General features: G+C 64.6%; 40 protein-coding genes and 1 pseudogene (1 of these 41 cut by a window edge). 13 read left to right on the top strand and 28 right to left on the bottom strand.

The annotated features are described in order from the left end of the window. The 6 genes and pseudogenes from pntA to ACOJB8_RS31490 all read right to left on the bottom strand — a co-directional run. Nucleotides 1-260: pseudogene (pntA, locus tag ACOJB8_RS31515) on the bottom strand (Re/Si-specific NAD(P)(+) transhydrogenase subunit alpha); the annotation flags it as partial. Nucleotides 261-482: 222 nt separating this feature from the next. After that, complete coding sequence (locus tag ACOJB8_RS31510) at nucleotides 483-740, bottom strand: hypothetical protein (protein WP_069267849.1); 258 nt, start codon at nucleotides 738-740, stop codon at nucleotides 483-485. Nucleotides 741-758: 18 nt separating this feature from the next. Further along, the gene (locus ACOJB8_RS31505; protein ID WP_475016089.1) at nucleotides 759-1,193 is read right to left on the bottom strand and encodes a PAS domain-containing protein; all 435 of its coding nucleotides are present in this window, start codon (nucleotides 1,191-1,193) and stop codon (nucleotides 759-761) included. A gap of 160 nt (nucleotides 1,194-1,353) precedes the next feature. Further along, on the bottom strand, nucleotides 1,354-2,604 hold the full coding sequence (frc, locus tag ACOJB8_RS31500; protein ID WP_069267850.1) for a formyl-CoA transferase: 1,251 nt from the start codon (nucleotides 2,602-2,604) through the stop codon (nucleotides 1,354-1,356). Nucleotides 2,605-2,658: 54 nt separating this feature from the next. Continuing rightward, entirely contained in the window at nucleotides 2,659-4,407 is a 1,749-nt protein-coding gene (gene oxc / locus ACOJB8_RS31495) for an oxalyl-CoA decarboxylase (RefSeq protein WP_342945620.1), read from the bottom strand. A 343-nt stretch (nucleotides 4,408-4,750) separates the two neighbouring features. Next, the gene (locus ACOJB8_RS31490; RefSeq protein ID WP_069267852.1) at nucleotides 4,751-5,470 is read right to left on the bottom strand and encodes a GntR family transcriptional regulator; all 720 of its coding nucleotides are present in this window, start codon (nucleotides 5,468-5,470) and stop codon (nucleotides 4,751-4,753) included. 247 nt (nucleotides 5,471-5,717) lie between these two features. On the opposite strand from ACOJB8_RS31490, the gene ACOJB8_RS31485 reads away from it, so the two are divergent. Then, a complete protein-coding gene (locus ACOJB8_RS31485) occupies nucleotides 5,718-6,080 on the top strand; it encodes a hypothetical protein (RefSeq protein WP_069267853.1) in 363 nt (120 codons plus the stop codon). A gap of 114 nt (nucleotides 6,081-6,194) precedes the next feature. Here ACOJB8_RS31485 and ACOJB8_RS31480 read toward each other — a convergent pair whose 3' ends face one another. After that, nucleotides 6,195-7,910: a long-chain fatty acid--CoA ligase gene (locus ACOJB8_RS31480; protein ID WP_342945618.1), complete on the bottom strand. Its 1,716-nt coding sequence runs from the start codon at nucleotides 7,908-7,910 to the stop codon at nucleotides 6,195-6,197. A gap of 81 nt (nucleotides 7,911-7,991) precedes the next feature. Then, on the bottom strand, nucleotides 7,992-8,765 hold the full coding sequence (locus ACOJB8_RS31475; protein WP_342945617.1) for an SDR family oxidoreductase: 774 nt from the start codon (nucleotides 8,763-8,765) through the stop codon (nucleotides 7,992-7,994). Nucleotides 8,766-9,135: 370 nt separating this feature from the next. On the opposite strand from ACOJB8_RS31475, the gene ACOJB8_RS31470 reads away from it, so the two are divergent. The 3 genes from ACOJB8_RS31470 to ACOJB8_RS31460 all read left to right on the top strand — a co-directional run bounded on the left by ACOJB8_RS31470 (nucleotide 9,136) and on the right by ACOJB8_RS31460 (nucleotide 13,916). Continuing rightward, nucleotides 9,136-10,242 carry a porin gene (locus ACOJB8_RS31470; RefSeq protein WP_342945616.1) on the top strand — a complete coding sequence of 369 codons (1,107 nt, stop codon included), beginning with the start codon at nucleotides 9,136-9,138 and terminating at the stop codon, nucleotides 10,240-10,242. Between the two features lie 452 nt (nucleotides 10,243-10,694). Continuing rightward, nucleotides 10,695-11,912, top strand: a complete 1,218-nt coding sequence (locus tag ACOJB8_RS31465; protein WP_069267857.1) for an MFS transporter — start codon at nucleotides 10,695-10,697, stop codon at nucleotides 11,910-11,912. A 198-nt stretch (nucleotides 11,913-12,110) separates the two neighbouring features. After that, nucleotides 12,111-13,916, top strand: coding sequence for an AMP-binding protein (locus ACOJB8_RS31460; protein WP_475016086.1), 1,806 nt, complete (start codon nucleotides 12,111-12,113; stop codon nucleotides 13,914-13,916). 28 nt (nucleotides 13,917-13,944) lie between these two features. On the opposite strand, the gene ACOJB8_RS31455 is transcribed toward ACOJB8_RS31460, so the two are convergent. From ACOJB8_RS31455 to ACOJB8_RS31435, 5 genes are all read right to left on the bottom strand, one after another. Next, on the bottom strand, nucleotides 13,945-14,331 hold the full coding sequence (locus tag ACOJB8_RS31455) for a hypothetical protein (protein ID WP_475016084.1): 387 nt from the start codon (nucleotides 14,329-14,331) through the stop codon (nucleotides 13,945-13,947). Between the two features lie 66 nt (nucleotides 14,332-14,397). Continuing rightward, the gene (locus ACOJB8_RS31450) at nucleotides 14,398-15,999 is read right to left on the bottom strand and encodes an FAD-binding oxidoreductase (protein WP_475016082.1); all 1,602 of its coding nucleotides are present in this window, start codon (nucleotides 15,997-15,999) and stop codon (nucleotides 14,398-14,400) included. A 25-nt stretch (nucleotides 16,000-16,024) separates the two neighbouring features. Beyond that, complete coding sequence (locus ACOJB8_RS31445; protein ID WP_406952755.1) at nucleotides 16,025-16,849, bottom strand: anti-sigma factor family protein; 825 nt, start codon at nucleotides 16,847-16,849, stop codon at nucleotides 16,025-16,027. A gap of 71 nt (nucleotides 16,850-16,920) precedes the next feature. After that, nucleotides 16,921-17,484 (bottom strand): sigma-70 family RNA polymerase sigma factor, encoded by a 564-nt coding sequence (locus tag ACOJB8_RS31440; protein ID WP_406952646.1) that lies wholly within the window; start codon nucleotides 17,482-17,484, stop codon nucleotides 16,921-16,923. A 12-nt stretch (nucleotides 17,485-17,496) separates the two neighbouring features. Further along, nucleotides 17,497-17,643, bottom strand: coding sequence for a hypothetical protein (locus ACOJB8_RS31435; protein ID WP_176732975.1), 147 nt, complete (start codon nucleotides 17,641-17,643; stop codon nucleotides 17,497-17,499). Between ACOJB8_RS31435 and ACOJB8_RS31430 the strand changes: the two genes are divergently transcribed. From ACOJB8_RS31430 to ACOJB8_RS31420, 3 genes are all read left to right on the top strand, one after another. Then, on the top strand, nucleotides 17,642-17,878 hold the full coding sequence (locus ACOJB8_RS31430; RefSeq protein ID WP_141710843.1) for a hypothetical protein: 237 nt from the start codon (nucleotides 17,642-17,644) through the stop codon (nucleotides 17,876-17,878). The genes ACOJB8_RS31435 and ACOJB8_RS31430 overlap by 2 nt on opposite strands. A gap of 306 nt (nucleotides 17,879-18,184) precedes the next feature. After that, nucleotides 18,185-18,685, top strand: coding sequence for an RNA chaperone Hfq (hfq, locus tag ACOJB8_RS31425; RefSeq protein ID WP_342945611.1), 501 nt, complete (start codon nucleotides 18,185-18,187; stop codon nucleotides 18,683-18,685). A gap of 235 nt (nucleotides 18,686-18,920) precedes the next feature. Continuing rightward, nucleotides 18,921-19,109 (top strand): hypothetical protein, encoded by a 189-nt coding sequence (locus ACOJB8_RS31420; protein ID WP_342945610.1) that lies wholly within the window; start codon nucleotides 18,921-18,923, stop codon nucleotides 19,107-19,109. A 143-nt stretch (nucleotides 19,110-19,252) separates the two neighbouring features. Here the strand turns inward: ACOJB8_RS31420 and ACOJB8_RS31415 are convergent, their stop codons facing one another. Beyond that, on the bottom strand, nucleotides 19,253-20,002 hold the full coding sequence (locus tag ACOJB8_RS31415; protein WP_368604103.1) for a DUF2968 domain-containing protein: 750 nt from the start codon (nucleotides 20,000-20,002) through the stop codon (nucleotides 19,253-19,255). Between the two features lie 326 nt (nucleotides 20,003-20,328). Between ACOJB8_RS31415 and ACOJB8_RS31410 the strand changes: the two genes are divergently transcribed. Next, nucleotides 20,329-20,793: a DUF2147 domain-containing protein gene (locus tag ACOJB8_RS31410; protein WP_069267864.1), complete on the top strand. Its 465-nt coding sequence runs from the start codon at nucleotides 20,329-20,331 to the stop codon at nucleotides 20,791-20,793. A gap of 120 nt (nucleotides 20,794-20,913) precedes the next feature. Here ACOJB8_RS31410 and ACOJB8_RS31405 read toward each other — a convergent pair whose 3' ends face one another. From ACOJB8_RS31405 to typA, 6 genes are all read right to left on the bottom strand, one after another. After that, complete coding sequence (locus tag ACOJB8_RS31405) at nucleotides 20,914-21,369, bottom strand: transposase (RefSeq protein ID WP_368604102.1); 456 nt, start codon at nucleotides 21,367-21,369, stop codon at nucleotides 20,914-20,916. 160 nt (nucleotides 21,370-21,529) lie between these two features. After that, nucleotides 21,530-22,627 carry a cell division protein ZapE gene (zapE, locus tag ACOJB8_RS31400; protein ID WP_069267865.1) on the bottom strand — a complete coding sequence of 366 codons (1,098 nt, stop codon included), beginning with the start codon at nucleotides 22,625-22,627 and terminating at the stop codon, nucleotides 21,530-21,532. A gap of 116 nt (nucleotides 22,628-22,743) precedes the next feature. After that, the gene (gene lpdA / locus ACOJB8_RS31395) at nucleotides 22,744-24,174 is read right to left on the bottom strand and encodes a dihydrolipoyl dehydrogenase (RefSeq protein WP_342945608.1); all 1,431 of its coding nucleotides are present in this window, start codon (nucleotides 24,172-24,174) and stop codon (nucleotides 22,744-22,746) included. Nucleotides 24,175-24,275: 101 nt separating this feature from the next. Continuing rightward, nucleotides 24,276-25,544, bottom strand: coding sequence for a 2-oxoglutarate dehydrogenase complex dihydrolipoyllysine-residue succinyltransferase (gene odhB / locus ACOJB8_RS31390; RefSeq protein ID WP_069267867.1), 1,269 nt, complete (start codon nucleotides 25,542-25,544; stop codon nucleotides 24,276-24,278). A 105-nt stretch (nucleotides 25,545-25,649) separates the two neighbouring features. Further along, the gene (locus ACOJB8_RS31385) at nucleotides 25,650-28,514 is read right to left on the bottom strand and encodes a 2-oxoglutarate dehydrogenase E1 component (RefSeq protein ID WP_475016078.1); all 2,865 of its coding nucleotides are present in this window, start codon (nucleotides 28,512-28,514) and stop codon (nucleotides 25,650-25,652) included. 339 nt (nucleotides 28,515-28,853) lie between these two features. Beyond that, nucleotides 28,854-30,680: a translational GTPase TypA gene (typA, locus tag ACOJB8_RS31380; RefSeq protein ID WP_069267869.1), complete on the bottom strand. Its 1,827-nt coding sequence runs from the start codon at nucleotides 30,678-30,680 to the stop codon at nucleotides 28,854-28,856. 411 nt (nucleotides 30,681-31,091) lie between these two features. Between typA and ACOJB8_RS31375 the strand changes: the two genes are divergently transcribed. The 4 genes from ACOJB8_RS31375 (at nucleotide 31,092) to ACOJB8_RS31360 (ending at nucleotide 36,302) form a co-directional block, all read left to right on the top strand. After that, the gene (locus ACOJB8_RS31375; RefSeq protein ID WP_133184202.1) at nucleotides 31,092-31,595 is read left to right on the top strand and encodes a MarR family winged helix-turn-helix transcriptional regulator; all 504 of its coding nucleotides are present in this window, start codon (nucleotides 31,092-31,094) and stop codon (nucleotides 31,593-31,595) included. Between the two features lie 89 nt (nucleotides 31,596-31,684). Further along, nucleotides 31,685-33,286 (top strand): efflux transporter outer membrane subunit, encoded by a 1,602-nt coding sequence (locus tag ACOJB8_RS31370; RefSeq protein ID WP_342945606.1) that lies wholly within the window; start codon nucleotides 31,685-31,687, stop codon nucleotides 33,284-33,286. A 65-nt stretch (nucleotides 33,287-33,351) separates the two neighbouring features. Further along, entirely contained in the window at nucleotides 33,352-34,632 is a 1,281-nt protein-coding gene (locus tag ACOJB8_RS31365) for an EmrA/EmrK family multidrug efflux transporter periplasmic adaptor subunit (protein ID WP_342945605.1), read from the top strand. Between the two features lie 104 nt (nucleotides 34,633-34,736). After that, a complete protein-coding gene (locus tag ACOJB8_RS31360) occupies nucleotides 34,737-36,302 on the top strand; it encodes a DHA2 family efflux MFS transporter permease subunit (protein ID WP_342945604.1) in 1,566 nt (521 codons plus the stop codon). Nucleotides 36,303-36,407: 105 nt separating this feature from the next. Here ACOJB8_RS31360 and truB read toward each other — a convergent pair whose 3' ends face one another. The 5 genes from truB to rimP all read right to left on the bottom strand — a co-directional run bounded on the left by truB (nucleotide 36,408) and on the right by rimP (nucleotide 42,993). Then, nucleotides 36,408-37,391, bottom strand: coding sequence for a tRNA pseudouridine(55) synthase TruB (gene truB / locus ACOJB8_RS31355; protein WP_475016074.1), 984 nt, complete (start codon nucleotides 37,389-37,391; stop codon nucleotides 36,408-36,410). A gap of 8 nt (nucleotides 37,392-37,399) precedes the next feature. Further along, nucleotides 37,400-37,765 carry a 30S ribosome-binding factor RbfA gene (gene rbfA, locus ACOJB8_RS31350; protein WP_042272510.1) on the bottom strand — a complete coding sequence of 122 codons (366 nt, stop codon included), beginning with the start codon at nucleotides 37,763-37,765 and terminating at the stop codon, nucleotides 37,400-37,402. A 184-nt stretch (nucleotides 37,766-37,949) separates the two neighbouring features. Continuing rightward, nucleotides 37,950-40,907 (bottom strand): translation initiation factor IF-2, encoded by a 2,958-nt coding sequence (infB, locus tag ACOJB8_RS31345; protein ID WP_069267874.1) that lies wholly within the window; start codon nucleotides 40,905-40,907, stop codon nucleotides 37,950-37,952. Nucleotides 40,908-41,062: 155 nt separating this feature from the next. Next, complete coding sequence (gene nusA, locus ACOJB8_RS31340) at nucleotides 41,063-42,538, bottom strand: transcription termination factor NusA (RefSeq protein ID WP_069267875.1); 1,476 nt, start codon at nucleotides 42,536-42,538, stop codon at nucleotides 41,063-41,065. Continuing rightward, nucleotides 42,535-42,993: a ribosome maturation factor RimP gene (gene rimP / locus ACOJB8_RS31335; RefSeq protein WP_254314233.1), complete on the bottom strand. Its 459-nt coding sequence runs from the start codon at nucleotides 42,991-42,993 to the stop codon at nucleotides 42,535-42,537. The genes nusA and rimP overlap by 4 nt, the downstream gene beginning before the upstream one ends. 141 nt (nucleotides 42,994-43,134) lie before the next feature. On the opposite strand from rimP, the gene ACOJB8_RS31330 reads away from it, so the two are divergent. Next, nucleotides 43,135-43,338, top strand: a complete 204-nt coding sequence (locus tag ACOJB8_RS31330) for a hypothetical protein (RefSeq protein ID WP_141710845.1) — start codon at nucleotides 43,135-43,137, stop codon at nucleotides 43,336-43,338. Nucleotides 43,339-43,495: 157 nt separating this feature from the next. On the opposite strand, the gene rluB is transcribed toward ACOJB8_RS31330, so the two are convergent. From rluB to ACOJB8_RS31315, 3 genes are all read right to left on the bottom strand, one after another. Further along, nucleotides 43,496-45,253: a 23S rRNA pseudouridine(2605) synthase RluB gene (rluB, locus tag ACOJB8_RS31325; RefSeq protein WP_069267876.1), complete on the bottom strand. Its 1,758-nt coding sequence runs from the start codon at nucleotides 45,251-45,253 to the stop codon at nucleotides 43,496-43,498. 62 nt (nucleotides 45,254-45,315) lie between these two features. Continuing rightward, nucleotides 45,316-46,281, bottom strand: coding sequence for an SMC-Scp complex subunit ScpB (gene scpB / locus ACOJB8_RS31320; RefSeq protein WP_475016071.1), 966 nt, complete (start codon nucleotides 46,279-46,281; stop codon nucleotides 45,316-45,318). A 350-nt stretch (nucleotides 46,282-46,631) separates the two neighbouring features. Further along, on the bottom strand, nucleotides 46,632-47,257 hold the 3' portion of the coding sequence (locus tag ACOJB8_RS31315; protein WP_475016069.1) for a pyridoxal phosphate-dependent aminotransferase. 574 nt of this gene lie beyond the right edge of the window; the window shows 626 of its 1,200 coding nt (coding positions 575-1,200); its start codon lies beyond the right edge, outside the window — the gene reads right to left on this strand; it ends in the stop codon at nucleotides 46,632-46,634.

The raw sequence follows: 47,257 nt of genomic DNA, 5'->3' as shown, positions 1-47,257 counted from the left end.
AGTCGCTGCACTTCTTCGCTCGAAGGCGGACGCACCTTGATGACGATATCCGCGCCGCTCAAGAGCGCCTGCGCATCGTCCACGACGCGCGCGCCTGCGGCACGGTAAGCGTCGTCCGGGTAGGAGGCACTGGCGCCCGCCGTCGTTTGCACTTCGACGGCGTAGCCCAGTTTGATCAGTTGTGCCACACTTTCTGGCGTCGCCGCTACGCGTCGTTCGCCTTCGTGTATCTCACGGGGGACCGCAATCGTCATCGCCATGATGCGCCTCCCTGCTGCACAAGAGCGCGCGCTGCGGCGAGAACAAACGGAATCGGCGGCGCGCCAATGCATCTGGCGCGCCGAAAGCGTAGCCACGACTTCATGAAACGTCTCCTATGTCGGCCAGAGTTGGCGCTTCAGCGCCTTATTCTGGTCCAACGCAGTTTGGATTTTTGCCTGATGCTGGAATTCTGTATGCCGCCGCTCGATGACGGCTTTGCCCTATGACGTGCCCAGGCTGGGCGAATTGCCGCTCTTGAGAAAAGCGAGCGCCGCCTGGCGCGCACCGGCAATCGCAGCCGCCTCGCTTTCGAATACGGTTTCGTCGACCACCCATTGACGGGGCAATACAGCCGCCGCCGGTTCGTCGGCAGCGGGCTCGACCGCGTGGATCGCGGCGAACGCGGCCCAGCCCCCGTTGTGAATCATTTGTCGGGCCGAGAGTTCGACCTCGAAATGTCCGAGTCTTTCGGTATGCATCGAAGAGCTCCCGCGGTTTCAGGATTGCTGGGCCTGTGCTTCGAGTTCGGTGATGCGTTTCTTGAGCGCGCGCTCCTCCTGGAAACGCGCCGTTTCGTCGCGGATCACGGCGACGATGCCATCGAGTTCGCTCTGCGGCGAGTGCAGCAACGCCACGGTGAAGGCAATGGAAAGCGCCTTGCCCGCCTTGTCCACGGCCGGCACGCGCAGCACGTCGTTGCCATAGCGCGTCTGGCCGGTCGCCATCGTCTTGTGATAGCCATCCCAATGGCGGCCGCGCAGCCGCTCGGGAATGATCAGATCGAGCGTCTTGCCGAGCGCTTCTTCCTGCGTATAGCCGAACATACGCGTGGCCGCCGGATTCCAGAATGTGATGTCGCCGGCTGCGTCCGAGATGACGATGGCGTCCCCGATGGCGTTTGCGAGCTGCTCGAAATCGATGGCGGATTGCATGCGATGACTCTGTGGGGGATGTCGTTTATCGGCGCCGCGCGGCACGCATTGCACATGCCGCGCGGCGTCCTGCCTGCCACTCTGGTATTGCGGTGCTGCGCGGGCGCAGCGTCGGCCGCGCCTGCTTCCTGCATTCCGCTTGCGGAACTCGACGCGGAGCTCAAACCGCGCGCACCTCGTGCAGCGCCGCGATCTGCTGCGCCGTGTAGCCGAGGTCGGCCAGCACCTGGTCGGTGTGCTCGCCGAGCAGCGGCGAACCCGTGATTTCCGGCTTCAGGTCCGAGAACTTGATCGGGCTGCCCACCGTGAGGTACGAGCCGCGCGCCTTGTGCGGCACTTCGACGATAGTACCGCTCGCGCGCAGCGACGGGTCATTAGCAATTTCCTTCATGCTGAGCACCGGCGCACACGGAATGTCGAACTTGCGCAGGATGTCGACCGCTTCGAACTTGGTCTTGTCGGCGAGCCACGCTTCGATCGTCGCGAAGATGTCGAAGATATGCGGCTGACGCGCCTGCGCCGTAGCGTAGTTCGGGTCGTCGATCCATTCGGGTTTGCCCAGAGCACGGCAGATCGGCTCCCACGCGTGGCCCTGCACCGTGAAGTAGATATACGCGTTCGGGTCCGTCTCCCAGCCCTTGCACTTCAGAACCCAGCCCGGTTGGCCGCCGCCGCCTGCGTTGCCACCGCGCGGCACGACGTCGCTGAAGGTGCCGTGCGGGTACTGCGGGTATTCCTCGAGGTAGCCCAGGCGGTCCAGGCGCTGCTGGTCGCGCAGCTTCACGCGGCACAGGTTGACCACGCTGTCCTGCATCGACACGGCCACCTTCTGGCCCTTACCCGTTTTGTCCCGGCCGATCAGCGCCGTGAGAATGCCGATGGCGAGGTGCATGCCCGTGTTGCTGTCGCCGAGCGCAGCGGCGCTCACCGTGGGCGGACCGTCCCAGAAGCCCGTGGTCGAGGCTGCGCCTCCCGCGCACTGCGCGACGTTCTCGTAGACCTTGAGGTCGTCGTAGTGGTGGCCTTCGCTGAAGCCCTTCACCGAAGCAACGATCATCTTCGGGTTGAGTTCCTTGATGCGCTCCCACGTGAAGCCCATGCGGTCCAGTGCGCCGGGGCCGAAGTTTTCGACCATCACGTCCGATTCGCGAATCAGCTTTTCCAGCACTTCTTTGCCTTCGGGCTTCTTCGTGTCGAGCGTGAGCGAGCGCTTGTTGCTGTTGAGCATGGTGAAGTACAGGGCATCGACTTCGGGAATGTCGCGCAGTTGCGAGCGCGTCACGTCGCCGGCGCCGGGGCGCTCCACCTTGATCACGTCCGCACCGAACCACGCGAGCATCTGCGTGCAGGCGGGACCGGCCTGTACGTGCGTGAAGTCGATGATCTTGATACCGTCGAGGGGTTTGCTCATTTCTCGTATCTCCTGGTCTACCTGATCGATCTGATCTAGCTGATTTATGGGGGCTTATTTCTTCATGGCCGCGCTTTGCGGATTCAGATTCGTGAGACGACCGCTTTCGGTCCCGGCCGATTCGTCGATGACTGCGTTGATCAACGTGGGCTTGCCCGACGCGATCGCTTCGAGCAGCGCGCTCGTGAGTTCTTCGGGCGTCGTCGCCTGATGGCCGATGCCGCCGAAGGCCTCGATCATCTTGTCGTAGCGCGCGTTCTTCACGAACACCGTCGGCGCGACGTCGCAGCCGCCGCTCGGGTTGACGTCCGTGCCGCGATACACACCGTTGTTGTTGAACACGATGGTGCAGACCGGCAGGTTGTAGCGGCAGATCGTTTCCAGCTCCATGCCCGAGAAGCCGAACGCGCTGTCGCCCTCGATCGCCACGACCTGCGTGCCGCTCGTCACCGCCGCGCCGATCGCGAAGCCCATGCCGATGCCCATGATCCCCCACGTGCCCGAGTCGAAGCGCTTGCGCGGCTGGTACATGTCGATGATGCTGCGCGCGTAGTCGAGCGTGTTCGCGCCTTCGTTGACCACGTTGATGTCGGGGCGCGTCTTGAGCACGTCGCGGATCGCGCGCAGCGCGCTGTGGAAGTTCATCGGCGACGGGTTCTTCGCGAGCGTCGCGGCCATCTTTTCGAGGTTCTTGTTCTTGCGTTCGGCCACGGCATCGAGCCACTCTGCCGGCGGCTTCGGGAAGTCAGTGCCGAGGCCGGCCACGAGCGCTTCCACGCACGAACCGATGTCGCCGATCACCGGCGCTTCGATGGCGACGTTGCTGTCGATTTCCGTCGGGGCGATGTCGACCTGCACGAACTGCTTCGGTCCGGCGGCCGCGCCCCAGGTCTTGCCCTTGCCATGCGAGAGCAGCCAGTTCAGGCGAGCGCCGATCAGCACCACGGCGTCCGACTCGGCCAGCACGAACGAGCGCGCGGCCGACGCCGACTGCTCGTGCGTGTCGGGCAAGAGCCCCTTGGCCATCGACATCGGCAGATACGGAATACCGCTCTTCTCGACCAGTTCGCGGATTTGCGCGTCGGCCTGGGCGTAGGCGGCGCCCTTGCCGAGCAGGATCAGCGGACGCTTTGCATTCCTGAGCACTTCGATAGCGCGTTGCACCGCATCCGGTGCGGGAATCTGGCGCGGCGCCGCGTCGACGACCTTGATGAGCGATTGCTGGCCCTTCACCGCGTCGATGGTCTGCGCAAGCAGCTTGGCCGGCAGGTCGAGATACACGCCGCCGGGGCGGCCCGAGACGGCCGCGCGAATCGCCCGCGCAATGCCGACGCCGATGTCCTCGGCGTGCAGCACGCGATACGCCGCCTTGGCATAAGGCTTCGCCGCGTTGAGCTGGTCCATCTCTTCGTAGTCGCCCTGCTGCAAGTCGACGATCTCGCGCTCGCTCGAACCGCTGATGAGAATCATCGGGAAGCAGTTCGTGGTCGCGTTGGCCAGTGCCGTGAGGCCGTTCAGGAAACCCGGCGCGGAGACGGTCAGGCAGATGCCCGGCTTCTTCGTCATGTAGCCCGCCACGGCCGCGGCGTTGCCGGCGTTCTGCTCATGCCGGAAGCCGATGAAGCGCATGCCCTCGGCCTGCGCGAGACGGGCGAGATCGGTAATCGGAATACCGACGAGACCGAAGATCGTGTCGATATCGTTGAGTTTCAGCGCGTCGATGACGAGATGAAAACCATCGGTCGTTTGCTGCGCTTCCGGCACAGGATTCTGCTGTGCCTCGTTGATGCCTGCTTCTGCCATGACGTCTCCTCTTTGGCGGGGCGTTGTGCGATCCGTGATATACAATATTCCACACACAGTATTAGTCAAGACGTTTTTTTATCCATGCCGCGTTTGCTGCACTGCATCGCGCCGCGCTGCACCGTTGCGGTCTCGTTCGATCGCTCGCCAAGCGGCAAACGTTGATGCGGCACACCATGGGCAAGCACCTACAATCGGCCCAAACGTCCCAACGAACTTGTTACGGACTCCATACTTTTCTTTCAGCATTGCGACGCTCATTCAGACGACCTGCGTATCGATGCCCCTGACTCATGCGCCGAGCCGATATGAACCAGTGGATCGACGCGGCGCCCCCTACGTGTCAGTCCAGAAAATCGCAGTTGGCTTCCACGAACAGCGCGAGTTCGATCGAGTGCTGCCGCACGAGCTGCTCGACGCGCTCGGTGTCGCGCGCCTCGAGCGCTTCGATAATGCGCATGTGCTCCACGATCGAGCGCGACGCGCGATCGCTCTGCGCGATCGTCATGCGCCGGATCGCGCGCACATGCATGAAGATGTTCTTGATGGTGTCGACGATGATGGGCGACTTCGATAGCTCCACCAGTGACTGGTGAAACATGATGTTCGCTTCCGAGTACTCCTCTATGTGGTCCGATGGCGTCGAATCGCCGAAGGTCGCGAACATGCGCCGCAGACCCGCGATGTCGTCGTCCGAGGCGCGTTGCGTGGCGAGGCGCGCGGCGATGCTTTCGAGCGCGGCCCACATATAGATCATCTCCACGATCTCCTTGCGCGTCTTGCGCAGGATGTAAACACCGCGGCGCGGCACCGTGCGCAGAAAGCCCTCCTGTTCCAGCAGCGTCATCGCCTCGCGAACCGGCGTTCGGCTCACGCCGAGCTTCTCGGTCAATTCCTTCTCGTCTAGCCGGATCTCGTCTCGCGAGCGGTAGATGTCGGTTTCGGCAATGGCCTGCTTGAGCTTCGCGTAAGCCTGATCGCGCAGCGAAGCGGTTGCGTTGATCGGCTCCAGCGTCAAGGTGACCGGGGGCATCCCGGTGACGAATTCTCTTTCGGCGGACATCGGTCGTTTGTCTCCAACGTTCTGTTTAGCCGGCGCTGCTGGGTGATTTCATATTTCCAATACAATATATCAGCACCGCGCGCATGGCTAAGCGGGGTTTACGCGTACCGGGTGGGGTCTCGCTCGATGGCAGCCTAATCCCCAATTCATACAGCCTTACTTATATTTTTCGAAAGAAACTTTAACTATCGTTTATTCATTGGCGCTTCTACTCTTGCTTCACGCCACTCGACATGAGGAGACAGCCATGAGCCACCTGGACACCCGCCAAGATCGTCAACTGGAAGCGCAGCTGTGCGCGTTCAATACGGCATTCGCCGAACTCGGCCTGCGTTTTCGCTGGGATGCACGTACGCTCTACTCGCTCGCATCGATCGCCGGCGAATATGCGCGCGTCGCCGCCTATATCGAGACGAATCACCCGCATCTGCTGAAGGCGTACAGCATGGAGTTCCTGTGCGAGGCGATCCTTGCTCGCAAGAACGCACAGGCGCCCGGTGAATGGCCGCTGGCCGCGCCCGCTCAACGCGGTTCACAGGAATGGGGAATGGCAGCCGCGATGGAGCAGGATTGGCGCGAAGGCGGTTTGCCTGCACTTGCCGGCGCCTGATGCGCAAGGGCGAAGTGCGAGCCCGATAAAGACGAAATCCGGCTGGATTCGCGCGCGTTAGCGCGCTATCCAGGCGGGCTCGATATTGAAGGACAACGAAGGAGAACTGCGCGTTCAGGCGTTGCGGCGCACCTCGGCCTCTTGTTCCTGCAGCTTGCGCCACAGAATCTTGCCGCTGCCCGACTTCGGCAGGGCGTCCACGAACTGCACGATGCGCGGCGCTTTGTACGCGGCCATGTTGTCGTGCGCCCAGGCGATGATGTCGTCTTCGTTCACGCTGCCGGCCTGTTTCGGATCGAGCACAACCACGGCCTTCACGGTCTCGCCGCGGCGCGCGTCCTGGGTACCGATGATGCACACCTCGTTGATCGCCGGATGCCGGTACATCAGCGCCTCGACCTCGGCCGGCCAGACCTTGTACCCCGACGCGTTGATCATGCGCTTGAGGCGGTCGGTCATGAAGTAATAGCCTTCTTCGTCGCGCCGCACGAGGTCGCCCGTGCGCAGGAAGCGCTTGCCGTCGCGTTCGATGAACGCTTCGCTCGTCGCCTTGGGGTTGCGCCAGTAGCCCTGCATCACTTGCGGCGCATGCATGATCAGCTCGCCCGATTCGCCTGGCGGGACCTCCTCCAGCGTGATCGGATCGATCACGCGCGAGTCGACATCGAATACCGGAATGCCGAGACATTGCGGCTTGGGACGCTGCGGCGGATTGATATGGGTGCCTGCCATCGTTTCCGACATGCCGTAGCCCTCGACGAAGTCGAGCCCGGTGAGATCCTTGAGCTTCTTGACGACTGCGTCGGGCATCGTCGCGCCGCCGCCGCGCATCCAGGCGAGGCTCGACAGGTCGTACTCGTGAATGCGCGGGTTCGAGATGAAGTCCACCACCATCGTCGAGATCGCCTGCCAGCCGTTGATGCGGTAATGCTCGATCGCACGCGCTGCAGCGTCGCGATCCCAGCGCGGCAGCAACACCACCGTCGAGCCGTTGTAGATCGGACTGTTCATGCCGCCCTGCATACCGGTTACGTGAAAGAGCGGCAGCACCGAAAGCTGTACGGCATCCTGATTGCTTCCGAACCAGTTGCAACCGCCCACGGCCGTCGCCATCACGCTGCGATGCGTGTGCATGCAGCCTTTGGGCTTGCCCGTCGTGCCCGAGGTGTACGGCATCACGCAGAGGTCGTCGGGACCGGCGGTCAGCGCGCCGGGTACGCAGCGCGCCTCGAGCACGTCGACCCAGTGCGCAACGCCCGGACCGCTCACAGTGCGCGGTGCGCTCACGAACTCGGGCGGCGGCGAAAACGGCTCGCACTTCAGATAGTCGCTATACGTCGCAACGAGCAGATGCTGCAGGCCCTCACCTTCCTGCACGAGCGGCGCAATACGCGGGTAGAGGTCCTGCGCGACGAAAGCCGTGGTCGCGCCGCTGTCTTGCACGTAGTGCGCGAGTTCCTCGGTGAGGTTCATCGGGTTGACCGGCACGACCACGGCGTTGGCGCGCAGGATGCCGTAGTAAGCGATGACCCACTGGGGGCTGTTCTGCATGTAGAGCAGCACGCGGTCGCCGGCCTTCACGCCGCATTCCTGCTGCAGATAGCCGGCTACGCGCTCGGCCTCGTCCTTGAACTGCGCGAATGTGACGGGCGTGTCGTAGAAGACGATGAACGGCTTGTCGGGATAGCGTGCCGCCGAGACCTCTGCGTTATAGAAGAGGTTCGTTTGCGGAATGCTCAGATGCGGGGAAAGATGCGAGGGCCAATGCGGCGAGGCCGGCAGCGGCGATGACGGTGAATGTGCGGAAAGCGTCGGGGCGGACGTGGACATGGCGGGCTCCGTCGGGCAAGACTTGAGAAGAACGCGGCCGCCAACTGCTCGCTGAGCGCTGGCGCCGCGTACCGTGCGCAATCAGACGATGCTCGCGCCGCCATCCACGGCGAGATATTGACCCGTCATATGCCGCGACGCCTGGCTCGCGAGAAACACCACGGCGCCCTTGAGATCGTCGTCGTCGCCGAGACGGTGCAGCGGCGTATGGTCGATCACCACCTGTCCCAGCTTGTCGAGCAGGCCCGCCGACATCTTCGAGGGAAAGAAGCCCGGGCAGATCGCGTTCACGTTGATGTTGTACTTGCCCCATTCGGCAGCCAGCGCACGCGTAAAGTTGATGGCCGCCGCCTTCGAGGTGTTGTACGCGATGGTCTGCATGGGTCCGAGCGCCCCCTTCAGGCCGGCAATCGAAGCCACGTTGATGATCTTGCCACGCTGGCGCGGGATCATGCTGCGCTTGCCCACTTCGCGCGCGAGGAAGAACGGCGCGTTCACGTTCAGGTTCATGACCTTGTGCCACGCCTCGTCGGGATAATCCTCCGCAGGCGCGCCCCACGTGGCGCCCGCATTGTTCACGAGAATGTCGATCTGCCCGCCGGCCGCCAGCGTCTCGTCCACGAGCGGCTTGACGGCCTCGGCGCGCTGCAGGTCGCTCACGATCGTGGTCGCCTTGATGCCGAGCGCCTGCAGATGGGCCGCCGCCTCGGCCAGTTCGTCGGCCTTGCGCGCCGTGATCACCACATGGCAACCCATCTCGCCGAGCGCCTGCGCCATCTGCAGACCCAGCCCGCGCGAGCCGCCGGTAACGAGTGCGACCTGACCGCCCAGCTCGAACATTTCCCTGACCCGCATGCTTTCGTCTCCTTGATGTCTGTCGACCGGCCGACGTTCCGGATTGCGGAACGCGATGAGATGCCAAGGATTCTAGCGAGGCCCGCTAGTCAGGAAAATAGGGAAAAGCACGACCGTTCATTAAACGGCATTTGTGCTTTTGCCGCCGGCGATATGCGGGCTGAGTCGGCTGAAAAAGCAAACATGCGGCGAGTTAATTGCGCGCGCAACCGTTGCAATCGCGCGACAGCCAGCGTTTTCACCCCTTCACCAAGCGTCTATCATCGGCCCCCCGGCCGGCATCCACTGGCTCGGCATACGAAAAATTCGGGCCCCGGCACCCCGGCGGCCCGACGCACTGACAACACGCAGCAGAAGAAAGGATTCCACCGTGAGACATACCCAGATCGCATCCGCCGTCGGCGGCCTCGCCCTCGCATTGGCTTGCCAGCACAGCTTCGCGCAAAGCTCGGTCACGCTGTACGGCATCGTCGACACCAGCATCCGCTATCTCACGAACGCCAACGCGCACAACGACAACGAGCTGCAGATGACGCAAGGTCCGGTCACCGGCAGCCGCTGGGGCCTGAAGGGCTCCGAGGATCTGGGCGGCGGCCTCTCGGCCGTATTCCGCCTCGAGAACGGGTTCAATCTCTGGAACGGCCAACTGGCCAGCTCGAATACGCTGTTCAGCCGGATGGCGTACGTGGGGCTGTCGAGCAACAAGTACGGCACGGTCACGATGGGCCGTCAGAACACGCCCCTGTTCGATCAACTGGGTAACACCTTCGACCCGCTGACCGTAGGCAACTTCGACCAGGACGGCTGGCTGCCGGGCGCACTCGGCTACGGTCTGCGTGAGAACAACTCGGTCAAGTACGACGGCAAGTTCGGCGGCCTCGAAGTCGAAGGCATGTACAGCTTCGGCGGCGTGGCGGGCAGCGTCGGCGCGAGCAACATGTACGGCTTCACGGCCACCTACGCAGCCGGTCCGGTCTCGCTGCTCGCGGGCTACCAGCAGAATAGCGACGCACACAACAACAAGTACCGCGTGGCCAACCTCGGCGCGGTCTATGCGCTCGGTCCGGTGCATTTGTACGGCGGCTGGCTGTGGGGGCAGGACAATACGGGCGTGGTCGACCAGTACATGGCAGCCGCAAACTCGCCCGCGGCGATCAACTTCGTGACGCCCGTGACGAAAACCAATCGTATCGACAACGGTCTCTATGCGGGTGCCACGTGGCAGGTCAGCTCGCCGCTGTTGCTGACCGCAGCGTACTACTACGACCACGCAAAGAACGGCCTCAATGAAGACGGCGTGACGCTCAGCACCGGCGTGCGCTACTCGGCAGTCCTGCTGGCCGAGTACTCGCTGTCGAGGCGCACCGAAGTCTATGGCACGGTCGACTTCATGCGCGGCACCGGTTCGGCAACGGCCGACTTTCCGGGTCGCAACAACCAGACCGGCGTCGCCGTCGGCTTTCGCAACATCTTTTAGTAGCGGATTGCCTCGCCGGGTCTGATGACCGGCACGGCGGCGGCGGGGCATCTGGATAGCGCACACGAGTGTCAATGCGCGCCTTCTCAACGCAAACGAGCGGACAAATGCCCGCTCGTTTGCATTCATTCATGCGCATCGATTAACTCATTCGCACATTGAGTGACCTTCATTTAAATTACATTTAAATTACGAATAAAACAAAAAGCTTTCGCATTTAGCTGAATCCCCCAGGGATTACTACGGGTTCCAGTCAACATGCATGCAAATGTTTAATGCCGGGCGTACACTGCTGGCGCGTAGCCCATTGCGGGGGGGCCGCTCCAAGCCACACAATCAAGCCACACAAGGCAATGCCGACACATGCATGAGATCGCGCGAGGTGCGCAAGCGCCAATTGCGATCGACAGGAGACATGGCATTGCCCCTAGTATCACAGGAGAACAATCAACATGAGCTGGACGCGTGAACAGAAGAACGTCACGATCGCGGCGTACCTGGGATGGACGCTCGATGCATTCGATTTCTTTCTGATGGTTTTCGTTCTGAAAGACATCGCCACCGAATTCAACACCAAAATCCCCGCAGTGGCTTTTGCCATTACGCTGACACTGGCCATGCGTCCGCTCGGCGCGCTGATATTCGGCCGCCTCGCCGACAAATACGGCCGTCGTCCCACGCTGATGGTCAACATCGCGTGCTACTCGATACTCGAACTGCTCACGGGCTTCTCGCCCAACCTCGCGACCTTCATCGTCCTGCGTGCGCTCTTCGGCGTCGCGATGGGCGGCGAGTGGGGCGTGGGCTCGGCGCTCACCATGGAAACCATTCCGCCCAAGTCGCGCGGCATCATTTCCGGGCTGCTGCAGGCGGGCTATCCGAGCGGCTATCTGCTCGCCTCGATCGTGTTCGGTGTGCTGTACCAGTACATCGGCTGGCGTGGCATGTTCTTCGTCGGCGTGCTGCCCGCGCTGCTCGTGGTCTATGTGCGTATGCACGTGCCCGAGTCGCCGGCCTTCAAGGAGATGGAAAAGCGCCCGCGTCCGAGCCTGCTCACCACGCTCAAGCACAACTGGAAGCTCTCCCTGTACGCCATCGTGCTGATGACGGCGTTCAACTTCTTCTCGCACGGCACGCAGGATCTGTATCCGACCTTCCTGCGCGAACAGCATCACTTCGATCCGCACACGGTTTCAATCATCACCATCGTGCTCAATATCGGCGCGATCGTGGGTGGCCTCTTCTTCGGTCGGATTTCCGAAAGTATCGGCCGCCGCAAGGCAATCTTCATCGCCGCGCTGATCGCGCTGCCGGTGCTGCCGCTGTGGGCGTTCTCGCAAGGGCCGGTGCTGCTCGCGCTCGGCGCGTTCCTCATGCAGATTTCGGTGCAGGGCGCCTGGGGCGTGATCCCGGTTCACCTCAATGAAATTTCGCCTGACGAAGTGCGTGCGACCTTCCCCGGCCTCGTCTATCAGCTCGGCAACCTGTTCGCTTCGGTAAACGCCACGCTGCAGGCGTCGCTCGCCGAAACGCACAACCAGGACTACTCGATGGCCATGGCGATCGTCGCCGGCACGGTCGCCATCGTGATCGCTGTGCTGATCCCGTTCAGCCGCGAACGTCGAGGCATCGACATGACGCAGACCGCGAAAGAGGTGTCGGGCGTCTGACGTGCCCGCGGCCCCGTAACGCCGCACCGCAGCACCACCATGAAAGGCCGTGCCGGGTTCGCCCGCACGGCCTTTTTTGCTGGTTTTGACAACGGTCGAACACCCGCTTGCGCACACAGGGTAAGACCTCCTGGCCGCACGGCGCGCGGCGTTGCATGATGAAAGGCACTCGGTTGCCCTACCGTCCGGAGATCCACTATGAGCGACACGCCCCAGCCCGATCCGGCGAGCCCGGTGGCAGCTTGCGCACCTCAGGCGGCACCACCTCAGGCGGCCCCTCCCAACACCGACGGCATCTGGTACGCCTCGTACCCTCCCGGCGTGCCGCGCGAAATCCCCGCAAGCCAGTACGCCTCGCTCACCCATTACTTCGACGACTGCACGGCGCGCTTCAGCGAGCGCGTCGCCTACGTGAGCGCCGGCTCGCCGATGACCTACGCCGCACTCGCCCGCAAGGCCACGGCGTTCGCATCCTGGCTGCAAGGCGCGGGCGTGCAGCCAGGCGAGCGAGTCGCGATCATGCTGCCCAACACCTTGCAATATCCGGTTGCCCTCTTCGGCGCGCTCAAGGCCGGCGCCGTGATCGTCAACGTCAACCCGCTCTACACCGTGCGCGAGCTCGAGCATCAGTTGCAGGACAGCGGCGCGCAGACCATCGTCGTGTTCGAGAACTTCGCCGCCACGCTCGAAGCGGCGCTGCCCGGCACACAGGTGCAACGCATCGTCGTGACGGCGCTCGGCGACTTGCTGGGCGAAGGGCTAAACCTCAAGGGCCGCTTCGTCAACGTCATGCTGCGCCACGTGAAGAAGATGGTGCCGCCCTACCACCTGCCGCGTGCCGTGCGCCTGCTCGATGCACTCGCGCAAGGCGCGCGCGCCCCGCACGCGCCGGTGGCGACCCACGCCGACGATCTCGCGTTCCTCCAGTACACGGGCGGCACCACGGGCGTCGCGAAGGGCGCGATGCTTACGCACGGCAACGTGCTCGCGAACGTGCAGCAGGCAAAGGCGTGGATTGGCAACCAGTTCGACGCCAACGCCGAGACGGTGCTTACGCCCTTGCCGCTCTATCACATCTATTCGCTCACCATCAACGCGCTGATCTTCCTCGCGCTCGGCGGACGCAACATCCTGATCGCCAATCCGCGCGACATGAAGCGCGTGATGAAGGTACTGGAGCACGAGACGTTCAGTTGCATCAGCGCGGTCAACACGCTCTATAGCGCGCTGCTCGACAACGCGGCGTTCCGCCAGCGCGACTTCTCGGGCCTCAAACTCGCGATGGCGGGCGGCATGGCCATGCAGAAGGCCGTTGCCGACCGGTTCCGGGCCGTCACGGGCAAGCCCGTCGTGGAAGGCTACGGTCTCACCGAGTGCTCGCCGATCGTTTCGATGAATCCCGTCGATATCACGCATGCAGAGGGAGACGAGGCGCATCCGGAAGGCTCGATCGGGCTGCCCGCGCCGTCCACGCAGGTGCGCTTTCGCAGGGACGACGGCACGTGGGCCGGCATCGGCGAAGCCGGCGAGCTCTGTGTCAAGGGTCCGCAAGTGATGAAGGGCTACTGGAATCGCCCGGACGAAACGGCAGAGGTGTTTGCCGACGGATGGCTCACGACCGGCGACATCGGCGTGATGGATGCGCGCGGTTATATCCGCCTCGTCGACCGCAAGAAGGACATGATTCTCGTGTCGGGATTCAATGTGTATCCGAACGAGATCGAGGACGTGATCGCGATGCACCCAGGCGTGCGCGAGGTGGCGGCGATCGGCGTGCCCGATCCGGTGCAGGGCGAGCGCGTGAAGGTGTTCATCGTGAAGCGCGATCCCGCGCTCACGGAAGCCGCGCTGATCCAGTTCTGCCGCCAGCAGCTCACGGGCTACAAGGTGCCGCGCATCGTGGAGTTCCGTGAGTCGCTGCCGCAATCGACCATCGGCAAGATCCTGCGCCGCCAGCTGCGCGACGAAGAAATCGCAAAAGCGGCGAAGAAGTCGCAGACATGAGATGTCGATGCGCTATTGCTAAGGTTGCCTAAGCGAAGTCGCGCAGCGTCACCCCGCGCGCGCTGGCTAGCCGCGCGAGTACGAATCGGTCCGAGGGACGCAACGCGCCAGTCAAGGCCGCGCCAGGCTCGAGGCGCCGGGCGATCCGCGCGTGCCACAGTGTGCCGATGTCCCTATCGGCCGTATCGGCGCAGCCGTCGCCGATGGCCCACGCAACACATCCCGCGCGCGCCGCTGCGCGCGCGAGCACGCGGCCCTGCTCGAGCGCCGGGTCGAACACTGCGGCGCCTGGCGCCTCCAACGCTGCACCCGCACGAGGCGCGCGTACGCCCAACGCAACGCTGAGCGCATGCGCCTGCCAAGCCGCGCCGAGCGCCACGGCCCCGGCATCGCAGAGAAAAGCCCGCCTGTCCATCGTGTCCTCCGTGCGCCTTGCAACGAATCCTTCCCGCCAATCGCTACGCAGTCTTGATTAAATCGATCACGTATAGCCGCGCTCCGCACGCCACGCCTCGGGCCAGATGCCCTGCTTGCCCGGCGAGAGGACGCCCTGCGGATCGAGTGCGTCTTTCACGGTTTGCGCAAGACGCAACAGCGCGCCGTCGTTGAAGGCGTACTGCGCCGCGGCGTAGTCCATGTAGAGCAGATGCGAGCGGTAGACACCGTAGCCGGCCGCGCCCGCGTCGCTCATCAGCGCGCGCAGCAGGTCCCCCGCGCGGGCTGCATCGTCGCGGCGCTCGCGCGCGAAGATCGCCGCGAATACATGATGCAGATAGCGCCCCGCCGCGGTGAAACCGCCGTAGTAATCGAAACCGTACTCGGCCGCGCGCGCCTTGACGAGTGCGTACTGGCGCAGCGCGTCGCGGCCATCAGCGGGACACAGCGGCGAGAAGTCCACGTGCGCGCCGTCGCCACCGCGCCAGTCGAGCATGCGAAACGCGCTCATCGCGGGAATGCCGGCGAGATTGCGGTCAGCGCCGCCCCGCGGTTCGTCGCCTTCGGCATAGCGACGCGCCGAGAAACGCACACCCGGTACGCCGGCAAACGCACGCTCGACGATGCGCCGTTCCACGTCGATCACCTCGGGCTCGCCATAAAGCGCATAGTGCAGATTCCAGCGGCCCACGCCCAGATCGCGCTGCATCGCGGCGACGGCGGCCTCGGGCATCGCGCCCTCGCCTTCGTACCAGCGAGCGCGAGGCGCGAGGCTCGCGGCGCGGCGGATCGCGCCTTCGATCGCTGCGTGCTGACGTATCGTGCCGCCGAGCTGCAACGCGCGCAGCGTATCGACGAGCACGCCGAGATCGTCCTCACGCGCGAACTGGATCTCGCCGATCACGAAGGCCCGCGGGGCGGGCATGAGCCAGAGCCCCATCTTCGTGACGACACCGTAGTTCGACTGCGTAAAGAGCGCATCGAACGAAGGCCCGTAGCCCGGCCGGTAGAGTTGCCACGCCGTGCCGTTTTCGATCGCACCCATGCCGGTGCGCACTACATCACCGTTGGCGAGCACGACCTCCATGCCGCACTGCGAGGCGGCGTGGTCGCCATAGGCGGTCGTCCCGAAGCCGCGCTCGAGCGTGTTGCCGACCACGCTGCCCCAGCCCGCCGCGGGCGGATCGACCCACAGGCGCAGATGCTGTTCGCGCAGATGTGCGTGCAAATCGAAGTAGCTCACGCCCGGCTCGACGCGCGCCCATGCGAGGCGCTCGTCCACTTCGAGGATCCGGTTCAGGCGCTGCAGGTCGAGGACGACCGAGCCCGCCAGACGCGGCGCGGCACCGCCATAGGCGAAGTTGCGCCCCGCGGAAACGGTCCACAGCGGCACGCGCGTGTCGTTCGCGACACGCAGGATCGCGCGGATCTCTTCGACACTTGCGGGGAGGATCGCAGCGGAAGGGGCGAAGGCGTGCGCATCGGCGAGCGGTACGAACGGATCGAAATACGGATCGAGCGCTGCGCCGCCACGGCAGACGTTCGGCGCGCCCACGATGCCTTCGAACGCCGCGAGCGCACGCGCGAAACGGGCCTCGTCGATGCCAGGAAGCAAGGTGGGCGCGGCACGGCGCGCGGGGTCGCTCATGGGCCTGCTCCGCCGGCGTCGCGCATCACCACTGCCCGGGCTTGCCGCCCAGCGCGCCGCATACGTCCAGCGCGATCTCGCGCAGCTTCGGTTCTGTCTGCGGCCCCGAGAGCGCATAGCCCGTGCGTTCGGTGCTCCAGTAGAACGTCCGGCGGTTGCCATCGCGCAAGAGGCGCACGGGATCCCGGTCCCTGGCCGAACTGGCCACGTAGAGCGTGAGGCGCTCGCCCGCATCGTTCTCGTACATGAATTGCGCGGCCGGCCCCGTGTTGCCGGGCAAGAGACGCCCGCCCACCAGCGTATAGCCGTATTCGGCCAGCGACGGCACCGAGAGCGGCTTGCCTAGCCGCCTGGAGAGCCACGCGACGAGATGCGCCTCGTCGGCCGCGCCCACTTCCACGGGATGCCGCTGCTCCGGCGAATACACCGCGTAGGCGATGTCGGCGCGGCGCGCAAACGCTTCGGGCGTTTCGCTGCGCGCGGCCGCCGGCGCCGAGACGGCTGCCAGTTCTGGAGCCAGGCCCGGCGCGAGCCGCGGCACGAGCGCCGTGGCCGCCACCGCGAGCCCCGCGCCCACCGCCACCCACGACGCCGCGATGCCGGCGCGCCACCACCACGGCACGCCCGCACGCAGGACGAACACGGCGGGCGCGCTGCCTGCCGGTTCGGCTGCGCCGGGCGCCGCATCCTCGCCCGCGACGCGCGCGCCTTCACACAACGCCTGCAGCGCGGCCTTCTGCGCGCGATAGGCCGCGACGCGCGCCGCCGCACGCGGATCGTCGGCGAGGCGCGCCTGCAGCGCCTCGCACTCGCCCGCGGGCAGTTCGCCGTCGACGAAAGCGCCCAGCATCGTAAGGTCCTCTTCTGGCGAAGCAGGCGGCACGCCTTCGCCGTCGCGTTCGTGGCCGAGATCGTTGTCGTTCATCGTAGCGTCCCCACCACCCTGAGCGGCGCGGCGCGCTGCGCCGGATCGCGCCCCGGATCCTGCACCGGCCCCGTATCGAGCAACGCTCGCAGATGCTCGCGCGCTCGCGACAGCCGCGACATCACCGTGCCGGCCGGCACCCCGAGCACCGCCGACGCCTCGCTGTAGCTCAACTCCTCCACGCACACGAGCAGCAGCACCTCGCGCTGCGCCGCAGGCAACGCATAGAGCGCGCGCTGCAGATCGCGCAGCACGAGACCGTCGACCTCGCCGTGCGGCGCCTCGAGCGTGCGCCACGGCGCAGCTTCGTCGTCGACGGCAATCTCACGCCGGCCGCGCAACTGATCGATGTACAGATGGCGCAGGATCGTGAGCAGCCACGCGCGCAGATTGCTCTGCGGGCGAAACGAAGTCCAGCGCGAAAGCGCACGCTCCGCGGCGTCCTGCACGAGGTCGTCAGCCCAGGCGGCGTCGCCCGTCAAGGCGCGCGCATAGCGGCGCATGGGTCCGAGCTGCGCCACGACCTGCGCTTCGAACTCCGGCGACGGATGACGCAACACGCCGCACGCCGCTCAGTAGCCGCCGCCCGACGAGCCGCCCGAACTGCTCGACGACGCCCCGCCTGAATTCATGTCGCTGCAAGCCGTGAGGCCGGCTCCCGCGACGCCTGCCAGCGCCACACAAACGAGACACGCGAGACCTTTGCGAAACCGCTCCATGATCACCTCCACTGAGTTCATCGCCGATATCGCGTTAAACGTTGCAGCGGGTGCGCTTATTCCGCGCAGGCGGCGATTTCGCTTTTCGTGTGCCGCCGCACGGAACGAAGCCCTCGGGCACCGCGAGAATCATCGCAAGCGGATCGAAAACCATCGTGTAATCGCGTATAAGCGTGTGATCCGCCTCGAATCGGTCGAGCATGGCTGGCCGTCTTGGACTACGCTGTGTGAGTGAGTGCATGCGCGTCGAAAGGTCGCGCGGGTCTGTCAATCCGCGGGCCTGTCGTCGGCAGGCCTCTTTCCGAAAACCGCTGTCGCTGCCCATCGCTACCTGTCATCCGGACACGCCCCTTCCCGGCAGCCGACGACAAGGGACGCAGCGATGCATTTTTCGTCAATCTGCGGTCGCGGCCGCGAGCCGGTATAGTTCTGCAGTAAGCTTACTTTCCCGCACGCGCGCTTCGCCGACACAAGGTAGAATCGCGGCGAGCAAACGTTTCCAACTGATTGCGGCATTGCGCCGCCTGGCCAAATCTAGTCCATGCCTTCCGCAGAATCGCACCCGCAAAACGACTTCATGAACGCCGCGCGTAAGGAAAGAAAGCGCGTCGAAATCTATCTGGTCAACGGCATTCGCCTGACCGGATGCATCGAGTCGTTCGATCAGTATCTGGTGATGCTGCGCACGCCCGTTGGCCTGCAAGGCATCTACAAGCGCGCCATTTCGACCATCCAGCTCGACACCGGCACCCGTCCGGGTCCGCGCCCGGGCGGCGCTCGCAGCTCGCACGGCGAGCATACGAGCCGCGGCCCGCACGGCAGCCACGGTGGCCATGGCCCGCGTGAACAACGAGAACCGCGTGAACCGCGCGAGCCACGTGAAAACTGGTCGGCGCCGTCCGGCGCGCCGTCGGGCGCATCGAGCGCCCCCGGCAATGACCGTGGCTCTCAGGACGGCCCGGTCGTCGTCACGCGCCGCCGCCGCCTCTACGGCGCGGTGAACAACGGCGGCAACGGCGGCGAAGGCTCGGGCAACAGCTAAGCCGCTGCTGGCTGGCGTACTCGCTGCACGGTACGCCGATCACGCCGACATTCAGTACAGTACGGGCGCGCCTTGGCGCGCCTGCTTGTTTGTGCGCGCGTTTCGTACAGCTACGGTGCGGTTGCGTTCAGTTTCGTTCCACCGTCTTCCGACGCGCTCTGACAGCCGTGACTCGCGGTCACGATTCCGGCTTTGCGTTATTCTGGGCGTGACGCATATCGCAACGGAGACCGCCATGAGCGCATCCAAGCCGAAAGCCCCGCAACCCTCGCAACAAGACCCGCTCGACGAAGCGCTCGAAGAAACGTTCCCCGCGAGCGATCCGATCGCCGTCGACCCCTCGCCTGCCGGCTCTCAACCGAAGCCCCATTCCGCAGACGAAACTCGCAAGGGCCGCGACACGCATCGCCACGGCAAGCACTGAGCGCGACCCGAACGATCGCACCATGAAGAAAGGCGGAGCGCCTATGACGCTCCGCCTTTTGCGTGCCGCATACGCGTGTTCCGCACAACCCGTTGCACAGCCGGGCGCCGGGTGAGCACGCCGGCCACACCGCGCACCGGCGATTAGCGGATCGGCAGACCGCCTTCCACTTGTTGCTGCAGTTCGCGCACTTGACGCTGGACAGTGCGCAGTTGCGCCTGGGCGGCCGTCTTCTGCGCCTGCAACGCGTTCGCCTGATCGCGGCCCTGCTTCTGCCGGTCGGCGACAAGCGCCTGCTGCTCGCGCGCGATAGCCAGATCCGCCTGGAGCCGGTTCGCGTGGTCCTGCGTGAGCGCGATCATGCGGTCCGTGAACGCCTTCTGCGCTTCGAGGCGCGTGCGGCGAATTTCCACTTCGGCGAGCTGGCCCGACTTCACCGCGAAGTCGCGATAGATGGCTTCAGCACGCGTCTCGTCGCTCGTCTTGATCACGCGCCAGAACGTCTTGTTCTGGAACAGCGTGACGTAGTACGTCATTTCCTTGCCGTAAAACAGCAAGCTTGCGCCATACGAGCCGTTGTAGGTCGTGCGCAGTTCGGCGAGATCCGAGCCTCGCAGCATCTGCTGCAGCTCGGCGACGTTGCCCGCGGCGTTCTGCTTCGCTTCATCCGGCGTGAGTACGCCCGGCTGGCTCGCTGCCAAAGGCAACGCAGGGGTTGCGGCCTGATCGTCCTGCACTGCGGGTGCGGCGGTGGTCTGTGCTACGGGCGCCGCTGCTGCTGCATTCGCTGCTGCTGAATTGTCAGGCGGCGTCTGTGCGCAGCCCGTACCGATTCCCCCGATTAATACCAGCGCCGCCAGAGCGGTGCGACGAACTCTCCACTTGTAGTCCATGTAGTACCTGCTTTGAACAGTTCTAATTTTTACAAATCGGCACAATTATTACCCACTTTCACGTGTTTCGGGCCACTCGTAGAAAATTTGCCGATTACGTATCTTTTCCCACAACACATAGCAAGAATTTCCTGGGAATTGCGTGCTGTCCTTGCATCGCCAGCCGTTTTGGTCCAGCGCGGCCAGGGCCGACCAAACTAGAGTTCCTTCTCTCAAACGCGCGCGATGCTTTCCAGTATCCTGCCCTGACCTTGCGGCTTGCCAGGCGTGCCTGGCGCGACGCACGGTCGGCGTCGACACGACAAACAACATCAGTGGAGGAAGACATGAATCGAGTCATCGGACGCGCGGCGCGCCACGTTGCGCTTGCGAGTGCACTGCTATGCGGCGCCCTCGCCGCGCACGCTCAAACCGACACGCCCGTCGGCGTCTGGCAGACCATCGACGATCACACCGGCCAGCCGAAAGCGCTCGTGCAGATCAGCGCCGACGCCAACGGCGACCTGAGCGGCAAGGTCATCAAGGGCCTCGGCGCGACTGATCAGCCCGATCGGCGCTGCACGGCCTGCACCGACTCGCGCAAGGATCAGTTGATCCTCGGCATGACGATCATCGACAGCATGAAAAAGACCGCTGAGGGGTATGACGGCGGGCACATTCTCGACCCTGAGAACGGCAAGGTGTACCGCTGCAAGATGCATACGGAAGACGGCGGCCAGAAACTCGTCGTGCGCGGCTATATGGGTATTTCGCTGCTTGGCCGCTCGCAAACCTGGGTGCGTCAGCAGTGACTGCATGCGTGAGCGGATCGACCTGAGGACCGGCGCACAAACCGGCCAGGGGACCTGGGAGACGAAACCGGCCGAAGCGCGCACATGAGCCGCTTCGGCCGAACTTCATCAGCGCCGGTATTACGCTGTGTGGCGATACACGGAGCGACAGGTGAAAGGCTGCGACTGCGCGGACGCGCTCGCCACCAGGACGAACGGCGAATTGCGCGGCACGTTGCGCGCCGCTTCCTGCCTGCGCGCCGCTTTTTCTGCACGGCTCGCGTGCTTGCGCATGCGCGTTTCGATGGTGTCGCACAACCTCACGCCGTCTTCGCCGAACAACTCGCCCATCACGCGCTTGAGCGCCCCGTTGTAGTGCCAGGTCTTGAAGCGGCGATGGCAGGTTTGATACGAGGGGTAGCGGCGCGGCATGGCCGACCAGTTCGCGCCGCTATACATGACCCACAGCACGCCGTTGAGCACCGAGCGCGTATTGGCGAGCGGCCGTCCACGCAACTCGGTGCGCGGACGCAGTTCGGGCAGGAGCAGCATCACGCGCTGCCACTCTTCGTCGGTAATATCGCGATGCGGGGTCATGGAAGGTCCTTTGTCAGACGGTGTGCTGACAAACGATATCCACTCACCCCCGCCATCCATATCAGACGAGTCCGAATCTTGAAAAGGGTGCCGCCGCGCTCTTTTGAGACTGGCTCGACGCCTGCGTGACACCCCCTGGACCGGCGCGGACGCCGTGCGCTCAGGTCAGGGCCGTATCGACGATGCGGCGCGGCGTTTCGAGATATTCCTTCGACTGCATTTCGACGATGCGCGACACCGTGCGCGTGAACTCGTTGGCCATCGGGCCTTCCACATAGAGTTCCTCGGGCGGCACCGCGGCCGACATCAGCAGCTTGACCTTGTGGTCGTAGAACACGTCGATGAGCCAGGTGAAGCGGCGTGCTTCGGACTGCATACGAGGCGTCATCTGCGGCACGTCGGAGAGGATCACGGCGTGAAAGCGGCTTGCCAGCTCCAGATAATCGTTCTGCGAACGCGGACCGCCGCACAGCGTCGCGAAATCGAACCACACCACGCCGTCGGCCTTGCGCAGCGCCTTCAGTTCGCGCTTTTCGATGCGCAGCAGCGGGCTTTCGTCGGGGACGGCGGCCAGCTCCGCGAACGAGTGGCGCAGCGCCTTGTCGGCGGCGGCGCCGAGCGGCGTGTGATAGACCTCGACCTGCGCGAGCGTGCGCTGGCGGTAGTCGACGCCCGCATCGACGTTGAGCACGTCGAGCTTGCTCTTGATCAACTCGATCGCAGGCAGCATGCGGTCGCGATGCAGCCCGTCGGGATAGAGCAGATCGGGATCGTAGTTGGACGTCATCACGAACTGCACGCCGTTCTCGAAGAGACGGTCGAGCAGACGGTAAAGGATCATCGCGTCGGCGATGTCCGAGACGTGGAATTCGTCGAAGCAGATCAGGCGATAACGCTTCGCAATGCGGCGCGCGAGTTCGTCGAGCGGATCGGCCTGGCCCTTGAGCTCTTCGAGCTCACGGTGCACTTCGCGCATGAATTCGTGAAAATGCAGACGCGTCTTGCGCTGCAGCGGCACGACAGCATAGAAGCTGTCCATCAGGAAGCTCTTGCCGCGCCCAACGCCGCCCCACATGTAAACGCCGCGCGGCAGGTCCGGGTGAATAAGAAACTTCTTGAAGGCGTTCGAACGCCGCGACTTGTATGCGACCCACTCGTCGTAGCACCGCTGCAGCCGGTCGATCGCGGCGCGTTGCGCCGTATCGGGCTTGTATCCCCGCTTCTGCAGTTCGTTTTCGTAGTATTCGGTGACGTTCATTTTCTAGGCCGCAAATGAGCAAAGGCGGGAGAGCAAAAGCCCACCCGCCTCCGTACGTGATGCTGGGTACTGCGGGGCAGCGTGGCCAAAAAAGTCGGCCGCCCTGCCCTTGGCGCTTACATGTTGAGCGCGCGCTTGTCAGTGGCGAGTGCAGCTTCGCGCATGACTTCGGACAGCGACGGGTGCGGATGGCAGATGCGGCCGATGTCTTCGGCGGCAGCCTTGAATTCCATCGCCACCACGGCTTCCGCGATCAGGTCCGATGCGTTGGCCGAGATGATGTGCACGCCGAGCAGTTCGTCGGTCTTCGCGTCGGCGATCATCTTCACAAAGCCGTCGGCCTTGTTGATGCCGAGCGCGCGGCCGTTCGCCATGAACGGGAACTGGCCCGTCTTGATGTCGCGGCCTTCCGCCTTGAGCTGCTGCTCCGTCTTGCCGACCCATGCGATTTCCGGCTCGGTGTAGATCACCCACGGAATGCAGTTGTAGTCGATGTGCGGCTTCTGGCCGTCGATGATCTCGGCCACCAGCACGCCTTCGTCTTCTGCCTTGTGCGCGAGCATCGGGCCACGCACCACGTCGCCGATCGCGTACACGTTCGGCACCGACGTTGCGCAGTGGTCGTCCACGTCGATGAAGCCGCGCTCATTGGCCTTCAGCCCGATCGCTTCGAGACCGAGGTTGTCGGTGTTCGGCACGCGGCCAACCGACACGATCAGGCGGTCGGCTTCGAGCTTCTGCGCGTTGCCGTCCTTGTCCGTGTAGTTGATCGTGACGCTCTTGTCGGTCGTCGTCACTTCGCCGACCTTCACGCCAACGTGAATGTCGAGACCCTGCTTCTTGAAGAGCTTCGCGGCTTCCTTCGCGAGCGCCTGGTCAGTCGCGCCGAGGAATTCCGGCAGCGCTTCGAGGATCGTGACGTCGGCACCGAGACGGCGCCACACCGAGCCGAGCTCCAGACCGATCACGCCTGCGCCGATCACAGCGAGCTTCTTCGGCACGCTGTCGAACGTGAGCGCGCCTTCGTTGTCGGAGATGATCTTGTTGTCGACCGGAATGCCCGGCAGATGGCGTGCTTTCGAGCCCGTCGCGATGATCACGTTCTTCGCCGTGACGACTTCGGTTTCGCCTTCGCCGCTCACTTCGATCTGCACGCCGGCTTCGTTCTTGCCGGTGAACTTGCCGTGGCCCTTGAGCCACGTGATCTTGTTCTTGCGGAACAGGAACTCGATACCCTTCGTCATCTTCTCGACGATGCCTTCCTTGCGGGCGATCATCTTCGCGACGTCGATCTTCACGTCGCCCACGCTGATGCCGTGGTCAACGAGATGATGCGCGGCATTTTCGAACTCTTCCGACGAGGCGAGCAGCGCCTTCGACGGAATGCAGCCGACGTTCAGGCAGGTGCCGCCGAGCTTCAGCGCGCCGGCCGGGTTCTTCCACTTTTCGATACACGCAACCGACTTGCCGAGCTGTGCGGCGCGGATCGCCGCGATATAGCCGCCGGGGCCGGCGCCGATCACGACGACGTCAAATTCTTTGGACATGGTCATCCTTTCGAGACGTGAGCGCGGCACGCGGAGCCCGGTTTCCGGAATCCGCGCGCACGGCGCTCAGTGTGAGACTTGATGCTTGATGAGGCCGATCTTTACAGGTCGAGCAGCAGACGAGCCGGATCTTCCAGCGCATCCTTCATCGCGACGAGCGACAGGACGGCTTCGCGGCCGTCGATGATGCGGTGGTCGTAAGACATCGCGAGGTAGTTCATCGGGCGGATCACGATCTGGCCGTTTTCCACCACAGCGCGTTCCTTCGTGGCGTGCACGCCGAGGATCGCCGACTGCGGCGGGTTGATGATCGGGGTCGAGAGCATCGAGCCGAACACGCCGCCGTTCGAGATCGAGAACGTACCACCCGTCATTTCTTCGATCGAAAGCTTGCCGTCCTTGGCCTTCTGGCCAAATTCGGCGATCTTCTTCTCGATGTCGGCGAGGCTCATCTGGTCTGCGTTACGCAGGATGGGCACCACCAGACCGCGCGGCGAGCCGACCGCGATACCGATGTCGAAGTAGCCGTGGTAGACGATGTCGTTGCCGTCGATCGACGCGTTGACGAGCGGGAACTTCTTGAGGGCGTGCACCGCAGCCTTCACGAAGAACGACATGAAGCCGAGCTTCACGCCGTGTTCCTTCTCGAACTTGTCCTTGTACTTGTTGCGCAGGTCCATGACCGGCGCCATGTTCACTTCGTTGAACGTCGTGAGGATGGCGTTGGTTTGCTGCGACTCGAGCAGACGCTCGGCGATACGCGCACGCAGACGCGACATCGGCACACGCTGTTCCGGACGGTCGTTGAGCCAGTTCGCAGCCGATGCCGGTGCGTTGACTTGCGGCAGCGACGGCTTGGCGGTAGCCGGCTTCGCAGCCGGGGCGGCTGCGGGAGCGGCCTTCGGCGCGCCTGCGCCGAGCACGTCCTGCTTCGTGATGCGGCCGTCACGGCCCGTGCCGGCGACGTCGCCGCCTGCGAGACCCTTCTCTGCCATCAGCTTCGTCGCTGCAGGCGAGGCGACCGTGCTGCTTGCCGTCGTTGCGGCGGCAGCAGCCGGTGCAGCTGCGGGAGCCGCGGCGGCAGCCGGCGCGGCTGCGGCTGCGGGCGCTGCAACGGCGCCAGCCTTGGCTTCCGTGTCGATCTTCGCGATCACCTGTTCGCTGGTGACGGTAGCGCCGTCGCCCACGATGATCTCGGCCAGCACGCCGGCAGCCGGCGCGGGCACTTCGAGCACGACCTTATCGGTTTCGATCTCGATGACAACTTCGTCCTGGGCGATAGCTTCGCCCGGCTTCTTCTTCCACTGCAGCATCGTGCCTTCCGACACCGACTCCGAAAACTGCGGAACTTTGACTTCTACGATAGCCATGTGATTTTCCTGAATACGTATCTGGGTACGAACCGGGTCGCGCACGTGAGCGCGGGAAAGCGCGCGTCGTTCAGCACGCCTTCCCGGTTCGATTTGCTCTAGTGCTTACTTCGCGACCTGCGCGCCCTTCAGGCGGCCGAATGCACCTTCGATCAGCGCCTTCTGCTGCTCGTAGTGCTTCGCGTAGTAGCCGACAGCCGGCGATGCGGAAGCAGGACGGCCGCTGTACGCGAGCTTCATGCCTTCCTTCATGCCTTCCTTCAGGTGGTGCTCGATGTAGAACCACGGGCCCTGATTCTGCGGCTCGTCCTGCACCCAGACCACTTCGGTCGCGTTGTCGTACTTCTTCAGCTCGGCTTCGAACTGCTTGTGAGCAAACGGATAGAGCTGTTCGATACGGATGATCGCGACGTCGTTCGCCTTCGCTTCGCGGCGGTGTGCCACGAGGTCGAAGTACACGCGGCCCGAGCAGGCGACCACGCGCTTGACCTTCTTCGCGTCGACGGCTTCGTCCACTTCGCCGATGACCGGCTGGAACGTGCCCTTCGCGAGTTCGGACAGGTCCGAGACGGCTTCCTTGTGACGCAGCAGCGACTTCGGCGTGAAGATGATGAGCGGCTTGCGGAACAGGCGGATCATCTGGCGGCGCAGCACGTGGAAGATCTGGGCCGGCGTGGTCGGCTGAACGACCTGCATGTTGTGCTCGGCGCACAGCTGCAGGAAACGCTCGATACGCGCCGACGAGTGCTCCGGACCCTGGCCTTCGTAGCCGTGCGGCAGCAGCATCGTGAGACCCGAAACGCGGCCCCACTTCACTTCGCCCGACGAGATGAACTGGTCGATCACGACCTGCGCACCGTTGACGAAGTCGCCGAACTGGCCTTCCCACGCGACGAGCGTGTTCGGCTCGGCAGTCGAGTAGCCGTATTCGAAGCCCAGCACTGCCTCTTCCGAGAGCACCGAGTCGATCACCGTGAACTGCGCCTGGTTCTCGCCGATGTTCTGCAGCGGCACATACGTACCGTCGTCCCAACGCTCGCGGTTCTGGTCATGCAGAACGGCGTGGCGGTGCGTGAACGTGCCGCGGCCCGAGTCCTGGCCCGTCAGGCGAACTGCGTAGCCCGAAGCGACCAGCGACGCGAACGCGAGGTGCTCGCCCATGCCCCAGTCGAGCTTCGCTTCGCCCTTGCCCATCGCGCGGCGGTCGTTGATGACGCGCTCGACCAGCGGGTGAACCTTGAAGTTCTGGGGGATCGTGGTGATGCGCTCAGCCAGACGCTTGAGTTCGGCGAGCGGCACAGCCGTATCGGCTGCGTCGGTCCACTTGCGGTTCAGGAACGGAACCCAGTCCACCGCGTACTTGCTCTTGTAGTTCGAGAGCACGGGGTCGACCGTGTGGTGGCCTTCGTCCATCGCGGCGCGATAGGCCTTGACGTAGTTGTCCGCGTCCTCAGCCGTGATCACGCCTTGCTGCACGAGCTTTTCGGCGTAGAGCGCACGGGTGCCCGGGTGCTTCGCGATCGTCTTGTACATCAGCGGCTGCGTGACCGCGGGCGTGTCCTGCTCGTTGTGGCCCAGCTTGCGGAAGCAGATGATGTCGACGACGACATCCTTGTGGAACTGCATGCGGAATTCGACCGCGAGCTGGATCGCCAGCACGACCGCTTCCGGATCGTCGCCGTTCACGTGCAGCACCGGCGCTTCGATCATCTTGACCACGTCGGTACAGTAGAGCGTCGAACGCGCGTCGCGCGGGTCCGAGGTCGTGAAGCCGATCTGGTTGTTGATGACGATGTGCAGCGTGCCGTGCGTGCCGTAGCCGCGCGTTTGCGCGAGGTTCAGCGTTTCCATCACGACGCCCTGGCCTGCGAAGGCCGCGTCGCCGTGGATCTGCACCGGCAGCACCTGCAGGCCGTCTGCATCGCCGCGGCGATCCATACGGGCCTTGGCCGAGCCTTCGACCACCGGGTTGACGATTTCGAGGTGCGACGGGTTGAACGCGAGCGACAGGTGGACCGGGCCGCCTTCGGTTGCGACGTCCGACGAGAAGCCCTTGTGGTACTTCACGTCGCCTGCCGGCAGGTCGTCGACGTGCTTGCCTTCGAATTCGGCGAAGAGGTCAGCCGGCATCTTGCCGAGCGTATTGACCAGCACGTTCAGACGGCCGCGGTGAGCCATGCCGATGACGATTTCCTGCACGCCCTTCGCGCCCGCGTGACGAACGACTTCGTCCATCGCGGCGATGAAGGACTCGCCGCCTTCGAGCGAGAAGCGCTTCTGGCCGACGTACTTGGTGTGCAGGAAGCGCTCGAGGCCTTCGGAGGCCGTCAGGCGCTGCAGGATGTGCTTCTTCTTGTCGTTCGAGAAGTTCGGCGTCGAGCGGATCGACTCGAGACGTTCCTTCCACCAGCGCTTCTGTTCAGGATCGCTGATGTACATGTACTCGGCGCCGATCGTACCGCAGTACGTATCGCGCAGCGCCTTGACGATTTCGCGCAGCGTCGCGCGCTCGAAACCGAAATACAGGTTCGTGGCGCTGAACGTCTGGTCCATGTCGGCTTCGGTGAAGTCGTAGAACGCAGGCTCGAGTTCGGGAATGGGAGGACGTTCGCGGCGCTTGAGCGGATCGAGATTCGCCCATTGCGAGCCGAGGAATCGATACGCGCCAATCAGGGACTGAACGTAGACTTGCTTGCGTGCCGTGGCGAGATCTTCGCCGCCGCCGCGCGGAACAAATGCGTTGGCCTTCGCGCGTTGAGCGAAGGATTCGACGATCGGCCCATGGGCGATGTCGTTGTCTGCCGTGCCACTCGACGACGGCACGTTTTGCAGTGCGTCGAAGTACTCACGCCAGTTGTCCGGAACGGACGCAGGGTTGTCAAGATATGCTTCGTATAGCTCTTCGACATACGGAGCATTGCCGCCGAACAAATAGGAGTTCAGCTGGAATTGCTTCATCGTTTCCGACATTTACGCTCACCTTTCTTCGAGTTTCTCGAGAAATAGCGGGTTACTCAACCTTCCGCGCCACGGCCTGACCGTTTAGCGGATTGCGAATCAAGTCTGCTTGGAAGGACCTAAATCATGCATCCGCGGAGTATAGCGCATATGCGCATCTCGCCACAGGATGCAATGCGACCGAACACCACGCGGGAACCCTTTTTCCACGGGCCCTTGCGGCATTCGCAACGCACTCTTCCCGCACCGCAATACAATCCCCGCCAGACGCAAAAAAGCCGCCCTTAAAGCGGCGGCTTTTCTGTGAGTCTTTGTGCATTGCAGTGCAGAAAAAAGCGCTAAAAATGCCAATTACTCGGCAGCGCCTTCGCGGCTCGCGCGGCGACGCTCGTGCTCTTTGAGGTGACGCTTGCGCAGACGGATCGACTGCGGCGTGACTTCCACGAGTTCGTCGTCGTCGATGAATTCCACGGCGTATTCGAGCGACATCTGGATCGGCGGCACGAGGCGCACGGCTTCGTCGGTGCCCGAGGCGCGCACGTTGGTGAGCTGCTTGCCCTTGATCGGGTTCACGACGAGGTCGTTGTCGCGGCTGTGAATGCCGATGATCATGCCTTCGTACAGCGCGTCGCCCGGCTTCACGAACATGCGGCCGCGGTCCTGCAGCTTCCACAGTGCGTAGGCGACAGCGGCGCCGTCGTCCTGCGAGATCAGCACGCCGTTGCGGCGCTCGCCGAGCGAGCCTTCCTTGATCGGACCGTAGGCGTCGAACACGTGGCTCATCAGGCCCGTGCCGCGCGTGAGCGTCATGAACTCGCCCTGGAAGCCGATCAGGCCACGCGCCGGAATACGGTACTCGAGACGCGTGCGGCCGCGGCCGTCCGAAGCCATGTCGAGCATTTCGCCCTTGCGGCGGCCCAGTTCTTCCATCACGCCGCCCTGGTGGCCGTCTTCGACGTCCACGGTCAGCATTTCGTACGGCTCCTGCTTCACGCCGTCGACTTCGTGCAGCACCACACGCGGACGCGACACGGCCAGCTCGTAGCCTTCGCGGCGCATGTTTTCGATCAGGATCGTGAGGTGCAGTTCGCCACGGCCCGACACTTCGAACGTGGTTTCGTCGCCGGTGTCCTTCACGCGCAGCGCGACGTTGTGGTTCAGTTCTTTCGTGAGACGGTCGCGGATCTGGCGGCTCGTCACGAACTTGCCTTCGCGGCCGGCGAGCGGCGACGAGTTCACGAGGAAGTTCATCGTCAGCGTGGGCTCGTCCACCGTGATCATCGGCAGCGCTTCGGGGGTGTCGACCGCGCAGATCGTCGCGCCGATGCCGATGTCTTCAATGCCGTTGATCAGCACGATGTCGCCGGCTTCGGCCGATTCGACCTGCACGCGCTCGAGGCCGCTGAACGACAGCACCTGGTTGATCTTGCGGTTCATCACCTCGCCTTCCGGGCCGAAGCGCAGCGCCACCGGCTGACCCGGCTTGATGCGGCCACGCTTGATACGGCCCACGCCGATACGGCCGACGTAGGTCGAGTAGTCGAGCGAGGTGATCTGCAGCTGCAGCGGGCCTTCCGGATCGGCGTCGCGAACCGGCACGTGCTCGAGCACGGCTTCGAACAGCGGGCGCATGTCGCCTTCGCGCGCATCCGGCGACAGCGAAGCGTAGCCGTTCAGGCCCGAAGCGTAGACCACCGGGAAGTCGAGCTGCTCTTCGGTCGCGCCGAGCTTGTCGAACAGGTCGAAGGTCTGATTGATCACCCAGTCGATACGGGCGCCCGGACGGTCGATCTTGTTCACGACGACGATCGGCTTGAGGCCGAGCGCGAGCGCCTTCTTCGTGACGAAGCGCGTTTGCGGCATCGGGCCTTCGACGGCGTCGACGAGCAGCAGCACCGAGTCGACCATCGACAGCACGCGTTCCACTTCACCGCCGAAGTCGGCGTGGCCCGGGGTGTCGACGATGTTGATGTGGGTGCCCTCGTACTCGACGGCGCAATTCTTCGACAGAATCGTGATCCCGCGCTCTTTTTCGATGTCGTTCGAGTCCATGACGCGTTCGGCGATCTGCTGGTTGTCGCGGAAGGTGCCGGACTGGCGCAGCAGTTGGTCGACGAGCGTGGTCTTGCCGTGGTCGACGTGGGCAATGATGGCGATGTTGCGAAGAGCGCGGGACATAGGAACCTGGGTACAGTTGAGTGCGTCGCGCATGCCCTGCTGGCAGGCCCGGCGAGGGCGCGCGGCCGCCGCTTCGACCCGCCCCGGACTTGCTGCCGGCGGGTCAATTCAGCATCGCTGCGATGACGCACTTTTGGGAACCTGAAATTATAGCACGCGCAGATGAATTGATCTCGCGCATATCAGGAAGCACCCTGGATCGGGGCGGCCGGCGTCGCAACCGCGCAACGCGGGTAAAAATTCGACGGGCGCCGCCGCGCGCCGTTCACGCCGGATTTTCCCATGCCCACGGGGCCGGATTAAGCCCCTACTCTGCAAAGGTTTCTCGGCAAAGGCAGAATAAACCTTGCCGCGTCAACTAACCGCCCCTATAATCCCTGCCTGGTCAACCATTGCACTCGCAGCAGAATCATGACGGATCCGACTCCCACGCCCCCGCCCGAAGTCCGCGACTACGACCTCGGCGAAAGCGTCGGCTACCTGATCTCGCGGGTGAAATCGACGATGTCGAACATGGTCACCCAGCGCGCCGTCGCCGAACTCGGCGTCACGAGCCAGCAGGCCAGCATCCTCTTCATGGTGGCGACCGGCAAATGCACGCTCGCAGCCGAACTCGCCCGCGAGTACGGCATCGACGCAAGCGCCGTCACACGTCTCGTCGACCGGCTGGAGAAGCGCGGGCTCCTCAAGCGCGTGCGCAGCTCCGAAGATCGCCGCGCGGTGCGCCTCGCGCTCACGCCCGAGGGCCTTGCCATCGCCGCGCGCATGCCGGCGATTTTCCGCAGTGTCACCGAGCATCTGTCGGCCGGATTCACGCCTGAGGAAGTGGGCTTCCTGAAGAGCATGTTGCGGCGGATTCTTTCGAATAGCTGCGAAGCTAGCCAGAGTTCGAACCCGAATCCGCCCGAGAATTGATGACGGGGCAAGCAAATTTGAAATCGCCGAACAAGAAAATAGCTGCAGCGTCCAGTATCACCACACACTCTCACGCATCGAGACGAGCAATGAAATCCCAAACCGAGTTTGCGCCCGTTCCGGCCGTGCGGGCACTGTCCTGCCGGGCGGCGGTCGCCGCCGCGGTCGCGGCGCTCGCCCTTGCGGGTTGCGCGAACTACATCGGCATCAAGAGCGACAAGACCATCGATCAGCCGCAGCAGTTCGAAAGCTCGCAGAGCATTCCGGCGCAAGGCGGCCAGTGGCCGACGCTCGACTGGGCAAACCAGTTCGGCGATCCGCAGCTGCCCAAGCTGATCGACGAGGCGCTCGAAGGCAGCCCGACCATCGCTCAGGCGCAGGCGCGCCTCGCCAAGGCCTCGTCGTATATCGAAACCTCGCGCTCGGCGCTCTTCCCGAAGGCCAACCTGAGCTACTCGTGGACCCGCGAGCTATACTCGGCCAACGCCCTGTTCCCGCCCCCGTATGGCGGCACCTGGTATAGCGAGAACAACGTGCTCGCCAGCGCCTCGTGGGATCTGGACCTCTGGGGCAAGAACCGTCAGCGCCTCGCGCAAGCCGTGTCCTCGCAGCGTGCCGCCGAGGCCGACATGCAGCAGGCGCGCATCACGCTCGCCTCGTCGGTCGCCCGCACGTACAACCAGCTCGCCCAGCTCTACGAGCTGCGCGACATCGCCGTGCACGAGATCGACAACCGCAAGACCATCGGCACGATCACGAACGGCCGCGTGGTGGCGGGCCTCGATACCAACGTCGAGAAACAGACCGCGAACGGCAACATCGCGACGAGCCAGGCGAACCTCTCGCAGATCGACGGCCAGATCGAATCCGTGCGCTACCAGCTCGGCGCGCTGCTCGGCAAGGGCCCCGACCGCGGCCTGCAGATCGCGCAACCGGTGCTCAACCCGGTCGCCAACGTCGCCCTGCCCGACAATCTGCCCGCCGACCTGCTCGCGCGCCGCCCCGACATCGTCGCCGCGCGCTGGCAGGTGGAAGCCGCGATGCACGACGTGAAGGAAGCCAAGGCCGAGTTCTATCCCGACGTGAACCTTGCGGCCGGCTTCGGCTTCGACGCGTTCGGCTGGGGCAAATTCCTGAACTTCACGAGCCGCCAGGCGAACATCGGCCCGGCCGTGCATTTGCCGCTCTTCGACGCGGGCGCGCTGCGCGCGCAACTGAAGGGCCGCTACGCCGACTTCGAGCTCGATGTCGCGAACTACAACCAGACGCTGATCGGCGCGTTCCAGGACGTGGCGACCAACGTGTCGACGATCCGTTCGGCAGACCGGCAACTGGTGGACGCCGATCGCGCGCTCGACGCGTCGACCAAGGCCTGGCAGCTCGCGGTGATCCGCTACAAGGCGGGGCTCTCCGAGCAGCTTCAGGTGCTCACCGCCGACCAGAACCGCCTGGCCGCGGAGCAGACGGTGTCGAACCTGAAGGCGCAGCGCCGCGACCAGCAGATGGCGCTCATCAAGTCGCTTGGCGGCGGCTTCGAAGCGCAAGGCGCGGGGCTCACGCCACCGGCCGAAGTCGGCAGCGAAGCGCGCGGCCAGAGCGACGTGAACGGCGCACCGTGGCGCGGTACGCGCTCGCCGCAGAACGCGGCAGCGGCGGCGAACGCTGCAAACGCCGCGCCCGTGTCGAACTGAGCGCCGAGCAGCACACGAACATCAAAAACTGAACGAACAGCACGCAAGCATCCGGAGATCCTTCCATGAGCACCCCCCAGCAGCCGGCGGCCAACCCGCAGCCGAACGCGAACAGCGGCAAGCGCAAGCGCATGATGACGCTGCTTGTCCTCGTGATCGTGATTGCAGCCGTTGCCTACGGCCTCTACTACTTCCTCGTCGCACGCTTCACCGAAAGCACGGACGACGCCTACGTGAATGGCAACGTCGTGCAGATTACGCCGCAGGTCACCGGCACGGTGATCGCACTGAAAGCGGACGACACGCAAACCGTGAACGTAGGCGACCCGCTCGTGCTGCTTGATCCGGCCGACGCACGCGTAACGCTCGAGCAAACCGAAGCGCAACTCGCGCAGACGGTGCGCCAGGTGCGCGGCCTCTTCGCCGACGACAGCCAGTACGAAGCGCAAGTCGCCCAGCGTCAGTCCGACCTCTCGCGTGCGCAGGACGACCTGCGCCGCCGCATGCAGGTCGCGCAGACGGGCGCCGTCTCGCAGGAAGAGATCTCGCACGCACGCGACGCCGTGCGCAGTGCCGAAGCCGCGCTCGAAGCCGCACAGCAGCAGCTCGCCGCAAACCGCGCGCTGACCGCGAACACGACCATCGCCAATCACCCGAACGTGGAAGCCGCCGCCGCCAAGGTGCGCGACGCCTATCTGGCGAATGCGCGCAACACGCTGCCCGCACCGGTTACCGGCTACGTGGCCAAGCGCTCGGTGCAGGTGGGCCAGCGCGTCTCGCCGGGCAATCCGCTCATGTCGGTGGTGCCGCTGAACTCGCTGTGGGTCGACGCCAACTTCAAGGAAGTGCAGCTCAAGCACATGCGCATCGGCCAGCCGGTCGAGATGACGGCCGACGTCTATGGCTCGTCGGTCGTCTACCACGGCAAGGTGGTGGGCTTCTCGGCGGGCACGGGTTCGGCCTTCTCGCTGCTGCCGGCGCAGAACGCGACGGGTAACTGGATCAAGGTGGTGCAGCGCCTGCCGGTGCGTATCTCGCTCGATCCGGAAGACCTGCAGAAGCACCCGCTGCGTATCGGCCTCTCGATGCAGGTGGACGTGAGCATCCGCAACGATTCGGGCACGCAGCTCGGCAATGCGCAGAACACCGTCTACGAGACCGATGTGTTCGCCAAGTACGGCGCGGAAGCCGACGCGGAAATCGCGCGCATCATCGCCGAAAACGCCGGTCCGAACGCGCACAAGGCGGCTAGCGTCAGCAACAACGCCAGCGGCGCGACCGGCAACACATCCGCAAAGGCGCAGGTGTCGTCCGCTCACGCGGCGAAGCCGGGCGCAAAAGGCTGATTGAAGCCCTGATAAAAGCACTCGCAGACGCCGGCGCGGGCTGATCGTCAGCCCGCGCCGCTTTGTTTCGCGCGGCCTCCAACAGGTCAACAAGAAAGGACGCCATGGCAGCAGCACAACAACCCGTCGCGCATCCGCCGCTACAGGGCGCGCAACTCGTGATCGGCACCATCGCGGTGTCGCTCGCGGTGTTCATGAACGTGCTCGACACCTCGATCGCGAACGTGTCGATCCCGTCGATCTCGGGCGACCTCGGCGTGTCGTCGGACCAGGGCACGTGGGTCATCACCTCGTTCGCGGTGGCCAACGCGATCTCCGTGCCGCTCACCGGCTGGCTCACACAGCGTTTCGGCCAGGTGCGCCTGTTCATGGCGTCGATCATCCTGTTCGTGATCTCGTCATGGATGTGCGGCCTCGCGCCCACGCTGCCCTTCCTGCTCGCCTCGCGCGTGCTGCAAGGCGCCGTGGCCGGCCCGATGATCCCGCTTTCGCAAACGCTGCTGCTCGCGAGCTACCCGCGCGCGAAGGCGCCCATGGCGCTCTCGATGTGGTCGATGACCACGCTGATCGCGCCGGTGGCCGGCCCGATTCTCGGCGGCTGGATCTCCGACAACATTTCGTGGCCCTGGATCTTCTACGTGAACATTCCGGTGGGCATCGTCGCGGCGCTCGCCACGTGGGCGATCTTCCGCAATCGCGATTCGGAGGTGAGGAAGGCGCCGATCGACGGCGTGGGCCTCGCGCTCCTCATCATCTGGGTGGGCTCGCTGCAGGTGATGCTCGACAAGGGCAAGGACCTCGACTGGTTCTCGTCCACCACGGTCGTCGTGCTCGCGCTCACCGCCGTGATCGCATTCGCGTTCTTCGTGGTGTGGGAGCTGACCGCGGATCACCCTGTGGTCGACCTGTCGCTGTTTGCGCGACGCAATTTCACGGGCGGCACGATTGCGCTTTCGGTGGGCTACGGGCTGTATTTCGGCAATCTCGTGCTACTGCCGCTGTGGCTGCAAACCACGCTCGGCTACACCGCAACGGACGCGGGCCTCGTGATGGCGCCCGTGGGCTTCTTCGCCATCCTGCTCTCGCCGATCACGGGCAAGATCTTGCCGCGCACCGACCCGCGTTATATCGCGACGACAGCCTTCATCGTGTTCGCGCTGTGCTTCTGGATGCGCTCGCAATACACGACGGGCGTGGACACGTGGGCGCTTACGCTGCCTACGCTCATCCAGGGCATCGGCATGGCGGGTCTGTTCATTCCACTCGTGTCGATCACGCTGTCGGGTCTGCCGGGCCATCGCATTCCCGCGGCCTCGGGCCTGTCGAACTTCGTGCGGATCATGTGCGGCGGTATCGGCACCTCGATCTTCGAAACAGCGTGGGATCACCGGACGACGTTTCACCACGCGCGCCTGAACGAAGTGGCTACGCCGACCAACCCGGTCTTCAACCAGTCGATGCAGCAGTTCCAGGGCGCGGGTCTCGATCCTTCCCAGGCGCACGGGCTCTTCGACCGGATGCTCTCGCAGCAGGCCGCGCAACTCGGCGTGAACGACCTGTTCTGGATTTCCTCGATGATCTTCATCGTGCTGATCGCACTCATCTGGATCACGCGGCCCGAGCGTGCCGGTGGCGCGGACGCGGGTGCAGCGGCTTCGGCAGCGCATTGAGGTCGATGCGCTAGCGCTTGCGGGTATCCATAGCAAAACGGCACGTCCGGTTCCTCACCGACGTGCCGTTTTTTTTCGTGCGCTCCGGGCGCGACGCAAGCGTACTCAGGCTGCGCCGCTGACCACCAGCCGCTCCGGCGCAAGCACGCCGTTCGCGGCCTTCGCGACGCCAAGCAGGCGCCCATCCTCTGCATAGACGCGCACGCGTTCAGCCGCTTCGCAAACCGCGCGATCGAGCACCAGCTCGTTGAGCGGCAAGCGCTGGCCATGCGTGAAGCGGCGCGCCGCCTCTACATTGAGCGTCACGGCGGGGAACGTGGAGAGTAGCGCATCGACGGGACGCAGCCAGATGTCGCGCTCGGGCTCGTCGGCGGCGGTGAGTGCGTCGAGCGTCACTGCATGCTCGAGCGTGAGCGCGCCCACACCCGTACGCCGCAGCATCACGAGATGCGCGCCGCAGCCAAGCGCCTCGCCGATATCTTCGGCAAGCGTGCGGACGTACGTGCCCTTGCTGCAGGTCACGCGAAACGTCACCTCGGGAACCTCGGGAAGCGCGCTGGCGATCATCTCCAACGCTAGGATCTTCACCTCGCGCCCTTCGCGCTCGACCGTCTGGCCCGCACGCGCATATTCGTAGAGCGGCTTGCCGTCGCGCTTGAGCGCCGAATACATCGGCGGCACCTGCACGATGTCGCCGAGGAAGCGCGTCATCGTCTCACGCACGGCGGCTTCGTCGCAGGTGACCTCGCGCGTTTCGATCGCCTCGCCTTCGGCGTCGCCGGTGGCCGTGCGAATGCCGAGGCGCATGGTCGCCTCATAGGTCTTGTCGGCTTCGAGCAGATCCTGCGAAAACTTGGTCGCCTCGCCGAAGCACAGCGGCAGCAGACCCGACGCGAGCGGGTCGAGCGTACCGGTGTGGCCGGCCTTCTTCACGCGGTACAGGCGCTTCGCACGAATCAACGCGTCGTTGCTCGAAAGGCCAACGGGCTTGTCGAGCAGCAGCACGCCGTCGAGCAAGCGGCGCGGAACTTTGGGTCGCGCCGCGTCAGATCGCTGCCCGCCATGATTCTGTTTCGATGATGCAGTCATTGCCCGCGTCAGTCGTCCTTCGCGCGCGTCGCGTTCGCCTCGTCGATCAGGCGCGACATCTCGACACCCTTCTCGACCGACTGGTCATAGTGGAAATGCAGCGTCGGCACCGTGTGAATATGCAGGCGCTTGAAGAGCTGGTTGTGCAGATGACCTGCGGCGTGATTGAGCGCTTCCTGCGTGGTCTTCGGGTCGCCCGTGAGGGTCGTGAAGTAGACCTTGGCGTGCGCATAGTCGGGCGTGAGTTCCACGCTCTGGATCGTCACGAGCCCGATTCGCGGGTCCTTGACTTCGCGCATCAGCTCAGACAGATCGCGCTGGATCTGATCCGCGATCTGCACGTTGCGATTCGGGGAAGTACGTTTTTTCGGCATGATGGTTCCACCTCTTGATCTGCGAGGCATTCGGGCGGCGTTGCGTCCATGAAGGCGCACACGGCCGCGCAAAAAACAAAACGGGCGGGGCTGGCCAGCGCCTGCCCCGCCCGTTATCGGCAAAACCGCGGCAAACCCGCGGTCAGGCGGGCGACCCGAAGGTCTGCCCGCAGGCGCCGCTGTATTACAGCGTACGCGCGACTTCGGTGATCTCGAACACTTCGAACTGGTCGCCTTCGACGATGTCGTTGAAGTTCTTGATCGACATACCGCACTCGAAGCCTTGCTTGACTTCCTTGACGTCGTCCTTGAAGCGCTTGAGCGAGTCGAGTTCGCCGGTATGGATGACGACGTTGTTGCGGATCACGCGCACCGACGACGAACGCTTGACGAAACCGTCCGTGACCATACAACCTGCGATCAGGCCGACCTTCGGCACGCGAATCACCTGACGCACCTCGGCCATGCCCGTGACCGTCTCGCGCTTCTCCGGCGCCAGCATGCCCGACATCGCCGCCTTCACCTCATCCACTGCGTCATAGATGATGTTGTAGTAACGGATGTCGATGCCATTCGCCTCGGCAACCTTACGCGCCTGCGCATCTGCACGCGTATTGAAGCCGATGATGACCGCCTTCGAAGCCGTTGCCAGGTTGACGTCCGACTCGCTGATCGCACCGACCGCGCTGTGCACGATCTGCACGCGCACTTCGCTGGTCGACAGTTTGAGCAGCGATTGCACCAGCGCTTCCTGCGAACCCTGCACGTCCGCCTTGACGATGAGCGGCAGGTTCTGCACTTCGCCTTCGCCCATCTGCTCGAGCATGTTTTCGAGCTTCGCGGCCTGCTGCTTCGCGAGCTTGACGTCGCGGAACTTGCCTTGACGGAACATGGCGATTTCGCGCGCCTTGCGATCGTCCGGCAGCACGATGACTTCTTCGCCCGCGCCCGGCACTTCCGACAGACCCTGGATCTCGACCGGAATCGACGGGCCCGCTTCCTTCGTGGGCTTGCCGGTTTCGTCGAGCATGGCGCGCACGCGCCCGTAGGCGCTGCCAGCGAGCACGACGTCGCCACGGTTCAGCGTGCCGGACTGGACGAGAATCGTTGCAACCGGACCCTTACCCTTGTCGAGCTTCGCTTCGATCACGAGACCCTTGGCCGGCGCTGCGACCGGTGCCGTGAGTTCCAGCACTTCGGCTTGCAGCAGCACGTTTTCGAGCAGGTCGTCGATGCCTGCGCCGGTCTTCGCCGACACCGGCACGAACGGCGAGTCGCCGCCGTACTCTTCCGGCACGACGCCTTCTGCGACGAGCTCCTGCTTCACGCGCTCGAGATTCGCGTCCGGCTTGTCGATCTTGTTGATCGCCACGACGAGCGGCACACCCGCAGCCTTGGCGTGCGCGATCGCTTCCTTGGTTTGCGGCATCACGCCGTCGTCGGCTGCGACCACCAGAATGACGATGTCGGTTGCCTTCGCACCGCGAGCACGCATGGCCGTGAAGGCCTCGTGACCCGGCGTGTCGAGGAACGTGATGACGCCACGCGGCGTTTCGACGTGGTAAGCGCCGATGTGCTGCGTAATGCCGCCCGCTTCGCCCGCGGCAACCTTGGCGCGGCGGATGTAGTCGAGCAGCGAGGTCTTGCCGTGGTCGACGTGACCCATGACCGTGACGACCGGCGGACGCGGCAGTTGCTCGGCGTCCGTAGCCGTGCCCTGGCCTTCGACCAGCAGCGCTTCCGGATCGTCGAGCTTCGCGGCAACCGCACGGTGGCCGAGTTCCTCGACGATGATCATCGCCGTTTCCTGGTCGAGCATCTGGTTGATGGTGACCATCTGGCCCATCTTCATCATCGCCTTGATGACTTCCGATGCCTTCACGGACATCTTGTGCGCGAGGTCGGCCACCGTGATGGTTTCCGGCACGTGCACTTCACGCACGATCGGCTCGGTCGGCGCCTGGAACGTCGACGCGTCCTGGTGACGGCCACGGCCCTTCGGGCCGCCGCGCCAGCCGCGGTCCACGCCGCCCGACGAGTCGCCGCGCGTCTTGATGCCACGGCGCTTGGCCGCGTCGTCCTGCCAGCCGCCCTTGCCTGCGCCCGGCTTCTTGTTGCGGTCGCCCGCACCGGCACCCGGCGCGCTCGTCGAAGGCGCGGCCGTCGTGGCCGGCTTCTTCGCCGCGGCGCCTGCTCCGGCGGCAGGGCGTGCCGGCGCACCTTCCGGACGGGCCGGCTTGTGCAGCGTGCCCTTGGCTTCGGCGGGCTTGGCCGGCTCGACGGGCTTGGGCGGCTCGGGCGCCTTCACCTGCGCCTTGCGCGGCGTGTTCATCATCTCGCGGATCGCGCGCGCTTCGGCTTCTGCAGCCGCGCGGCGGCGGGCGATCTCGTCCTGTTCCTTCTGCGCCTTATCGGCGGCTTCGCGCGCGGCGGCTTCGGCCTTCTGGGCCGCCTCGCGCTGCGCGGCGCGCTCGGCTGCGGCGCGCTGTTCTTCCTGCTGATCCTGCGCTTGCTTCACTTCTTTCGCTTCCGCTTCGGCATTGCGCTGCGCAGCCACGGCCTGAGCGGCCAGCTCGCGAGCGGCGGTATCGGCCGCCGCCCTCTTCTTTGCAGCTTCTTCTTCGGCGCGGCGGCGTTCGGCCTCGGCGGCCTCTTCGCGCGCACGGCGCTCCGACTCTTCACGGGCGAGCAGTTCCTGGCGCTCCTTGAGCTCCTGGGCCTGACGCTCGAGCAGTTCTGCCTCGCGGCGCGCTTCTTCCTCGCGGCGCTGCAGCTCCGCCTCTTCGGCGGCAGCAGCTGCGTCGGCTGCATGATTCGATGCCTCCGCCTCTCCGGCGGACTCGTCGCGGCGGACGAACGTGCGCTTCTTGCGCACCTCGACCTGAATGGTGCGTGCCTTACCCGTCGAATCGGACTGCTTGATCTCCGACGTATGCCGTTTCGTCAGCGTGATCTTGCGTTTGTCTGCATCAGTCGAGCCGTGAGACTTGCGCAAGTGATCGAGCAGACGCGCCTTGTCGGTCTCCGACAAGGCATCGCTCTCGCTCGCTTTCGTGACGCCCGCCGCCTGCAGCTGCTCGAGCAGCACGCCGGCAGGCATTTTCAGTTCCGCGGCAAATTGGGCTACGTTGTTACTCGCCATTCATTCCTCTTAATGCAAGGACCGATTCCTTGCGGTTGACATCGGGTCATGCGGCCTTCGGTGCCTCGCGTTCTGCAAGGCTCCGCCGCGTTCAGTTCAGTGGGTCATGGTCGCTTCCTGCTCGTCGCGCCCTGATGCAGTTTCCCGTTGGCGGGTTACTGGAACCAGTGCTCACGTGCCTTCATGATCAACGCCTTGGCGGCGTCCTCTTCCATTCCCGTCATTTCGACCAGTTCATCCACGGCCAGCTCGGCGAGCTCGTCGCGGGTGTGAACTTCATGCTGCGCCAGTTTCGCGAGCAGGTCCGGGTCGATACCGTCCAGACTCTTGAGGTCCAGCGCGGCGCTTTCCACCTTCTCCTCGTTCGCGATCGCCTGCGTGAGCAGCGCGTCGCGAGCGCGGTTGCGCAGTTCGTGCACGGTGTCCTCGTCGAACGCCTCGATTTCCAGCATTTCGTTGAGCGGCACGTAGGCGATCTCTTCGAGGCTCGTGAAGCCTTCGTCGATCAGGATGTCGGCGACTTCCTCATCCACGTCGAGACGCGCCATGAACAGGTCGCGCAGCACCGTGCGCTCCTGATTCTGCTTTTGCGCGGATTCGTCCGGCGTCATGATATTGATTTGCCAGCCGGTCAGTTCGCTGGCGAGACGCACGTTCTGGCCGCTACGGCCGATCGCGACTGCGAGTTCGCTCTCGTCGACCACGACGTCCATCGAGTGCTTTTCCTCGTCGACGACGATCGACTGCACGGCAGCCGGCGCGAGCGCGCCGATCACGAACTGGGCGGGATCCTCCGACCATAGCACGATGTCGACGTTTTCGCCACCGAGCTCGTTGCGCACGGCCTGCACGCGCGAACCGCGGATGCCGACGCAGGTGCCGATCGGGTCGATGCGCTTGTCGTAAGCCACCACGCCGATCTTGGCGCGCACGCCCGGATCGCGCGCCGCCGCCTTGATCTCGAGGAGGCCCTGTTCGATTTCGGGCACTTCCATTTCGAACAGCTTCATCAGGAACTCGGGCGCCGTGCGCGAGAGTTCGATCTGCGGGCCGCGAGCGGTGCGATCGACCTTGCCGATCCACGCGCGCACGCGGTCGCCCACGCGCAGGTTTTCCTTCGGAATCAACTGGTCGCGGCGCAGCAGCGCTTCCACACGGCCGGATTCGACAATGAAGTTGCCCTTGTCCATGCGCTTGACCGTACCGGTCATGATGCTTTCGCCGCGCTCGAGGAAGTCGTTCAGGATCTGCTCGCGCTCGGCGTCGCGCACCTTCTGCAGGATGACCTGCTTGGCGGCCTGCGCGCCGATACGGCCGAACTCGACCGAAGGTACCGGCTGCTCGACGAAACCGTCGATCTGCGCTTCGGGGTCCTGCTCGCGGGCTTCGAACAGCAGGATTTCCTGGTCCGGCTCCTGCAGGCCCGCCTCGTCCGGCACGACGCGCCAGCGGCGGAACGTTTCGTGTTCGCCGCTTTCGCGATCGATATGCACGCGGATATCCGCATCCTCGTCGAAGAGTTTCTTGGAGGCCGACGCAAGCGCCGCTTCAAGGGCGGCGAACACCACGTCCTTGTCGACATTCTTCTCGCGTGCCAGCGCATCCACCAGCATCAACACTTCGCGACTCATTGTTTGCGGCTCCTAAAGTCAACTTTGGGGACAAGGCGTGCTTTGTCGATGTCCGCGAGCGTGAAATCGAGCATCGCGGGACCCGCCTTCCCTTCGAATTCCAGACCGATGGAATCGCCTTCGGGAGCATGCACGATACCCCGGTACGATTTCCGTCCGTCCAATGGCTTTTTCAACGTGATTACCGCTTCGCAGCCTGCGAAGCGTTCGAAGTCCGCCAGTTTCTTCAGCGGACGGTCGAGACCGGGCGACGAAACCTCGAGTCGCTCGTAGTCGATGTTCTCGACCGTCAGAACGTGCTGCAGCTGACGCGTGACCTTCTCGCAGTCCTCGATCGCGATCCCCGCGGGCTGATCGATGAAGATGGTCAGCATGCCGCGCCCGGTGCGCTCGAGGTCGACCAGCTCGTAACCGAGCCCGGTGACCGTGGTTTCAATCAGTTCCGTCAGTTGCACAATGCCCACTCCAGATGTTCTGCGCAGCGGGCCAGCAACTTCCTTCGCTCTAATTCTTGCTTCGCTAGGGATTCGCGGGCCGCGCGCCAGGTGAGCGCGCGCGCTTCTCACCTACCTGCCCCACGATGACGAACGACCCGGATGATTGGAGGCCCCCAAATTGACAATGCCGAACGTGAAACGTCGGCATCTGTTGGTATCCAATTTGGGGCGAACCAAAAAAAAATGGGCGAAACGCCCATCTTCTCACTTAGCCAGGTGGTCGCACCTGGGGCGCGTATTACAGCGCAGAAAAACAGCCGCACGCCCAGCGACTTTGTGATTCTAGCCTTTTTTGCACATTAACGCAAATCACCGGTCAAGCCCAAGCCGCCTTTTGCCGTTATTTATGGGCTAGCAAGGGGATTTTCCGGTGTTTTATGCGCGAACCGCGCGCATTGCCGCCGTTGCATCGCCGCGACGCCCGCCGCATGTCGCAGCCGGGCGTCGCGCGCTTCACGCGTCAGTGCCCGCGCGTGCGATTGCGCGGCGTGCCACGCGGGCCGCCACGGCTGTTGCCGCCCGCGCGGTTGCCGTTGGGGTTGGCATTGCCGCCGTTGCCGCCGTTGCCAGGACCGCTGCGGCGGTTGCCGCCGGCATTGCCGCCCGCACGCTTGCCCTGCGCGCCCGGCGCACGGTTGCCGTCGACCTCGCGGCCGCCCGCACGGTTGCCGCCACGGCCGCCGAAACCGGAGCCCGCGCCGAAATTGCCGTGACCGGCACCCGCGCCGCCGCCGAAGCCGCCCGCCGCACCGCGCCGTCCCTGGCCCTGACGCGGCTGACCCATCGCACCGTGCGAACTCAGCACCGGCTCGCGGTTGATGAAGCCCATCGACGTCTGCATCGGATCGGGCTGGCGACGCTCCTGCTCCTTGCCGCCGCGACCGCCCTTCTCTTCGCTCGGCGCCTTCAGGCCGACCGCTGCCATCAGCGCGCGCACCTGGTTGTCTTCGAGCTCTTCCCAGCGGCCGCGCTTGAGACCCTTGGGCAGCGCGATCGGGCCGTGGCGCGTGCGGATCAGGCGGCTCACCATCAGTCCCGCCGCCTCGAACATCCGGCGCACTTCGCGGTTACGGCCTTCGGCCAGCGCGACGTGATACCAGTGATTCGTGCCTTCGCCACCGCCGTCGCGGATGCGCAGGAAACTCGCGGGGCCGTCCTCGAGCTCGACGCCCTTGAGCAGCTTCTGGCGATTCCCCTCGGTCAGCTCGCCCACCACGCGCACGGCGTATTCGCGCTCCACGCTGTAGCGCGGGTGCATGAAACGGTTGGCCAGATCGCCCGAGGTGGTCAGCATCAGCAGACCTTCGGTGTTGAAGTCCAGACGGCCGACGGCCAGCCACTTCGCCGTTTTCATCGGCGGCAGGCGATCGAATACCGACGGACGGCCTTCCGGATCGGCGTGGCTCACGATTTCGCCGGTCGGCTTGTGATAGATCAGCACGCGCGGCGGCTTGTTCTGCAGCTTGCGCTTGATGGGCTTGCCATTGATGCGGACCTGGTCGGTCGGCAGAATGCGCTGGCCGATGTGCGCGGGCTCGCCGTTCACCGAGACGCGCCCGGCGATGATCAGCTCTTCCATGTCGCGGCGCGAGCCCATGCCCGCATCCGCCAGCACTTTGTGCAGCTTCGGTGCGTCGTCGTCCGGGCTCAGCACGCGCTTGGGCTGCTGGGCACGGCCGCGGCGCAGCATCGGCGCCCGCACGCCCGAACCGGCGCCGTTGTCGGCGTCGAACGCCGGCGACGTCACGTACAGGAACAGGTCGTCCTGCGTGGACTCGCCCGCGGCGGCGGCCGGCTGGCCTTCGCCTCGCACCTGGCCCTTCTGTCGCTTGCCCGCGCCTTGCTGGCGCTCGCCCTGCTGGCGTTCGCCCTGACGCTCACCTTGAGCGGCAGCGCCCGCATTCTGGCGGCGGCCCGGCTTCTTCGCGCCTGCGTCCTTGTTGCGCGGTGCGCGCCCGGCAGGAGCACGCTCAGGCGCCGCTTGCGGCGCGTCAGCGGGCGCTGCGGGCGCGTCGGCGCCCTCCGCGCCTTCTGTGGCCTTGGCCTTCGCACCCGCGCGGCGGCGCGCGATCAGGCTGCGCGGCCCGCGGCGCAGGCCGCGGCGCGGACGCTCTTCGCCCTCGCCGCCCTGTGCTTCGCCTTCGACCTGCGAAGCCCGCGTGTCGTCGTCGCGCGCGGAGGACGCGTCGGTCGAATCGGTGTCGTGGATATCAGTCAAAACAACCTCAAAATGTCAGGTTGCGCGCCCGCTTGCGGGGCGCGTCAAAAATACTTGTTGCTTCAGATGCCGCGTCGTGCGGCTTCGTCGTCCGTCGTCGAGACGGGGTCGTCCTGCGCCGCGTCGCGGCGGTCTTCGTTTTCTTCTTCGCCCGCCGCATCTGCTGCGTGCGCGGCATCCTGCGCGTGAGCGTCCGGGGCTGACCCGTGCTGCGCGAGGCTTGCTTCGTCATGTACCGCTTCGCCCGGGGCATCGGCTGCGTATGCAACGTTTGCGCCTGCCGCCTCGTGCGTTGATTCCGCTTCTTCCGTTGCGTGCGTCTCGTGCGCTTCGCTTTCGGGCTGTGCGGGCGTTTCATCGCCCGGTGTTTCGCCTTCCGCTACCGGCGTCAGCGCATCTTCCGCGCCCGCGACACTGGAGGCAGCCTCGGGCTGGCCTTGCGCAACGAACTGTGCCGCAGCGCTATCGGGAAACTCGATCGCATGCTGGGCAAGCAGTTGCTCGCCGAACTGGCTCGACGGATCGTCGAGCGGCGGCAATTCGTCGAGCGATTTCAGGCCGAGATCGTCGAGAAACTCCCGTGTCGTTGCATAGAGTGCCGGGCGGCCCGGCACGTCACGATGACCGATGACTTCGATCCAGTTACGGTCCTCGAGCTGTTTGACGACCTGCGTGTTGACCGTGACGCCGCGAATTTCCTCGATATCGCCGCGCGTGACCGGCTGCCGGTACGCGATGATCGCGAGCGTTTCGAGGACCGCGCGCGAATAGCGCGGCGGCTTTTCGGGGTGCAACCGGTCAAGGTACGTCCGCATGGCCGGCTTGCTCTGAAAGCGCCAGCCCGACGCGAGCCCCACCAGCTCGACGCCGCGCCCGGACCATTCATGCCGCAGGTCTTCGAGCAGGTTGCGGACCGTGTCGGCCGAAATGTCGTCGGCAAACAGTTTGCGCAGTTCGCCGATCTTCAACGGCTCCTGCGTGCAGATCAATGCAGTCTCGAGGACGATTTTCGCCTCTTGGGTATTCATGCAGCCAGGTCAGACCCTAAGTAAGGTAAATCAGGTTCAAGGAACCGGATCAGACAGACGAAAGACGATATGGAACTTGGAGACGCGCTCGCCCGATTCTGATCGGTCATATTGATGGGAGCACGCACCGGGGGGCCGAAATTCAGGCAAAGAGCCAGACCCAGCCGGAGGGAGCCGCGAAGTTCCCGCAGGGAATCGCTTGACTGAGCGCCATATTACGCAAAAACGCCGGGTGCGTAAAGACGCCATTCCGCATGAGGGGCCTCATTTTAATCCGGGCCCCGTCACCGCTTTATGCCCGCGCGCGCCACGCCGGTGCATGGCGCGGTGCAAGCCGCGCCGACGCACGATCAGTGCGCTCCCACCGTCTCCAGGTAGCGCGCGAGTCGCTCGACGCCGGCGTCGAGCCGCGCGGGGTCGCACGCATAGCACCAGCGCACGAAGCCTTCCCCTTGCGGTCCGAACGCGCTTCCCGGCGCGAGGCCGAGGCCCACGTCGCGCACCAGCGCCTTGCACAACTCGAGGCTGTGCTGCGCGCCCGCCAGCCGGAAAAAGAGGTACATCGCCCCGTGCGGCACTTTCACATCGACGCCGGGCAGCTTCGCCAGCGCCGCGGCGAGGTGGTCGCGCGAGGCGCGCAGATCGGCCACCAGCGCGCGCGTGAACGGCTCGCCGTGCTCGACGGCCGCAATGCCGGCCTGCTGCACGAACGCGGGCGCACACGAGGTGTTGTACTCGACCAGCTTGCCCAGATCGTCGGTCAAGGTGCGCGGCACGACCATCCAGCCGAGCCGCCAGCCGGTCATGAGCCAGGCCTTCGAGAACGAATTGACGCAGATCAGGCGCTCTTCGCGCGACGCAAGATCGAGGAACGAGGGCGCGGTGCGCTCGCTCGTGGCGCCGTAGTAAAGGCGCTCGTAGACCTCGTCGGCGACGATCCAGATGCCGAGGCGCCGGCAATGCTCGAGCACCACGC

The sequence above is a fragment of the Paraburkholderia sp. BR10141 genome (assembly GCF_056155635.1).
Note: the sequence above shows the minus strand (reverse complement) of the source record. Positions and strands in the feature narration are given on the sequence as shown.

Coding starts and splice junctions, on each gene's coding strand:
- infB (WP_069267874.1), bottom strand. CDS start 40,907: ATGGCGAGTAACAACGTAGCCCAATTTGCCGCGGAACTGAAAATGCCT.
- ACOJB8_RS31385 (WP_475016078.1), bottom strand. CDS start 28,514: ATGTCGGAAACGATGAAGCAATTCCAGCTGAACTCCTATTTGTTCGGC.
- ACOJB8_RS31375 (WP_133184202.1), top strand. CDS start 31,092: ATGACGGATCCGACTCCCACGCCCCCGCCCGAAGTCCGCGACTACGAC.
- ACOJB8_RS31480 (WP_342945618.1), bottom strand. CDS start 7,910: ATGTCCACGTCCGCCCCGACGCTTTCCGCACATTCACCGTCATCGCCG.
- ACOJB8_RS31455 (WP_475016084.1), bottom strand. CDS start 14,331: ATGGACAGGCGGGCTTTTCTCTGCGATGCCGGGGCCGTGGCGCTCGGC.
- lpdA (WP_342945608.1), bottom strand. CDS start 24,174: ATGTCCAAAGAATTTGACGTCGTCGTGATCGGCGCCGGCCCCGGCGGC.
- ACOJB8_RS31445 (WP_406952755.1), bottom strand. CDS start 16,849: ATGCTGGGCGCTTTCGTCGACGGCGAACTGCCCGCGGGCGAGTGCGAG.
- ACOJB8_RS31330 (WP_141710845.1), top strand. CDS start 43,135: ATGATTGGAGGCCCCCAAATTGACAATGCCGAACGTGAAACGTCGGCA.
- oxc (WP_342945620.1), bottom strand. CDS start 4,407: ATGGCAGAAGCAGGCATCAACGAGGCACAGCAGAATCCTGTGCCGGAA.
- zapE (WP_069267865.1), bottom strand. CDS start 22,627: ATGAACGTCACCGAATACTACGAAAACGAACTGCAGAAGCGGGGATAC.
- ACOJB8_RS31360 (WP_342945604.1), top strand. CDS start 34,737: ATGGCAGCAGCACAACAACCCGTCGCGCATCCGCCGCTACAGGGCGCG.
- ACOJB8_RS31510 (WP_069267849.1), bottom strand. CDS start 740: ATGCATACCGAAAGACTCGGACATTTCGAGGTCGAACTCTCGGCCCGA.
- ACOJB8_RS31435 (WP_176732975.1), bottom strand. CDS start 17,643: ATGGAGCGGTTTCGCAAAGGTCTCGCGTGTCTCGTTTGTGTGGCGCTG.
- nusA (WP_069267875.1), bottom strand. CDS start 42,538: ATGAGTCGCGAAGTGTTGATGCTGGTGGATGCGCTGGCACGCGAGAAG.
- scpB (WP_475016071.1), bottom strand. CDS start 46,281: ATGAATACCCAAGAGGCGAAAATCGTCCTCGAGACTGCATTGATCTGC.
- typA (WP_069267869.1), bottom strand. CDS start 30,680: ATGTCCCGCGCTCTTCGCAACATCGCCATCATTGCCCACGTCGACCAC.
- ACOJB8_RS31405 (WP_368604102.1), bottom strand. CDS start 21,369: ATGACCCCGCATCGCGATATTACCGACGAAGAGTGGCAGCGCGTGATG.
- ACOJB8_RS31370 (WP_342945606.1), top strand. CDS start 31,685: ATGAAATCCCAAACCGAGTTTGCGCCCGTTCCGGCCGTGCGGGCACTG.
- ACOJB8_RS31420 (WP_342945610.1), top strand. CDS start 18,921: ATGAGCGCATCCAAGCCGAAAGCCCCGCAACCCTCGCAACAAGACCCG.
- ACOJB8_RS31460 (WP_475016086.1), top strand. CDS start 12,111: ATGAGCGACACGCCCCAGCCCGATCCGGCGAGCCCGGTGGCAGCTTGC.
- ACOJB8_RS31365 (WP_342945605.1), top strand. CDS start 33,352: ATGAGCACCCCCCAGCAGCCGGCGGCCAACCCGCAGCCGAACGCGAAC.
- ACOJB8_RS31430 (WP_141710843.1), top strand. CDS start 17,642: ATGATCACCTCCACTGAGTTCATCGCCGATATCGCGTTAAACGTTGCA.
- ACOJB8_RS31490 (WP_069267852.1), bottom strand. CDS start 5,470: ATGTCCGCCGAAAGAGAATTCGTCACCGGGATGCCCCCGGTCACCTTG.
- ACOJB8_RS31465 (WP_069267857.1), top strand. CDS start 10,695: ATGAGCTGGACGCGTGAACAGAAGAACGTCACGATCGCGGCGTACCTG.
- frc (WP_069267850.1), bottom strand. CDS start 2,604: ATGAGCAAACCCCTCGACGGTATCAAGATCATCGACTTCACGCACGTA.
- rbfA (WP_042272510.1), bottom strand. CDS start 37,765: ATGCCGAAAAAACGTACTTCCCCGAATCGCAACGTGCAGATCGCGGAT.
- ACOJB8_RS31415 (WP_368604103.1), bottom strand. CDS start 20,002: ATGGACTACAAGTGGAGAGTTCGTCGCACCGCTCTGGCGGCGCTGGTA.
- ACOJB8_RS31450 (WP_475016082.1), bottom strand. CDS start 15,999: ATGAGCGACCCCGCGCGCCGTGCCGCGCCCACCTTGCTTCCTGGCATC.
- ACOJB8_RS31475 (WP_342945617.1), bottom strand. CDS start 8,765: ATGCGGGTCAGGGAAATGTTCGAGCTGGGCGGTCAGGTCGCACTCGTT.
- ACOJB8_RS31410 (WP_069267864.1), top strand. CDS start 20,329: ATGAATCGAGTCATCGGACGCGCGGCGCGCCACGTTGCGCTTGCGAGT.
- ACOJB8_RS31485 (WP_069267853.1), top strand. CDS start 5,718: ATGAGCCACCTGGACACCCGCCAAGATCGTCAACTGGAAGCGCAGCTG.
- ACOJB8_RS31505 (WP_475016089.1), bottom strand. CDS start 1,193: ATGCAATCCGCCATCGATTTCGAGCAGCTCGCAAACGCCATCGGGGAC.
- hfq (WP_342945611.1), top strand. CDS start 18,185: ATGCCTTCCGCAGAATCGCACCCGCAAAACGACTTCATGAACGCCGCG.
- odhB (WP_069267867.1), bottom strand. CDS start 25,544: ATGGCTATCGTAGAAGTCAAAGTTCCGCAGTTTTCGGAGTCGGTGTCG.
- truB (WP_475016074.1), bottom strand. CDS start 37,391: ATGACTGCATCATCGAAACAGAATCATGGCGGGCAGCGATCTGACGCG.